The following is a 57,671-nucleotide window of genomic DNA, read 5'->3' as shown; positions in this document are numbered from 1 at the left end:
TGAGATTCACGAATCTTGTAACCCATCTTTTCGTTCCGGTGATCAACAACAACCCGAATGTTAGCAGCCTTCATCTTCTTAGCAAGTTCATCAGCATATTCACCATGAGCATCTTCATTAACTGGAATAATGTGAACTTGTTCAGGAGCTAACCAGGTTGGGAAAGCACCCTTGTAAATTTCAGTTAAGTAAGCGATGAACCGTTCCATAGTACCAACAACACCACGGTGAATCATAACTGGTTGATGTTCCTTACCATCTTGACCAACATAAGTAAGACCGAAACGTTCTGGAAGCATAAAGTCAAGTTGGATTGTTGACATGGTTTCATCGTTGCCAAGGGCAGTCTTAGTTTGAATATCAAGCTTTGGACCGTAGAAGGCAGCTTCACCTTCAGCTTCGTAGTAATCAAGGTTAAGGTCATCCATGGCCTTCTTTAACATTGATTGAGACTTTTCCCACATCTCATCGTTAGCATAGTACTTCTTAACGTTCTTTGGATCACGAAGAGAAAGACGGAAACTGTAATCAGTAATGTCAAAGTCCTTGTAAACGTCCATGATTAAACGAAGGATCTTAGCAAATTCAGAACGGATTTGGTCAAGGGTAACGAAAGTGTGACCATCATTTAAGGTCATTTCACGAACCCGTTGAAGTCCAGAAAGGGCACCAGACTTTTCGTAACGGTGCATCATTCCAAGTTCAGCAATCCGTAATGGAAGATCACGGTATGAACGAATATGGTGCTTGTAAATTTGAATATGGCTTGGGCAGTTCATTGGCCGCAATTCAAGCATTTCACCGTCACCCATGTCCATTGGTGGGAACATGTCATCGCGGTAGTGTTCCCAGTGACCAGAAGTCTTGTAAGCATCGAGGTTCATTAATACTGGAGTGTAAACGTGCTTGTAACCATCCGCTACTTCACGATCGATGATGTAACGTTCGATTGTCCGCCGAATAGTGGCACCCTTTGGCATCCAGTATGGTAATCCGGCACCAACCTTTGGATCAACGAAGAAGAGATCAAGTTGGTTACCGATAACCCGGTGATCACGTTCCTTGGCTTCTTGACGCTTCTTAAGGTCTTCTTCTAAGGCATCCTTCTTGTAGAAGACAGTACCGTAAATCCGTTGGAGCATTGGGTTTGATGACATACCCTTCCAGTAAGCACCGGCAACGGAAAGAAGGCGGAGGTTCTTGACAACATCGCCGTAAAGGAGAATATCGTCGTCGGCAACTGCCTTGACATCACCAAGTTGGTACATGGCAACCTTGCCATCCTTGGCACTTTCCTTGATCAATTCACTTGAGAAACGGTCTGCTTCAACTTCTGCTAAAGCATCTTCAACAGGAACTTCGACAAATTCAACCTTTGCGTCGTTCTTTGCCATTCCCTTGATAACATCTTCAAGTGCTGGTAATTCGTCAGCAGAAACTTGTTGGTTGTCCTTGTCTGAATCAACATGGAAACCATCTTCGTCAGCGACTGCTTCCCCTAAACGGATTCCCTTAAATTCTTGCTTTAAGGCAGCCTTCAACATCAATGCAGAAAGCTTCCGTAATGCTTGTAAACCTTCTTTTGAATCACGATCGATCTTTTTAACTGATCCATCTGGTGACATAACAGCAACTTGAGCCATAAACAATCTCTCCCTTTTTTGTAGTTAAACAAAAAACGTCCCTAACGCTACTAAAGTAATAGCGTTAGGGACGTCAATTATTTTTATAATTAGCGTGGTTCCACCCATCTTCAGGACGTACTGATACCGTCCTCTCTAAGGTGTATTAACGGACACGACCCGACTCGCCTTATTTCGGCAAGCAATAAGTAAAGGTGGTACAACAATAATTAGATCCTCAACGGTGCTTCCAGCCTAGGCACCGACTCCCTAGTAGAGGGTAATTAATGTGCATATCCTTTAATTGCCTATGATTATATCACTGGGAGAACGAATCGCAACCCCTTTTTTGAATTTTATTTAATGACTAACAGAATTTGGTGCTGGTGTAGAGCCAGTACTACCACCATTATTTCCGTTATTAGATTGACCATTACCAGAATTGTTAGATTGATGGGCATTCCCGTTATTATTGTTCTGGTTTGATTGTGGAGTGCTGTTTTGAGAAGAAGTTGTGTTTCCGCCATTATTGTCGGTTGTGTGTTGGTCTTGATTAGAATAGTGTTGGGTTCCCCGTGAACCGCCACCGTTACTGGTGGAGTATGAGAATGAATAAGTATCTTGGTCATCATCACTGGTACTAGAAGACTGGTGCTTTTTGTGATGCTTCTTTTTGTGTGACGATGATTTACTACTGGTTGAGACTGTTGTGTCATTGTTATCAGTATTAACAGGGTTTTGTTGCTTGATCAAAAAGACAATGATCATGATCACTAAGATAGCTAACAGGATTGCTAGCAGGATTTTGAAAAGCTTATTTTTTCCCTTAAAATGGGGCATCTTTGGCTTTTTACCGCCCAAGTGGGAACGACGATTGTTATTTGAATCATATAGCTGAACACGGGTAGGGCGTTCATTATTATTTTGATTGTTCAATGAATTCACCTCAAAGTTAAGGATGAGACTTATATTTTCAAAGATATATTATAACATTTTACCGGATTATCAACTGGTTTAGTGCTATTTAGAAGCAAAAAATTAGGGACCGGGAATTACCCCAGCCCCTAATTTTTAAATCTTTACTTTTATTTAGGGAGGAAAAGATATAGGAGTTATCTTATGGTTCCTAATATACAGGTAAAGTTTGAAGAATTTGTGAGTGAATAATAAAGGAAGTTTTAATCCTTGCTATCAGCCATCTTTTCTTCCTTTTGACCGAAACCTTTTCCTTCAGCGGCAAAGCGTTTGTCACCACGGTATAATTCAACACAAGTCCAAGCTAAGAGGACAAGGATGATAATAATGGTGATGTAGGCTAAGACATCTGAAGTACCTTTTGACCAAATATCAAATCCTTCATATGTTGAAGGAAGGTTGTAGAGGTTCAAGAAAGTTAATGCGATAACGGAGATCCAACCACAAACCTTAACCCAGCCGCGGTTCTTAAATTCACCCATTTCAACGTCACTGTTAGTCATCATTAACAATGGCAACATTGAGAATGGTAGGGCAAATGCTAAGAATACCTGTGAGTTTTCCATTAGAAGGTTCAAAGCAGTGTGTTGTTGGATGGTTGATTCGCCTGAAGTCATCCCAACACAGATTAAAACAGGGATAACTGACATAATCCGCGTAACAAGACGACGAGCCCAAAGTGGCATCTTCATGTGAACGAACCCTTCCATGATTACTTGACCAGTTAAGGTACCAGTAATGGTTGAGTTTTGACCAGAAGCAAGCAGGGCAACAGCAAATAACGTTGAAAGAATACCGGACTTAGCAACCGCAATCAAAATTGGGTTACTGAGCATTGAAGTGTTGTTTAATGCATCGTAAAGACCGAAGAATGAACTATCTTGAACGGCACCAGTCTTAAATACGGCAACCCCCATGATTAACAGCAATGCGTTAACAACAAAGGCTAATGACAATTGAATATTAGAATCCCAAGTGGTGAACCGAACAGTTTTCCGGATACTATCCAAGTCGTTGTGGTCGATTTGCCGAGTCTGAGAAATTGCTGAGTGGAGGTATAAGTTGTGAGGCATAACAGTCGCACCAATGATACCAAGGGAACCACTTAATGGAGTAATTCCACCAATTTCTGGTGACTTAGCAATTGCCTTAGTGGAAGGCAGTAAGCCAGCAAAAGCAGCACCCCAGTTAGGGTGTGACAATGCGACCTGATAGGCAAAGACGAATAGAATAACTAAAATTAGGCAGGCAACAATTGCTTCGATCTTCCGGAAACCAATCTTGGTTAATAATAGCAATACCAAAACATCAAGAACGGTAATAAATACTGATGGAATCAACGGAATGTGGAATAACAAGTTAAGGGCAATTGCGGCACCAATAACTTCAGCAATATCAGTTGCCATGATGGCTAACTCAGTCATGATCCATAGAATAACACCTAATGCTTTACCGGTACGGGCCCGTGTTGCCTGGGCCAAGTCCATTTGACTCACGATTCCGAGTTTAGCTGCCATGTATTGAAGCAACATCGCAATCAAACTTGAAATCAAGATAGTAGTCATTAAGGTGTACTGGAAACTCTGACCACCGGTAATTGAAGTAGCCCAGTTACCAGGATCCATATAACCCACGGCAACTAATGCACCAGGGCCAGAATAAGCGAATAATGTTCGCCAGAAACCTTTACCATGTGGAACCTTAACAGTTCCGTTAATCTCTTCCAGAGACTTACCGTTAGCATATTCAATTAAATGATGCTTACGGTGTTGATTTTTTGTGTTGTTCACGCCAAATCCACCTTTCATCTTTTTTTTTGTTAACACAAATTGAACAGATCAGTTAACTTAAATTGATTACTTTTTTAGGGTAACATAAAAAATAATATACTACAATGGAAGATCGCCTATTTGACGGGCCTTGTTAATGAAATGAGGAAAAGCAAAAGACAAATTTTGGTTGACCTAATGAGGATCGAACCGCTTTCAAAAAGCGAAAATAAAATTTAAAATTCATAAAATTAGTTAATTATTTCTAAAAAAAGAAACGAGAAATGAAATAACTAAGATAGTAGAAGAAATCTATGTTAACCGGTTGATATCAAAGCGTTAATTCGATTATAATCAAACGCATAAGTTAAAAGAAACATTTCACAAGCGAGGTATTAGTAATGAAAGCTCTTGTATTAACTGCTGTTAAGAACTTAGAAGTTAAAGACGTTGATATGCCAGAAATTAAGCCTGATGAAGTGCTTGTTCACACTGCTTATGCGGGTATTTGTGGAACTGATCACGCACTTTATGCTGGTTTACCAGGTTCAGCAGATGCTGTTCCGCCAATCGTATTAGGACACGAAAACTCCGGTGTAGTTGCTAAGGTTGGTTCAGAAGTTAAAAATGTTAAAGTAGGGGACCGGGTTTCTGTTGACCCTAACATTTACTGTGGCGAATGTAAGTACTGCCGGACATCCCGTCCAGAACTTTGTGAACACTTGGATGCTGTTGGTGTTACTCGTGATGGTGGCTTCGAAGACTACTTCACTGCACCAGCTAAGGTTGTTTACCCAATTCCTGACAGTCTTTCATTAAAGGCTGCTGCGGTTACTGAACCACTTTCATGTGCCGTTCACGGGGTCGACCTTCTTGAATTGCACCCATACCAAAAAGTATTGGTTATTGGTGATGGCTTCATGGGACAACTTTTCGTTCAGACTTTACTTGCTCAAGGGGTAGAAGAAGTTACTTTGAGTGGTCTTTCTGAAGACAAGCTGAAGTTAAACCATGACAAGTTTGGTGCAAAGACCATTAATACCGCTAAGGGTGAAAAGATCCCTAACGATACTTACGACATTGTTATTGAAGCAGTTGGCCGTCCAGAAACTCAAGAACAAGCGGTTGAAGCAGCTGCTCGCGGTGGTCAAGTATTGATGTTTGGTGTTGGGAATCCAGATGATAAGTTCTCCATTAACAGTTATGAAGTATTCCAAAAGCAATTAACCATTCAAGGGGGCCTTCATTAACCCTTACTGCTTTGAAGATGCCATTGCTTTGATGGGTTCAGGGAAGGTTGATGTCTTGCCATTGCTTTCTCACGAATTTGACCTTAAGGAAGTTGATGACTTTGTAAATGGTCGAATTGATGGTGTTTCTAAGGCAGTTGTTAAGTTAGCCGGGGAAGAAGCGTAAAACAAAAGCTGAGAATCAGGAAAAATTTTCTGATTCTCTTTTTTTACTCCAAAGTTGACACGGTGTCACCTAAATGTTAATATTAATTCAATCAAAAAGTGACACGGTGTCAATTGAACAACGGAGGAATTACAATGCCAAGCACAACTTTTCTAAATCTAAATGAAGATAAAAAGCAAAAGATCACTCAGTCACTATTGTTGGAGTTTAGTAATCATAGTGTTTCTGAAGCACAAGTTGCACGGATTGTTAAAGAAGCTGGGATTGCTCGTGGGGCTTTTTACAAGTACTTTAATGATTTGCAAGATGCATATACTTATCTTTACCAACAAGCAATGGTTGAAATTCATGAAAAGATCACGAATAGTAATCAAATACTTAGTGCAGAAGAGTACCGGAAACAGATTAAAGAATTTTTAGATGCGGTTAATGGCAGTCCGTATCAAGATTTGATTAGGCTTCATTTTCAAGTAAATGAAAACCTAGTTAAGTCGAGTCACACTATGGCGCCGCAACCAAAAGATAGTCGGGAGTGGGGAGTGATGGTATTAAGCCATGAGGCAATCAAGGAGAGCCTCCAATCTCCAGAGAAAGAAAAACAAATTATTGAACGATGTTATGAAGCAATTCGACTTCTGACAAAGAAAGCGTGATTAAGATGTTTTTAGCAATTAAAGAAATTTTACATGAAAAATTTCGCTATGGCCTAATAATGGCGATGTTTATCTTGATTAGCTATTTAATGCTGATCTTAATGGGATTAATGCTGGGACTAGCGAACGAAAATACGGCAGCAATAAAGTCCTGGGATACTCAGACAGTATTCTTGAATAAGGATAGTAACGATAGTCTTAGCCAATCATTAATTGCAAAGGATCAAATTAAAGGCCTCTCTAAAAATGATGCGCTTGTCGGGGCGGCACCGGTAGTCATTGAAACAACCGATAAAACAAATCGTCATAAGGAAAACATCCAGTTTGTCGGGCTAGCGCGTGATCAATTTATTTATCAAGACCAGTTAGAACTAGTCAGTGGACATCGGGCAAAGAATGATCATCAGATTGTCTTGGATGAGAGTCTGAAAGATAAGGGTTATCGCTTAGGAAAGAAAGTTACTTTAAATTCACTTTCGCAAAAATATGAAGTTGTTGGCTTTGCGAAAAACGCAAAACTAAATATTGCACCAATTGCATATGGCAGCTTAGGGACATGGCGAAAATTAAAGGGAGTAAATAATTCAATTGTTGCTAGTGGTATTTTTAGTGATCAGAAACAAGCAGCTAGTAGGGAACCTAAACTAGCTCACTATCCAGTAAAAGAATTTATTGATAAGTTGCCAGGTTACCGAGCTCAGAATACAACGTTCATCTTTATGATTTCATTTTTAATGGTAATTTCATTGATTATCATTGCCGTTTTCCTCTATATCTTAACAATGCAGAAAATGGCTCATTTTGCTGTCCTTAGGGCTCAAGGAGTTCCTGCCAAGCACTTGATCAGTTCAACGTTAGCTCAGGCAGTAATCTTGGTTCTTGTCGGTGATATTGGAGGAATTATTTTAACTGAACTAACTTCACTGATGTTACCAACCACGGTACCAATCTTGATGAACTGGCCCTTAATCTTAGGATTATCTGCTGTGATGATTGTTTTAGGAATACTTGGTGCGTTATTACCTGTAAGACTAATTCTTAAGATTGATCCAGTTGAGGCACTTAATTAGGGGAGAGAATAATGAAAACAGCCATAAAGTTAGAGAATGTAAATAAGTCTTTCGGCAAGGGAATTGGTAAAGTTCAGGTGTTGAAGGATGTTAATTTTGCGGCCGACCTTGGTGAACTATGTTTAGTTCTTGGGCCTTCTGGTTCTGGCAAAAGTACATTTCTTACGATTGCGGGTGGCCTTCAAACACCGGATAGCGGGAAAGTAATCATTGATGGTCAAGATTTCTTGAGCCTCCCGAGTAAGAAGCGCGATCAATTTCGGCTAAATAAAATTGGCTTTATCCTTCAATCATATAATTTATTACCATACCTAAACATTGCTGACCAATTTAAGCTAGTCCAGCAGGTGAAGGAAGATGGCAATATGGATCAAGAAGAATTCCATAAATTATTAGATGAACTTGGGATTGAAAAATTATTAAAACAGTATCCAGCGGAACTTTCTGGTGGGCAAAATCAACGGGTTGCAATTGCCCGGGCACTCTATACGGAACCACAAATTGTTTTAGCTGACGAACCAACATCTGCTCTTGATAGCGATCGGGTGGAAATGGTTGGAAAACTATTAAAAGAATTAGCTGCTGAGCGAAACAAGGCGGTAATTGTAGTAACTCACGATCTTCGGTTACGTCAATTTGCTGATAAGATTTATCAATTGGAGGATGGTAAACTAAAACGCGAAAAAGTTTACCAATAATTTCCCGGGAAATGATAATAAGATTTAATTTAGAATTATCCAAGGTAATTTTATAAGCGTGGTAACCTTGATATAATCTTTATGTTAATAAGTGTTTAGATAAAACAGTTAAGGAGGAAACTATGGCCTTTCTGGAATTAAAGGATATCCGCAAAGCATATTACCTGGATAAACAGAAATTTCCTGTACTCAAAGGAATTGACCTTTCTTTTGAACGTGGTGAATTTGTTTCAATTCTTGGGGAATCCGGTGGTGGAAAGTCTACTTTAATGAATATCATTGGGGGCTTAGACCGTAATTTTAAGGGGAAAGTAATCGTTGATGGGAAAATAATTGATCACAGTAAGGAGAAGCAGCTAGATAACTATCGGCGCTCTACTGTTGGTTATATTTATCAGTCGTATAACTTGATTTCCCATCTAACAGTTCTTGACAATGTCTTGATTGCTCTTGATATGACAACTCTGGATAAAGCAGCTCGACGAAAGCGGGCATTAGAACTACTTGAGCGAGTTGGACTAGCGGACCAAGTAAATAAACATCCTAATCATTTATCTGGTGGACAAAAGCAACGGGTCGCAATTGCGCGGGCACTAGCTAGTGACCCGCAATTAATCATTGCCGATGAACCGACAGGAGCCCTAGATTCTGAGAATACGAAAGAAGTATTGAACCTTCTGGATGATATTGCAAAAGACGGGAAACTAGTAATTGCCGTTACTCACTCACAAGAAGTAGCAAATCACGGAACCCGAATTGTTCATCTTGCAGACGGAAAAATTGATGGGGACGAAAGGCTTAGACCGGCATACCCGATTCCGGATGATCCAGAACACCTCCAATCGCGGGTTCTTCCGGCAATGGCAAGCTACCGGACCGCGTTTAAGCATTTGATGTATAATTTTTGGCGAAATTCGCTAATAATGCTAGGTACTGCAATTGGGATATTTGCGGTTCTGTTGTTTAGCGGTCTAGGAAATGGGGTAAACGGTTATATTCAGGATCAAATTAACTCACTAGCTAATCCGCGAAGTGTGACGATTTTAAAGAACACGACTGGAAAAAAGATGACGCAGGATCAGTTACAGATGTCGACCCAGAATATGATGGCTGATCCCCAATCAATGTTTATTAAACAGAGTGAGATCAATCGGGTGAAGAAAATTGCCGGAATCTCTTCCGTTGAAAAAGGATATACGATACCAAGTTATCGGTTATCATACAAGGATCTTCAACAAAGTGGCACTTCAATGGATAGTTGGACTAATTCAACTACTACTAGAGGAATTACTAACGGCCATAAGCCGGGTAATGGCGAAATTGTCCTAACTAAGCAACAGGCAATCCAATTAAGTAGTGCTAAGAACTATCGACAATTAATTGGGAAAACGGTTAAGCTTAGTTTTAACTGGGTTGATGATTCGGGGAAGCCTGTGCAAGCAGAGGGGAATGTCAAGGTATCAGGAATTTCTAACGGTACTAGCGTGCGGACTTCGATTAATTCTGCAACTCTAACCAAGATGATTCGGGAAGCTAATGGTAGCGTCCAGCCTAACTTTCTTTCTGTCAATGTTAAGGATCTGAATCAGGTACAGACCGTTGCTGATCGGGTTAATAATTTACGTGACGGTCAGAATAAACGAATTTTAGGTGCAGTAACAGTTGGCTCAATTTTAAAGACTGTTAATACGTATGTTAAATTAGCCTCGACATTACTAGCTGCGATTGCCGGAATTTCATTACTTGTTTCTGCCTTGATGATTATTGTAACGATGTATATGTCGGTTTCAGAGCGAACCAAGGAAATTGGGATCCTAAGAGCACTGGGTGAACGAAAGAAAGACATTCGACGGTTATTTACGTCTGAATCATTATTTATTGGCTTTTTCTCGGCAATCTTAGCATTGATTATTGTTCTTGTTGTTACATTAGCAATTAATCATGGCTTGTACCACTTGATTAAATATAATATTATTCAAATCACTTTTGGTAATATTGCTTTTGCCTTTGCGGTAGCGTTAGTAATATCGTTCTTAGCCGCCTTATTACCAGCACGACGAGCAGCTAACTTAAACCCAATTGATGCGCTTGCGGCGGATTAAAAATCAGAAACAAATAATATTGAATAAGGAGCATAACTAACTAGTCATCGCTGACGGTTAGAATGCTCTTTTTTAGTGGTTAATATACTATTTTAACAAAAATGACTATTTTATGATAAAACTCAAAAAATATTTTTAGGTTATCCGAAAATAGCGGTATAATAAATAATGGAGGTGTTGAGAATGACGACGGTTTATATTCAAGGCAAAAAGAATGCAACTCAAGAATTTAATTGTTCTGACGGTTCCACTGGCGTACTCAAAGTGGAGGATTTAACAACGACACCAACATATTATTTTAAGTTTTATGCACATAGTCACCCAAGCTTTCGGTTAACCGATAGCGATTTTCATGATGGGAAGGAAGTTGTGATTCGGGACATTATGGCGAAAGAGCAGATTGCTTTAAAATTTACTTAGTCTCTATGGGATGAGCCACTAGGTAACCTGCAAGGATAATAAACGGACACCCAAAGTTCAGTCTATCGAACTGTTGGTGTCCGTTTATTATCACATTTTAAAGATTACCGGTGAATTATTTGCTCTGCATGTGAAAGCACATCTGCGATTAGCGTCATTACTTGCGGATCTTCAAGGCGGTAGATAATTGTTTTTCCGTCGCGTCTCTGTTCAACTAAATTAAACTTACGGAGTAGCTGTAGTTGGTGGGATACCCCTGATTGTTCCCACTTCATTCGTTGACTAATTTCCGTTACGCTCATTGAATCTTGAATTAAGAGGTATAGTAATTGTAGTCGTTTCGGATTACCAAGTAACTTAAATAATTGGCTAATCTCCTCTATATCAGCAAAGGCTCTCCCCGTTTGACTAATCATGTAATCACCCTTCTCACTATCTAAACACAGGCCAAAACATATCAATAACATATAACTCTATTATATAACAAATGCGCTTAAGTATGATTGCTTTATCATGCTTAAGCGCATTATTTTAATGATTTAATTATTTGATTAGAGAACGATTCGTTGTCCTGCAACAATTCGGTTTGGATCAGAAATGTTGTTTAAGCGAGCTAAGGTTTCGTAGCTCATTCCGTATCGAGCAGCAATTGCGGAAAGGGTGTCACCAGCTTGGATGGTGTAGGAACCACCGTTGCTTGATGAGCTTGCTGTATAATGATGGCTTGTGTGGCCTGAAGTACCAAGGTTAAGAGTTTGACCAACATAAATTCGGTTTGGATCAGAAATGTTATTTAAGCGGGCCAAAGTTTCGTAGCTCATTCCATACCGGGCAGCGATTGCGGAAAGTGAATCACCACTCTTAACAGTGTAGGATCCAGCAGCTGAAGCAGTGGAGTGGTTAACAACATTTGAAACAGTAGAACCAGAGCTTAATTTTAATACTTGACCAACGTAAATCCGGTTTGGATTAGAAATGTTATTCAAGCGAGCCAGAGTTTCGTAGCTCATTCCGTACCGGGCAGCAATTGCGGAAAGCGAGTCACCAGCCTTGACACTGTAACTGCCTGCTGGAGTAGCATTAGTGGTTGCTTGATGAGCGGAACTAGCTGTATTTGAATTAGCACTTAATTTTAATACCTGACCAACATAAATCCGGTTCGGGTTAGAAATGTTATTCAGATTTGCCAATGATTCATAATTGGTACCAAATTTGTTGGCAATTCCGGAAAGGGTATCACCAGATTGAACGGTATATGTACCGGTAGCACTAGAACTGGTGTTAGTAGTATTACTTGAAGTATTAGTGTTGTTGGTATTAGTCTGTGAGCTGGTTTGTTGCCGAACAAGGAGTCGTTGACCAACATAAATCCGGTTTGGATTACTAATATCGTTTAATGAAGCAAGGTGGTTAACGGTAGTGCTGAAACGGTTGGCAATTCCGGAAAGAGTATCGCCAGATTGAACAGTGTAGTAACCAGTATTGCTTACCCTTGAACTACCGCTATTGTAACTACTGTTATCACCATTATTGTTCTTGTTAGTAACAACCTTACCTGAGAAAGCAACTGAATCAAGTTGGGTCAAGTTATATGTCCGAACAAGGTTAATCAATGAGTTTGCATAGCTCGGGTCGGTTGCGTAACCATCTTGACGAAGCTTGTTAGCAACTGAAACATAATTAGTATCACCGAGTAGGTTCCGGTAACGACTGTTAACATTTAAGAATCGTCCATGATCGGTTACTGATTCAGAGTTATTGGCATATGCCCGGAAGTTAGCATTAACGTAAACGGAACGACCACCGTAGACTTCTCGAGTCCGCATTACTACTGAGTGACCATTGTAAGAACCCTTAATTCCAAAAAGGTTATGAGCGCTAGTTGACAGGCTTGATTGTCCCCAGCCACTTTCAAGGATCGCTTGAGCAACAGTAATGGATGGGAGAACACGGTATTGGTTCCAACCATCAATTGCCCCTTGAGCAACGCTTTGAATGAACTGTTGCGAACGAGAGTTGTTGCTAAAGTGAAGAGAATTTAAATCAACTGAAGATGCCGGAGCTTGAGCTGCATAAGCTGCTGTTGTGTTAGCAGAAGCGGTTGCTGATTGTGGTGCGACTGCAGAACTCGTAGCAGATGCTGGAGTAGAGCTTGCAGAAGAAGCCGAAGCAACAGTGGAGGTAGCAGCACTGGCAGCACTAACTGCAGCACTAGTTACTTTAACATTTGATGCCGCAACAGTTGCAGAAATGACTTCACTGTTATTGCTGGTGTTGGCACTTTGACTAGCAACAGTATCGGCAGCGCTACTGTCAGTATTATTACTATTAGAATTGGTGTTAGCAGTGACTTCGGTGGCGTTGTTGCTAGTTTGTTGTTGCGTCTCATCGGCATGAGCTACAGCACCGGTTGCTGTTAGCAAGGTAACTGCAGTTAAACCAGCGAACATCCACTTTCGACCGCTTTTATACATTTTATAATGAGTTGTCGAATTTGTTAGTTCTGATCGATTCATTTTTCTGACTCCCCCTAGAAAAACCTCTTGGAACTTTATTAACTAATCAAACAATAATTAAAAGGTAATAAAAAGTAAAAGTTTTTAAGAAGTTATTAAGATTTCAAACTAAGTAAAAAATATCATTAATATGTTGAAAGAGCAAGTAATTTTAACATTTATCGTTATTATAAAAACAATGCTTACTTATTCTTATCAATTGAAAGGTATATTTCTAAATATCCGCCATTAATAAACACTATATCACTAGTTGTTTAATTAAAATTATTTTGTTTAATCCCAAAGCCTGATATTAGGATATAATGAAAAACAGTTTGAGAAGGATTGGGGAAGAAGTATGGTAGCTAAACTACAAGATGTTGCTAAATTAGCTGGTGTTTCCGTAACAACTGTGTCACGAGTAATTAACAATTATGGCTCCTTAAGCGAAAAGACCATTAAGAAAGTTCATCAAGCAATGAACCAGTTAAACTATCAGCCAAATGCTCTTGCACGGGCAATGCAAGGGAAACCGTCAAAGTTTATTGGCTTGATTTTCCCTAATCTTACGAACCCGTTCTTTGCTGAATTAGTTAATGAGTTGGAACATCAGCTTTTCTTAAAAGGGTACAAGACAATTATTGCTTCTTCAGCTGAGAATCGCGAAATTGAACATGAGTACTTGAACATGCTTTTTGCTAATCAAGTAGATGGAATTATTTCGGGCTCCCATAACTTAGGAATTGAAGAATATCAGCGACTGACTGCGCCAATCGTTTCTTTCGACCGTTATCTTTCTGACAACATTCCAATTGTTGCGGCTGATAGTTACCGTGGTGGCAAATTAGCTGCTCGGTTTATGATTCAGCATCAGGTGGATCGGTTGGCGGTAATTATTGACGAAGATACATCCGTTTCGCCAACACTAAATCGGTTGCAGGGAGTAGTTGACTATCTGAATGATCAGGAACACAATTTTATAACCTTAACCAAAGAAGAAATTGACCAGACAGACTTTGCTGAACAATTTGATGGTGTAATTGCATCAAATGATGTTCAAGCGCTAAAGATCATTTCACAATATCGGCAAAGAGGTTACCAGGTTAACCGTGACTTCTTTGTTACTGGATATGATGGTTCGCAACTGATTTGCCAAATTGCCCCACAATTACCGACTGTGGTTCAGCCAATCCATGCCCTTGCTGAAAATTTAATTTCAACATTATTTGAACGAATAGCTAACCCGAGAAAGAAGATTGAATCAGTAACATTACCGGTAAAATTTAGGGAATAATCAGTTCACAGTTCTAATGAATAAATTAGAGCTTTTTATACATAAAAGGCCCCTAACATTCAGTTTTCTTGAATGCTAGGGGCCTTGTAATACTAAATTAATCGTTACTGGTGTTGTTGCTTTGCATGAACCGTTCAATTAATTCGGCTTCTTCATCAGTTGCGTTACTGTTACCAGATTTGATATCGTGAATCCGTTCAACAGATAAGTGACTACCAAAAGCAACCTGATTATCGTTCATGTCGTGCTCACGTTCAAATTTGATCAATTCCTGGGCAATTTCGTTCAAATTATCCATGAAATGAATTTCCCCCTTAGTGCTATTTAGCAAAGCTAATATAAGATTAACTAGTCCTATTGTAGAACATTCTTTGATTCGATGCCAAAATTAAGTTTATCATAGATTGCGAGAATGAAATGGAATAAATATTTAAGTTTTGGTGATGTGGGCGGACAATGGTATGATTTTGTGTGATAATCAATATAAGTTAAGTTTATTGAGAAGAAATGGAGAATTAAAATTATGAGTTGGAACTGGCTAGGCTGGTTAATGTGGATTCTTGGAATTGGCTTTTTAGGTTTTGTAATCCATTATATTCGGGTAAAGCAGCTAATGTTAATTGCTAAAACGAAGAAACGGTTTGATGGTAAATTGTTTACCCAGTATGTGGTAATGAGTTTGGTGGCTATTTTATGGTTAGGGAGTTTGGTATATCTCCGCTTTATTCAACCGATTAACTACAATGATCGTCAACAGGTACAGCTATCCACAAAGTACCAACCATTACAATTACATGATCAAGGGAACGATTATTATTATGTTCTTGCTAAGCACAGTACATCAGGGAAGCGACCGATCGTGTCATACACTTACTGGGCTGATAATTCTAAGTACATGGTTAGTTCCCGATTTAGCTCAATTAGTGATGGAGCGCGGCTTATTCCTGTTGAAGCAACGAGCTTACCATGGAATAAGGAAAAACTGCAGAAAATTGATAACGAATCAGGACATGCATTTGCTGCGGTGATGACGGGCCATTACCGTAATACACCGTTAAATGGTCTTAGCTTACGAGCAAATCATGTTGCGTCTAGTTATACTCTGCTTCGGGTGCCACAGGAAAACATGGTAGCTGAACACTAATTAATTATAAGGATTTAATATTGGGATTGAGATTGTATCTCGGTCTCTTTCTTTTTGAGGAGTTCAATAAAAAGTTGTGGGATTAGAAAAAGAACGAATGAAGAAAGAAAAAACGGTTCAATTAAAGTGGGTGGCATTAGCAAGCTTGCTGAATAATACTGGAGCTGCCTTTATCTGGCCGTTAACAACGATGTATGTTAACAAATATTTAGGACAAACGTTAACAACTGCGGGAGTAGTGATGCTCCTGATATCAATTGCAATGATGGCTGGTAATTACATTGGGGGATGGTTGTTTGACCATTGGAGTTCTTATCGAACGGCTTTGCTAGGCGTGACATGTTCGACCATTCCAATTATTCTCCTGATTCTCATTCATGGCTGGCCATGGTATGCAATGCTAATGGTTATTAATAGTTTTGGCGATGGGATTAATATGACAATCGTTAATTCCTACGGGACAGCGGTTGCTAATCATCCGGCACGCTTTGTATTTAACTATATTTACATGGCATTTAATGTGGGAGTAGTGCTGGGGACCCTTCTTGTGGGTGTCTTATTACCGATTAGTGTCGTACTGGTTTTTAGTGTTGCCTCAGCATTCTACCTCGGCCTAACCCTAATGGTACTCTTCACCTTTAATATTGAGGTTAAGAGTATTGGACAGCAACGTTCAAAGTTAGGTCGGCAGAGCAAGGGCCGTTCAAAATTTATTGCCCTAGTATTCTTAATTTTGGTTAATGTAATGACAATCCATATTAGTTATTCGCTTTGGGAAAGTGTTATGGCAGTTCATATGACTAATATGGGGATCCCGTTTTATGCATATAGCTTACTGTGGACACTAAATGGAATCATTATTATTATCGGTCAACCATTAGTTAACAAGTTAAGTCCCTATATGCGGCTTTCAACTCAGATTGTGCTAGGAATTTTAATCTTTGCTAGTTCATTTTTCTTCTTAATCTTTGCCCATAACTTGGTCGAATTTGTAGTTGATTTTGTGATTTTGACAATTGGGGAAACATTGAGCTTTGCAGGATTGCCAGCATGGATTACCCAGTTGACCGGGACTGCTAATGCTGGTCACTACCAAGGCTTATATAATATTGTTATTTCAGTAGGGCGAGCAATTGGACCGCTTTATGGCGGATATATAATTGAACATGGCAATTATCAAGAACTATTTTTCTCGGTTTTTATGCTGATGATTGTTACCTTGACGTTTGTAGGAATAAAATTATTTCATATTCATCAGCAGCAGGCACGGTAAAGGTACAAAAAGTCTGCTAGCTATGGTAAAATCACACATGGATAATTAAGATTAACGATTAATTATAGAGAGACGATTTAATTTACTAGTCGCCCTCTAAGGCACTTTGTCTTAGGAGGGCGCTTTATTTTGAAGGGAGTACCAGTATGGAATACCAAAAACCAAAAGGAACCGCAGATTTACTACCAGGAACGACTAATCTTTGGGAAAAGGTTGAAGAAGTCGCGCGTGAAGTATTTGATCAATTTGGTTATCGCGGTATCCGGACACCAATGTTTGAAGATTACAACGTCTTTTCACGAAATGTTGGTGATACCTCGGACATCGTTGAAAAGGAAATGTACGATTTCCACGATAAGGGTGACCGGCATATTGCCTTACGTCCAGAGGGAACTGCTGGTGTTGTTCGGGCATACGTTGAAAATAAGCTGTATGGTCCTGAATATCCCAAACCATACAAGGTTTATTACATGGGGCCAATGTTTCGCTATGAGCGTCCACAATCAGGACGGCAACGCGAATTTCATCAAATTGGTGTTGAAGCATTAAATAATGAATCACCACAAATTGATGTTGAAGTAATTGCAATGGCAATGCAGCTATTCAAGCGGTTCGGTGTTCCCAATGTGAAGTTAACAATTAATACTTTAGGTGATAAGCAGGTTCGTGAAGATTATCGTGAAGCATTAATTAACTTTCTGAAGCCCCACTACGATGAATTGAGTTCTGATTCTCAAGAGCGGATGTACCGGAACCCTCTTCGTGTTTTGGATAGTAAGGATGCTGGAGACCAAAAGATTGTTGCTCAAGCGCCATCCATTCTGGATTACTTGGATGAAGAATCACAGAATTACTTTGATCAAGTTCAATCCTTGTTAAGGGAACTAGGGATTGATTATGAAATTGATACTAACATGGTTCGGGGCTTAGATTACTACAACCACACAATCTTTGAAATCATGTCCGATTCGCCAGTATTCGGGGGTGGCTACACGACTGTTTGTGCGGGAGGTCGTTACAACGGTCTTATTAGCCAACTTGGTGGTCCTGAAGAAGGGGGAATTGGTTTCGGAATGGGAGTAGAACGGTTGATGCTCCTTCTTCAAGAAGAGAATCCAGAATTTGCTCCTCAAGATCAATTAGATGTCTTCTTTGCTAGTGCAAATGAAGATGGCGATAACCTTGCCTTTAAGATTCTAAATCAAATCCGTGATAAGGGCGTTGTTGCTGATAAAGATTACAGTGGCGTTAAGGTTGGTAAGCAAATTAAAGAAGCTTTCCGCCGTAATGCAAAGTATTTTGCGGTCTTTGGTGAACGTGAGGTTGATGAAGGACAGTTCCAACTAAAAAATGCTGCTACTAAGGACACGATTGATGTTAAGATTGCAGATTTTGTTGCTGAGCCAACAAAATATTTGCGGTAAATAGTAAGGGGCCAGGAAAAACAAAATGTTTTTCCTGGCCCCTTTATCTATAATTAATAATCCTTATTTAAGGCTTACTTTACTTCAACTGGTGTTTCTGGAGTGTTACCTTCTACTAATGCGAGGTTATTATCAAATGCCTTAACTACCATGTTGCGAACTGCGTGAGTAGTGTAGAAGGCAGTATGTGGAGTTACCAATACATTAGGACGGTCAATTAAGTCTTTCAAACGTGCATCTGGGAAGTCTTTACCTTGCCAGTCTTCGTTGAAGATCCCAACTTCGTCTTCGTAAGTATCCATAACGAAACCAAAGAGCTTACCACTATCCAATGCCCGAACAACAGCATCAGTATCTACTAATGCACCACGTGATACGTTAACAAGAACTGCGTCATCCTTCATCTTAGCGATAGTGTCATCGTTAATCATGTTAATAGTATCCTTCAATGCAGGAACATGAAGGGAGACAACATCAGCTTGCTTGTAAAGATCATCAAGTGAGTCTACGTAGTAACCCTTCTTTTCAAGTTCAGGATTCTTGAAGGCATCGTAAGCAATAACCTTTGCGCCGAAGCCTTCCATGATTTGCATGTAAACTTGCCCAATGTGACCAGTTCCGATAACCCCAACAGTTTGGTCACGAACTTCACGACCAATAGTTGGTGCCCAGCGAAGGTCACCCTTAGCGATCTTTTCGTCTAAGACCTTGTCTTGACGAAGAACACGTGCAGTTTGGATTGCGGCATGTTCTGCGATTGCGTTTGGTGAGTAGACTGGAACATTGGTAATTTCAAAGCCAAGTTCCTTGGCCTTATCCATGTCAATGTTATCAACCCCAACGTTCCGCAGTGACATCTTAGTGATTCCTAAGTCTGCCAATGCTTGAAGCGTTTCAGGAGTGTAATCTAATTGTTGGTATACAACGACACCATCAGCACCCTTTGCTAAACTAGCAGTTTCAGGTGTTAATAGCTTATCGGTGAAGTCAACCTCAACTGCAGGATGAGCAGCAGCCCATTCCTTTAAATAAGGTTCTTCATCTTTTCGGATACTAAAAGCAAAAATTTTACTCATAATGGTCCCTCCATTTAAGATAGTTCAAATACAATAGAATCATATTAATTATGAGAACTATTTCACTAATTATCTGAGATAATGCATCTAAAATCAAGCTTATTCAGTGATGTTTTATACATTTAAATTAAAAATGAATATTAATATCACTAATCGTCAACTGGATATGTCCCCATATCACTAGCAACAACTACCCGACCAGCATGTTTTTTACCAGCACTTTTAGTTAAACCAACCTTATTTACAGCAAAGGTAACGGTTGCCGTTGCATTAACGGCAACGCCCATTACTTCTCCAGTATCGGTATTAATACCTGATGGCATATCAACGGCAACCACCACGGCGTCACTATTATTAATAGCCTCAATTGCTGTAGCATAGTTGCCTTCAACAGGACGATCAATGCCGATACCAAACAGGGCATCGACAATCAATGATGCGTCTTTCAGAACATTAAGATCTGAAGTTTGCGGAATTTTATAGTACTGACAAATTCGATCTTGAACTTGGTGTTCATTGGAAGCGTGGTCCGGATTACCAACATTTAGAATAGTGACTTTTACACCGGCAATATTGAGGAGACGGGCGACATCTAGTCCATCTCCGCCGTTATTGCCACTTCCGGCAACCACCACAATGTTTTGTAAATTCAACGGAAACGCATTTAATACCTCATCGCGAACTGCCAATGCTGCGCGTTCCATCAATACTAATGACGGAATGCCAATTGTGTTAATTGTGTATGAATCATAGTGTCGCATTTGTTCAGCGGTAATTGCTTTGTCTGCCATAATGGAAACCTCCTGAATATAAACTACCTTTAGCTTAGCACTTTTTGTTAATTGTGAGCGGGACTAGAGGAGAGTAGAATATGGTTAGGTTAACTTATGGCTGGAGGAAGAGAATAGTGAGTAAAAAAGGAAAGTATGAAGTTCAACGATTTACATGTATTCCGGTTGAGACAGATGATAACGGTCAGTATCAACTGAAAGTAGATCAACAAGGGAACGCCAAGATCCATATTTGGCGAACCGGGAAACATACAAAGGGAAAATATCAACGGCCCGGGCAATTGATGTTAACGGAAAATAATCTGATGGCCGTTATTATTGCCGCTGAACCGATGGCATTTAAGGATCGCCATAGTGAAACGCCACTTCAACGTTTTCTAACGACTTTTGTGGATGATGCGGTTTTGCAGCGAGGGTTGAAGCTATTAAAATAAGTTACTGTTAATGCCAAACATACTAGCGATGGTTACAACTAAAGCAATAATTACCCACCAATAACGAGCAAGAAATTCCCAAACATTGGTAATTGGTTGCCGACGCCAGGAATTTTGTCGTGAATTTTCTTTGAGGTGGGCGTCGATCATTTTATTAATTGAAGATTGACTAGTTATAGGTTCTTTTGCAAGGACTAGTTTGTCCAGACTGACATTTAAGAGTTGGGCTATTTCAACAAGACAAACAATGTCAGGGAGAGCGGTACCATTTTCCCACTTAGAAACTGCTTGTCGGGAAACGTTTAGTTGTTCAGCAAGTTGAGATTGTGATAAGTTGTTACTTTCGCGAAGCTTAGTTAATTGACTTGAGAATTGAATTGCCATTTGTGAAAATCCTTTCTTGAGTTAATTTTGATAATATTATTACTTGATATTTATAAAATGAGCAAGAACTTCGGACGAAAAAACCGCAACTACCAGGAATTGCTTGTTAACTGGTAGTTGCGGTTACTAATATTCCGCCTATTTACTTGGAATAATGCAATTTATTAGAGAATTTGAATTAGATGCTGTTTAGGACGTTTAGAGACAGGTTTGATTGCACCAATATTTTCAAGGTCTTTAATTGCTAGATGGTCTTGATTTCATTTGAATTTCTTCTAAACTGATCAGCTAAGTTTTGTATTTTTGGTAATGGTAAGTAAAAGATCGGATATTTACTTGTTTGAGTCCCATCTCGATAGTTGAGGAGGGGGGGGAAAGTAATGTTTTCTGACTAGTATAGCCGTTTAATCTGGCTTGGTATTCTTTTTCAAGAGCAGTTGTTAAATCTTCTGTTTTATCTTTTATGTAATACTTATATTTGGAGAATGGTAGGTATCTCATTACAAACTCTCCTTTCTTAATGCTAAAAAATAGTATTTTAGTGTAATTGTTCTTAAGCTTTAACATAATAACCCCCGAAAATCGATTTTCGGGGGTTATTGTTGCTTTAAAAGGATATCTAAATGCTAAAAAGCCATTTTTTGCGTTTATCTTTAGAGCATTAAGGAGATTATGTTAATTTTCGCTTTTTTTAACTGAGTGAACCTTAACTCCCAAATCAGATGCGAGCTTGTTTGCAAGGATTACAGCTTGATTATGTTCTTCATCCTTGGCACCATAAAGAAGAATGACATTTTGTGATTTTAATTCTTCTTGAACAATTGCACGAAGGGTATTGTAGTAAGAAGGCGCGTTTGCAATTTCATTCAGGTAACGTTCCTTAAATTCTGGAAAACGGGCAACATCATGACCATACCATTTTCGTAAATCACTGCTCGGGGCAACTTCTTTCATCCAGCGATCAAGATGTGCCTTTTCTTTTGAGATCCCACGGGGCCAAATACGGTCAACAAGGATTCGGTAGCCATCGAGGTCGGCAGGCTTTGTATAAATTCTTTCTAACTTTAATTCCATAATAGTGAATCCCCTTCTAATTAGTGATACTTTTAGAATAGTACAAGTTGAGGAGGAATCAAGGATGCTAACAAATTATCAACAGTTTTTTACCGGTCGTCCCACAGAAAAGATTGCCCGATCACTATTGGGAAAACAGATTACTTATACTAACGCTGATGGGATAACAACTGGTGGATTAATTGTAGAAACAGAAGCCTATCTTGGCGAAAATGATTCCGCTTCACATGCATATAATGGTCGACGAACGAATTATTCCGAATCACTTTATGGTAACCCGGGAAATATTTATCTTTATCAAATTAGGGGCCATTATTGCTTTGACGTGGTTGTTCAGGATGCCGAAGAGCCTCAGGGAGTCCTTATTCGGGGACTAGAACCGACTGTTAATCAAGAACAAATGATAATTAATCGAGGAATGAGTGGCTTTAATCTTAGTAACGGTCCTGCAAAGCTAGTTCAAGCACTCGGAATTCATTCACGAGAATTGGATGGTCAGCCATTAGAAACCAGTCCCTTAACGATTGAGCTTACTACCGGTCGAAAACCACGTGAGATTATAACGACAAGTCGGATTGGAGTAAATTTAAATGGCAAGGATGGTCGGAAGCCATACCGCTTTTATGTTAAGGGAAACCCTTATGTTTCTGGTCTGCGGAAACGTGAAATGAACTTAAAAGATCATGGATGGGAGGAATAAAAATGGCCCTGACATATCAACAGCTCCTAATTACGGTCCCGTTAGTTTTACGCGCTGGAAATGTTCCTAGCATTGTGGGTGAAGCCGGGTTAGGAAAGTCCGCCTTAGTAGGGGAAGTTGCTAAGAAGATGGACGCCAAACTATATACTACCGTGGTTAGTTTAAGTGAAAAGGGAGATCTTGCAATTCCTGTCCCACCACTGACTAGTGACTCCTTTGTTGAAACGAAGGATTATGGTCGCTTAGCAAATGTTCAGTTTGGTTACTCTGAAACACTGGTGTCAATCGTGCGCTATGCTGAAGAGAATCCCAACCGGGAAATTATTTGGTTTCTGGATGAGTTTAATCGGGGCTCACAGTCTGTTCAGAGTGAGCTGATGAATTTGGTTCTCCAACGGCAAATTAACAGTTTGCGACTTCCAGAAACGGTAAGAATTGTAATTGCCGAAAATCCAGATAACACAATGGAAGGGTTTGAAAATAGTGAGTATGCAGTTTCAACTGGTGACGCGGCGATTAAGGATCGGACTGTTCGTCTAGTGATGGCTAGTTCGACTGATGAATGGCTTGAGTGGGCAAAAAAGCCTCGCGGACGGGCGAAGCGTTCTCAAATTAATCCGTTGGTAATTGAATACTTAACACAGTACCCGAGTCGTCTAATTCAACCACACCAATTTGGCTCTGATTTAACACCAACGCCAAGAGCTTGGGAGCGAGTTTCACGGAACCTGGACCAGTTACAAAAACTTTCTGGAAAAGTACAAGAACAACTAGCACCTGACTTATTTAGCGGTGATTTGGGAACTGAGATTGGGGTTTCATTTGCTGAATTTGTTCAGGCACGCGGGGTTCGCTTAAAGGTAAGCGATATGATAAATCAAGCCGGACTCGAAGCCGACTTCCAACAATTAGAAGAAGCTGATAAGTTATCGCTTTTACGTGAATGGGTTAGGAAATATCCAGAGACGTTAGCACAGAATAGCGGGGCAGCTAATTTTAGTTCGTACCTAACCGATATTAGTCCGGACGGCCAATATTCACTTATTCGGCAAGTTGGTGAAGACGATGAATTGTTAAATAAAATGTATAATACCGCTAAAGAAAATCCTGCCGGTGCGGTGGCAGAATTATACGAAACTGGTGCTCAAATAGCGACTTACGGAGATCGGGGCGAATGAATCAACTAGCAAAAATGCTTGAGCAATTAAGAGGAAACACTTCAGATTATGAAATAACTCAGCGTGTTCTTACTCAAGCGATTATTCAGGTTCTCCAGAGTCAGCGGATTCTTGGCGAAATTCTTCTACAAGTTCCGCGCCGGGTTGTTCAGGAACAAGATGCAATTCTGGGTCTCTTTTGGCAAAAAGATCAAATTGAGTTAAGAGTAGTCCCTCAAAAATTAGCCGAGTTACGAAGTGATGAAGTAGTAATTTTATTAGAACACGAAGCCCTTCATTTACTATGGCAACATCCGTTACGTTATGCTAATTCTCCTACGCCGGAACTAGTTCAATTGGCAACGGATATCGCAGTTAACCAATATTTACCAGAAGTTCCCCGTGAAACAATGACGTTAGAGAAACTGCAACGGTATTTACATCACCGAATTTTATCACACCAGGATTCGAGCAGTTATCTTCGTTTATTAAAGAACCTGTCAGATCAAGATAAGCAGAAATTACAACGAAAAAAAGAACGGGGAACAGGCAAAAATACTCAAGCGAAACCTTCTCAGGTAATTCAGGAAACACATCAGGGATGGCAATTAGGTAATGCTCAACCTGCTTTTGGAATTCAACAATTACGGTTAGCGCAGTTAAAGAAGATCTTACACCAGGCGTATATGAATACTCCAAAAAAGGATCGTGGATTATTACCAGGTGATATTTTAACAACATTATTGAAACCTCAAATAAATAATCGGTTTAATTGGCAACAATTAATCAGCCGTCAAGTGGGAACGTTAGCTGCAGGAAGAGAGGAAGCAGCATACCGGTTCAATCGACGACAACCCTGGCGGATGGAACTTCCGGGATCGGTTAGTCGACTGGTTCCCCGAGTTTTAGTCTTTGTTGATAATTCTGGTTCAGTGACTGATGATGAGCTGGAAAAGCTATTAAGCCAGATTAGTTATTTGGCGAATAGCGATCACCTTCCAGTAGAAGTTTACCCGTTTGATGCACGTGTTCATTCTGAGCATTATCAACGTGTTGAAAATGGCAAGCGGGTTATTTTTCACCGAGTTGGTGGCGGAGGGACAAGTTTCCAATGCATATTTGATTTTCTCCATGATCGTCAGATTAATCCAACAAATTCATTAGTAGTAATCATGACTGATGGATGGGGTGAACAAAAGATTAATCCATACAATTTTCATCAAGTGGATTGGTTAGTAACTGGATCAGTTACAGACTTGTCACTTCAACGTCCGGTCGGGCGAATTCTTAGCTTAAAGAAGGGAATAAAATGACTGAATTATTAAAGCCGACAGTAATGAAACAGATCCTAACTCATTCAAAAGAATACCAGCGGGCAGTTAAGCTCCTGAACGTTGATTGGGATTTAGGAAATCAAATGCTTTTTCGGGATCGGGTAATGGCTGCAGACGTAATTTTAGCTCGTCAGTTGCAACATCATCGCCTAGTAATTGGAAATGTTAATCTCGATGATTATCAAGCGGTTGGTCAATTATTAAGTCAGCATTCCCAATGGTTCAGCGGGGCTGCGCGGTTCGAGCTCTTAAAGCCCTTTGATGGATAACGAATAATTAAAAATAGTATAATAAATGTATGATTAATAAGGAGGATGAAGAGGGTGACAGTAAATGAACAAGAAATAAAAAATGACTTATATGAAGCGGTTAACGGGGAATGGTTAAAGACCGCTAAAATTCCTGATGATAAGCCAGCAACTGGGGGCTTTAATGATCTTGTTGACGAGATTGATAAGCAACTTATGGATGATCTAGATGCTTATGCAGAAGGAAAAGAAAAAAGTGATGATTCCCGCTTTAACGAGATGGTCAAACTATACCGGTTAGCTAAAAAATTTGATTTTCGCAAAAAGGTTGGTCCACGTCCCCTTAAGCGGATGCTTACAAGTATTGAAGAACTAAAGTCATATGATGAATACCAGGGTCAATGGCGGAATTGGATTATGGCGGGGATGCCGTCACCAGTTGTTTTTGATATTGATGCTGATATGAAGAATGCAACTGTTTATGCTCTATTTGCTTCTGCTCCTTCATTGATCTTGCCAGATAAAAGCTATTATGAAAACGATAAGAAAGAGCAGCACGATCAATTATTAAAACTATGGTCATCAATGGTTGCCACCTTGATGGACAAGTTGGGTTATAGCAAAGAGGAAGCTGCTAAACACATTGAAAATGCTAAGAAATTTGATGCCTTACTTGCACCAAATGTCAAGAGTGCAGAGGAAGCAGCAGATTATAGTAAAATGTATAATCCGCAAACCGTCGAAGAATTAGCAAGTTCAACTGACCAGCTTGACTTGGCAGAGGTGATTAAACGGCTCATTGGTACTACTCCTGAAAAGGTCATTGTAACTGAACCAGAATACTTTAAGGCACTTAATGGAATTTTAACGGATCACTTTGAATTGTTTAAGAGCTGGGCATTAATTAACGTTATTCGAGCTAACGCAAGCTATCTTGATGATGAGATGCGGGAGATTAACGGCCGGTATAGTCGGGCGCTTTCCGGGAGTAAAAAGCCGATTAACCAACGGAAATTTGCTTATTACTTGGCACGAGATGTCTTTAGCCAAGTAATGGGTGACCATTACGGGAAAAAATACTTTGGCCCTCAAGCCAAAGAAGATGTTCATCATATGGTTGAGCAGATGATCAAGGTATACAAGGGCCGACTAGCTAACAATGACTGGTTAAGCAAGGCTACCCGTGATAAGGCGATCTTAAAGTTAGATAAGTTAGGTATTCAGGTCGGCTACCCAGATAAGATTCCAGCACTTTACGATCAAATTAAAATTGATGAGGGTGAGTCATTGATTGCGAACCTCAATCAAGCTAACATTGTCGCAAATCGCGAGATGTTTAGTCGGTGGAACAAGCCTGTTGACCGGATGCGTTGGGAAATGAGTGCGGCAACCGTAAACGCATATTACCACCCGTTTAAGAATATTATCGTCTTTCCGGCCGCAATCTTGCAGGCACCATTCTATTCACTAAAGCAAAGTAGTAGTGAGAATTATGGTGGAATTGGTGCGGTAATTGCTCACGAAATCTCGCACGCCTTTGATAATAACGGGGCACTTTTTGATGAATTAGGGAATCTCAATAACTGGTGGACAGAAGAAGATTCCGCCCATTTCAAGCAGTTGGCCCAAAAGATGATTAAAGAATTTGATGGAATTGAATTCGCTGGTCAGAAGGTTAACGGGAAGCTGACTGTTTCCGAAAACATTGCTGATGCCGGTGGCTTGAGTTGTGCCTTGGAGGCTGCTAAACAAGAGGACGATTTCGATGCTAAGAAATTCTTTATTAACTGGGCAACGATCTGGCGAATGAAGGCTACTAAACAATATGAACAATTGTTACTTTCCATTGACGTTCACGCTCCACAAAAACTCCGGGCTAATATCCAAGCCGAAAACCTCGATGACTTCTACTCCGCTTTCAACATCCAACCCAACGATCCGATGTTCAAAGCTCCCGAAGATCGGGTGAATATTTGGTGAGTGTGTGAGCCGTGACGGATTAGCTACTGCGCCTTGGTAATGTTGCATTAGAATTGCTAGCTCTAGCAAGTTCCTGGCGAGCACGTTTTAGCTATGCTGCAGTAGGACTGATTGCGGTCGTGTTAGCAATGCTACACTTCTAAAGTAAGTTCATAAAAAGTTCCACTTGTCTTGTATGAGTAGACAAGCGGAACTTTTTTGTTGCCATGATCCTTAGCGTGACATTTAACGCACTTTTGGTTATCTTGGTATCAAGAATTATTTCCCGGGAAATTAATTTGATATCGGTGGAGGTTAAATTATAAATGAATTTTGCTCAAAAAATGAAATCTTATCGACAGAAGAATAACTGGACGCAGCAAGAGGTTGCTGAAAGACTAAATGTTTCACGAAAAACAATTTCCAGTTGGGAAAATAGCCGAAGTTATCCTGATGTTTTTATGCTGGTTCAAGTTAGTGACCTCTATCGTGTAAGTTTAGATGATTTATTACGGGAGGATCACGAAATGATTGATAACTATAAACAAGAACATGAAATAAACAAAAAAGAACGGCGGACCTTTATCTTTAGTTACATTATTAATGTTATTATGTCAGTAATTTTATTAGCAAAGCCTGTGATAATGGGTAACTTAACTCTGCGAAAGTTTACGTGGGTATTAGTATTAGCGCTAATTTTCAACACGGTTGTTCTTCTAAAGTATATTGACTGGAAAAGGTTGAAGATGAAGTACGGATTCTATATTTGTTGGCTTGTCTTGGCTGTGATGCAATTTGAGCTAACTGCTTCGTCACTTTCAGTAATGCCAGGAGATATCCATAACTATTTAGGATATGTTTCTGGAAGAATTACGGGATATATTTTATTCGGCTTTTGCGTTACCGCTACAATTTGGCTATATCCGCAATTTAAATCCAAAATTGAACAATAGGAATCGACAGAGGAATTAAATCTTTGAAAGAGGGGATTTAGTTCCTCTTAAGTTCTATAATAAAAAATATCAGGACAGGAGGGAGAAAAATGCACCAACTTAAAGCAATCCAAGGAGATATCACTCAGGTCCACGTGGATGCGATTGTCAACGCTGCTAATACGACATTACTTGGTGGCGGTGGGGTTGATGGGGCAATCCATCGGGCTGCTGGACCAGGACTGTATGCCGCTTGCTTACAATTTCATGGCTGTCCAACCGGTGAGGCGCGGATTACACATGGCTTTCGTCTACCAGCAAAGTATGTTATCCATACTCCAGGACCAAGTTGGCATGGTGGCAATAATGGTGAAGATAAATTATTAGCTAATTCATACCGAAACAGTTTGCAGCTTGCTGAAGAAAATGATTGTCATACGGTAGCATTTCCCTCGATTAGTACTGGAGTGTATGCCTTTCCTTTAGCTCGGGCTGCCCATATTGCCATCACAACAATCCGTGACTTTCTTAAAACAAGTCAGGTTGTTGCTGAAGTTGAAATGGTTTGTTTTGATCCAACCACCTATGCAGCTTACCAAAGAGAAATCAAAGAAGAATAGTAAAAATAAACTTCAAGAACTTAATTGCGAAGCTCTTGAAGTTTATTTTTTAAAATCGTTTTCTTCTAAACGCTAAGTATCCTAGTCCTGAAATCAAAACGATATAGCAACAAGTTCCCCAGAAGAGTTGGCTGTTGGAAAGCATAGAAGTGGGGTGATAGGATGCGTAGTTATAATATTGAGTTGTGAGATTAGTCATGTTAAGGGGATTCCACTTGAGAATTTGATCGATTCCCAAGTTAGCGTTTAGTAAACTTGCAGAAAAGCCCCTCCCCATAAAAATGATAATTGCGTTAATCGCAATAACAATTGCATCGGAGTTGATCAGACAAGAGAAGAGACACAGTAAGCTGATAATTAACGTTGAAGTTATGATGTCAATACCAGTCGTCGCTAGCATGTTTACTACTAGTGGCTGATGATATTTATAAATACTTGTCCACGATACTGGTGCATTGAGAAGCGGAACAATATTTAAAAGAACGGTAAAGATAATTGCTAAAAGGTGAAGGGCTACATTATAGATAAAGAGTGCAATGTACTTTGCCATAAAGGTTGCTAGCTTGCTCGATGAATGATAAATCAGTGCAAGGATCGTATTGTTTTGAAATTCTGTTGAAAAAATAGTTGATCCAAGGATGACAAGAATTAGCATAATAATGTCGCTGGAATTGTAGCAGGTCATCACGAGCAAATTGGAATAGTCTCTTCCCATTGCTAATCCCATAATAATCATTAAACCGATCATTATCACGGGCATCCACCAAGTGAGTTTGCGGTGACTGAGTTTATAAAGTTCACGATGTAATTCGGGATACATACTTGTCCCTCCCCTATTTTTGGTAGTTTTTGAAGGCCCACAATCCCAAAATAATGAATAGTAGGGTATAGCAACCATTACCGAGAAGTAATTCAAAATTACTGAGATGGGTAATTTTAATTGTACTTTGATTAGATAGTTGAACAATGATGTTAATCATATTGAGTGGGTTCCACGCCCATAATTGTTTCGGAAGGATATTCATTAATAGCCCAGAAAAGTTAGCTCCCAAAAAATCGACTGCGAGACCGATAATGATGACAATTGAATTTGACTTTAACAGGATAACCAAAAGTAGTGAGAGCGAAATGGTAAACATTAGGTAGATAAAGGCGCCTAGAAAGTTATATCCTAACGCGACGATCAGGGGATAACCATGAAAACTAGCAGACCACGAATAGTTATTTCCTAGAAACAGCATCAAAATCAGTGAGCAAATAAAACCAGCTAATAACAAAGTAATCCCATAAACCACTAGAGTAATCAATTTAGCAAGGTAAATGGTAAATTGATGGTTACTTCTAAAAAGAAGCGTGACCATTGTATTATTACGATATTCCATTGAAATAAAGTCGGCACTAACAGCGACCATGATGATTGTGCACCATTGAATAGCTCCGAATCCTTGAGTGATTAAGAAAGGGTTAACCTTGTATGAAGGAATACTGCTGTAAAGCATTAGGGCAATCATAACAAGAAAGCCATAAAGAGGAGTTCGCTGGTGAGTGAATTTATAAATTTCTCGTGATAAACTATTTCCCATTTGAATTCTCCCGCCTTTCTTTAAGGACAGTAATGATTTTCTTTTCGAAAGATGGGACGTTAGGAACAAGCTCCCGTAACCAGATCTGGTTTTCGAATAGTATTTGCTGGATTTGAGAGAGTGCGTCCTTATTAACAATTAGTCCAGCAGAGGTAGGAATCACGGTAATGGAATTAGCAGTTAATAACTTAATGGCGGTTTGATTGTCAGTGGTCACCAAGCGATATTGCTGACTGTCTCTTTCTTGGAATTGGGAAACTGGAACATCCATAATGATATGTCCCTGGTTTAAAATGATTACGGAAGTCATTACCTTTTGCAGTTCGCTTAAAACATGGCTTGAAATAAGAAATGCGGTTCCCTTGTGTGCATACTCGTGAATTATTTTTCTAATAAGAATAGTGGTTTCGATGTCTAAACCATTCATTGGTTCATCTAAGATCACAAACTGGGGATGGTTAAGCAGGGCTAATGCGATCCCTAATTTTTGTTTCATCCCAATTGAATAGCTTTTAGCTTGGCGCTGAATGTAAGAATTCATTTGTAGCTTAGTAATTAACTCTGCGACCTCGTCCTTATCAGTTGAATAGAGGGAGAGATTATCCTTTCCGCTTAAAAATGGGTAAATTGCAGGGTTCTCGATCAAGGCGCCAACGTTTTGTAGCGCCTTGTGATTATTGGCAGTAATGGGCTGATTGTTAAAAGAAATCGATCCAGTGAATTTTGTTAGACCCAGAAGAGTTTTCATAATGGTTGTTTTACCTGCGCCGTTCGGTCCGATTAATCCCACGATTTCACCCGGCTTGATACTAAATGAAGCATTCTCGATTATCTGCTTACGACCATAGAAAATATTAAGATTCTTCACGGTTAGCATTGAATCATCTCCCCAATAAGTTGAATTCACCTTAATTCTATATGGGGGGGGTTCATTAATCAATAGGTGAACAAACTAAAAACTCTTAGTACGCTGAATCTGGCAATACTAAGAGCTTTTTTGAGATTAATTTTCCTCAACTTGACTGTCAACGATTTGACGATATGTGCGGGTAGTCAATCCATAGAGAATAAGGTAAAGGATAAGGAGACTGATTGCTACAATTATTCCCACAGTGATCATTAGCGGAAGGTTATAGAAGTTAAGTTGGATCATGATTTGCCGAATTGCCGGAATGGCAAAGCAAAGGTTAACGATTGCACCAACTACGGGAAGAAGGAAGACCATCAAGACCTGACTGTGAATACTTTTAACGGTTTCCTTTTCACTAAGCCCAACCTGTTGCATTGTCTTAAATCGATTCCGGTCAGCATACCCTTCAGAAATTTGCTTGAAGTAAATGACGATTGTTGTTGTGATTGCTAGTGCCAAGCTGATGAGGATTCCAACGAAAACTAGTCCACCGTAGAGGCCGTTAATCAAAGACGTAATCGTTGCCTTACCGGTAAATGAAAGGTTATTAATCCTAAGCTTTGCTTGTAAGGCGTTTTCGAATTTAATTCGTTGCTTTTGGCTTCCTGGTAATTGGTAATTAAAAGTGGTTACGGTGGTTAATGGTAAAGACTTCGGAAGCTTATTAGCGATAGGTCGGGGTATAAATACTATGATCGGGATTGAAGTATCCTGAGAAGTGCTGAAGCTTTCTTGCATGATACTTTTGATCATTAACGATCAGCGTCCCAGCGTGCCCTTTATTATTGGTATAGGTCAAGGCTTCATTACCTGCAAGATGGACATGTTGATCAGTGATGCGGTTATATTCGTTGGTTGTTAATAAAATTACCGAACTGCTGGTTTTATTGTCCATTTTTTGAATACTGCCCTGACTAATGAATTTGTTATCCCGCCAGTAACCATATTGCGGAGTTGTCATTTTGTAAGTTAGGTAATGGTTAATTTTAGCGTGGTGCTGACGAGCAGTAGTGTTGATCGAACTTTTCTGTTCCGTTGTTAATCTTTGATTGCTTGTAATTACAACGTCTTCTGGAGCGTAGGATTTAACCGTACTCCCAATCCCAACGTAAAGGGTAATTGAAGTGAAGAGAATTACAAGGATTGAACTACAAAGTAAACAAATAGTGGCAAGACTGGCGCCGTTTTGCTGCATTCGCTGGATCATTCCGGAAACAGCAATAAAATGACGTGGTTTGTAATAGAAGCGTTTGTTTTTCTGGAGTAATTTTAAGAGAATGATACTCCCGATGATAAACACTAGGTAGGTACCGATTACTAACAGAATTACTGCTAAAAGGAAATGTGAGATAGCAGAAATCTTGGGCTTAATTGTGAGTGTAATGTAGTATGCCCAGATTAAAAGAGCAAAGCCTAAGATCCCAGCTATTGGATAGAAAATGCCATGACGTTTAGGAGATACTGCTTCGGGATGCCAGAGCTGGTTTGGAGTTAACCGGTGGAGTTTGACCAGATCAATCACCATAATGATCGCAAAAAGGCAACCAGTTAAAATAATTGTTTTGGTAATTGCCGATGAAACGAACCACGGTTGAGCGAGGTGCCCGATATTTAAAAGATAGCCCAAGCCAAGGAAGGCTAACTTCTCAAAGATGATCCCAAAGGCTAATCCAGCAACGAGGCTAATAATCATTAAATAGCATTTCTCGATAATTGTCAGGAGTTGAAGATTATGACTGGTCATTCCTAACATGCTATAAAGTCCGATCTCCCGGCTCCGTTGCTGCCAAAGAAAGCGATTGACATAGATTAGAAATGCTAAGGTAACGAGGAAAATGAACTTGAAGCCAAGATCCAACATTGCTGAAGTAACAGCCCCAGTATTAAGTTTCTTTAAGCTTGAGTTAGCTTCAATTGCAAGAAAAATGTAGTTAATAGCGACAAGCATAATGGTCGCCATTAGGTAGGGACCATAACTCCGCATGTTTCGCTTAAAACTAGAATTGATTAATTTAAAGTACAGCATCCTTATTCACCACCGTTCGTAAGGGTCATCATTGTATTGCTAATCTGCTCTTGGTATTCCTTAAGCGAGTCATCGCCACGGAATAATTCATGGTAAATTCTGCCATCTTTAATAAAAAGAGTTCGCTTAGCATGACTAGCAGCGGCAGCACTATGGGTAACCATGATGATTGTTTGTCCATTACCGTTAACGGTATCAAAGAGATCAAGAATTTCGTTACTGGTATTTGAATCAAGGGCACCGGTTGGTTCGTCAGCTAACAGGAGATCGGGTTGAGCAATTAATGCCCGGGCAATTGCTACCCGTTGCTGTTGACCACCAGATGTTTCTGTTGGAAAGCGATCAATGATTTGGTTAATTCCTAATGCTTTAGCAAGCGGCTTAACCCGTTTAGTCATTTCTGCTACGGGAACCTGGGCTAGGACCAATGGGAGGTATATGTTATCTCGGTTGGAAAGACTATCCAGGAGATTAAAATGCTGGAAAATAAAACCAAGGTGTTCGCGACGGTACTTAGCTGCCTCGTCAGCAGTCAGTTCGCTTAAATCTTGCCCGTTTAATAGGATTTCACCAGCACTAGCCTTTTCTAAGGTTGCGATAATATTCAACAAGGTGCTTTTCCCAGCGCCAGATTCACCCATGATTGCGATGTATTCACCAGCGTTAACGTCAAAGCTAATATCTTTGAGTGCGTGAACTGGGTGAGCTGAATTAGCATTATATGTTCGTTTAATGTGGCTAAGGTGTAAGAGGTTCATGATGATTGATCCTTTCTTTGATGGTTGCGTTTGTGAGAGAAGAGTACTTCTGAAGCGCAGTGGCTGATGTTCTAGGCAGCAGAGTCAAAATGTGTTCGCCCTAACCTTCCTCGAGCTAACGACCTCCGACTCCGACGGCAAGACGCCGTTCGTCGGAGAAATCGTTAGCCACCGGAAGGTCTTAACGGGCTCACACTCTATCTTCATTATAAAAAGGCTCTCCGGCAATTGGTACTTACAGAATTGCGGAGAACCTTACAGAATTGTAATGTTTATGAGCTGTGTTGTTACTTTTTAATGGCCTTGTGTTTGACATTATTTCCTGGGAAATGGAGAGTAGCACGAGTTCCCTGACCGATTTTGGACGTGATTGTTAGATCGAAATTTAGCTGGGCGGTGATCTTCTTAGCTAAATATAGACCCATCCCCGTTGACTTAGTTGTTTGGTGACCATTTTTGCCAGAAAAGCCATTGTCATAGATGCGGGGGAGATCACTGCTGGAAATTCCAGTTCCCTGATCAATAATTTGGAGACTGTTATCAGCCCAATTAAAGAAAATCGTTGCCCCATTAGGCGAATATTTAATGGCATTTGTTAGAAGTTGGTTGATACAGAAGCGGAGCCACTTTCTGTCAGTTAAGACAGAGATGCCGTTAAGGTGCTGGAGTTTGGGAACGAGCTGACGACTAATGAAAACAGAAGAGTTTTGCTTCAGGATTGTCATGATGAGTGCTTGAAGGTTGATCCATTCAAAATTAAAGTCATTGCTAGATATTGCGAGACGCTCGTCATTTAATAACATTTCTAAATGGTAGTCTGCCTGCTGGATAGCTTGACGGATTACCTTGCTGGGGACCATATCGTTATTTTCCGCGGCTGCCTGTAAACTGGTCAATGAATTTTTGATTTCGTGAGAATACAGTTCAACATGGTCTAACTGCTCTTGTTGATGATTATGCAAGCTCCGGATTAAATGTTCGCTTTTCCGTCGTTGGAACTTATTAGTATGGAGAAGTTGAGCTTCAATTGGGGTGCTTGCAGGGGTATCCCGTTCCTTAATGATTGCTTTTAGCCGTTTAGCAGATTGGTAGCTGTTGATGAAGAACCAAATTACTAGGAAGGGTAAGCTAAAGCGAATAACGTCCCAGAAAAAGCCCTTGGGGATGTAGTACAAAATTGTTAAGAGTTTAATAGTCCCGAGAAGAAAAAGGTAGCCAATGATAAGCGGTAAAAATGACTTTAATTGATAGAAACAGAATTTTTTATTTTGCATGACGGGTCACCAACCGATAGCCAATTCCACGTTCAGTTCGCAGATTATCATTCAAATTGACAGTTGCTAGTTTAGACCGCAGTCGACTGATATTAACGTTTAAAGTATTATCATTAAGGAATTTACCACCCTGCCAAAGCCATTCAAGAAGTTGCTCCTTAGTAACCGTTTGATTTAGGTGGGTAATAAGGACGCTGAGAAGGGCGCTTTCAGTGGGAGATAATTGAACAGTTCCCTTGGGTGTCGTTAGTTCATTAGTGAGTGAATTAAGATCATTCGTGTCCCAATTGAGGCTGTCCACATTGCCCGGTTCCTGACTTCTCCGGAGAAGCGCCTGGATTTTAGCTAGCAGGACAGCAGTAGAAAAGGGCTTCATGATGTAATCGTCAGCTCCAGAGGCGATTGCGTGCATAATATTACTATCAATATCCGCTGCTGAAATAACAATAATTGGTGCTTTTGTAATTTGCCGCACAGTACTAATCCAATAAAAACCGTCAAAAGTTGGTAGGGTAATATCAAATAAGATTAGGTCAGAGTCAGTTTCTTCCACTTCGTCCGCCACGTGATCCCAATCTTTAACGGTGATGATTGTGTGTTTCCATTTTGCTAATTCAGTTCTGATCGTTTTGATAATTGTGGGATTGTCTTCCACAACGAATACTTTAGCCATTTTTGAACCCCAAAAAAGTCAAATAACTAATCAGATCATACATTAAGAAAATCCCCAACTCAAATCACAAGGACCTGAGTTGGGGACTAGTAAGTTTATGTTAAGCTTGGGTATTTAAGTTAGCAGAGTACTTAGCTTCTTCTTTTTCAAGCCGGGCACGTTCACGCTTGTTGTACCATGGTGAAATGGTGAAGGCTAAGACATCATTGATGATGTAAACCATACTGTTAACGGCCATTGCTAATGAAGCATCACCTTGGGCAAATGTGATTCCCCAAAGAACCATCTGGAAGATTCCGGAAGCCAACCACCAGAAGTATTGGTTGTTGTACCGGAGGAAACAGATAACACCAGCAGTCAAACTAATTGAGAAGCTAATAGCATCAATCCATGGCCGCGGATCATTAGTTAAAGCACCGATCAGATAACCAGAAACTAGGTAAACAGCAATTGTTGAAAGAATTGCAACAATTGCTGTTTACCAGTGAATTTCCGGATTTTGGAGACCATGTTGATATTCCAATTAGCAGAGAGCAGGACTGGAATATCTAGAGTAACAACGTAAGCAAGCTGTTCACCAATACTGAGATAGTTTTTGGCGCTGAAACCAACAATGATAAAACAGATAGCAGAAAGGATTCCCAACCAACCATTAACGGATTTAGCAGCATTAATTGCTAAGATACAAAGAACTCCCAGTGTTGTTCCGATAAAGGTAATTACCGTGATCCAGGTAATTTTATCGTTTACCAAGGTCATTACCTGACAGCCAAGGCTGAAGAAAAACAGGTAGTAGTTTTGTTGAGGCCAACCCTTAAGCTGGTGAGCGAGAAAGTGTAAATAGTTCTTCATTACTCAAAGTCTCCTATATCAATATATTGTGTCCACGTTAAATGAATAAAAGCAAAAAATACAATATGTTGTGGACGATGTGCGAACGCAACGAGATCTAGTATAGCATTCTTCGCTAGCGAAACAAGCAGAAAAACAGCCGATTAATCAGTCGATATTTGCCTTAATTAGGTTAGTGCAGGGGGCCGAGTTAATTTCAAAATATTTTTTCCAAAACTGGTTTAAACTGATTCCTCAGGTGAGGTTAATCGAACGGCTAAAATTTTAACCTGGTAGGTAGACTGTGGTGCCTGAACGGAAACCGTCTGCCCAACTTTTTGATGCAGTAGCGCTTGCCCAAGCGGTGAGTCAAATGAAATCTTTTGCTTTTGTAAATCGGCTTCTTGCTTACCAACAATCGTATAGTCGACCCGTTCATCATCGTCTATAAATTGAAGGGTGACTGTAGTTCCAAGATCGATGGTTTGTGAGTCAGTGGGTTTGATGATTTCCGCATATTGAAGTTGCTTATTTAAGTAGCGCAACCGGCTTTCCAAATGACGCAATTCACGCTTAGCTGTACTATACTCGGTGTTTTCTGATAAGTCACCAAGAGCTCGGGCGGCTTTTAATTGAGCAATCTTGGCGGGACGCTGTGCTTGCAGCTTTTCGATTTCCTGCTCAATTTCGTGATAGCCGGTTGGTGTCATTTTTTGAAAATATACGTGAGCCATTGCTTCTTGGATCTTTTTACGTTGCATTAAAAATCGCTCCTTGTCGTCTTACTGACGGCCTAATTAATTGTTCATCTGTAATTATGATATGATAGAGAAGATAATTCAATTTTTGATGGAGGAATAATTGGGAAATGAGCGAACAGGAAGAACATATTAAAGGGTTCTTAAATTCGTCCACGTATGACCAGTTATCTGCTAATCAGCAGAAACATGCTCAAAATATTTTGACCCGGTTCAATAAGTATATGACCGAAGAGCACCAACTGGATGATACCGCGTGGACACCCCAAGCGGTTCAACAAGTAATGGTTGGTCAATTTATTGCTGATCCAGCGTTAACTAATTCGTTTGGAATTGCCGTGGCACCAGTGCTGAAGGCTTATCAAAAGTTCTTGGGGAATAAGCAATTAGGTGCAATTGAAAAGGCCATTGATGAGCAGCGCCCAGTAATGAATAAGTGCCGGAAAGCTCACCAGACATTGGCTGAATTAAATGGTGAACCACAAAAGTCAGCTGCTTCGGATCCTAAAAATCATGAAGCACCACAAAAAGATCAACCTGCTAACGAGTCGGTAAGTGAAGAACTAAAGCAACCAACGGCTCCTGTAAAGTTAATTCCAGCAGGGAAGATGAAGCAGGAAATTACGCGGATCAAAAAAGAGGTCGCTACTGCTCCGGAATTTAAAGAGAAGGACCTCAGCATTGCCGATCAGCAATATCTGGTTGCGGAATTTCTGCAATTAATGTATCAGGAATGTCATCAAGGAATTAATCAATGGCGGTTTGCTGACTTGCAATTGGTCTTGGGGATGATGATGCCGCTAGATCCAAATATTACCAAGTTGGAGATCCTAAATATCGTTCCAACTGCCCAAGCACTATTTGACTACTTGAAACGGACTGACCAGATTGATATGGAGCAGTACCGGGTTGCTTTGAAGTCAATTGCTCATATGCAAACTTCGCAAAACATGCTGGCTTCAATGGAGCGTCGTCAACGGACAACTCAATTGATGCTTTCATACATCCAGAGTCAAGGTGTCGATACTGATAACGTGAACAAAACCGAAAAGTGGATGGATGCCCACCAATCGCAAGTGGCAACGTTTATGCGGTCGATCCTTAGTCCGTGGGGAGAGTACGAGCGGCAACAACTACATAAGCGACAACAGGCAACTCGTCAACCAGTTCCGGTAGAAAAGGATCGGCAATTGTTAAGGAAAAAGCGAGTCCCACAAGGAATTAAATTTAGTAAGAAACGGCGAAAAAAGCGGAAAAAGTAATTAATTTATTTTGTCGTGCATGATGGAAAGGAGCTGAGATTAGTGAGTGCATATATTCCTGAAAACATGGAAGAAGTAGCTGTTCAGGTGGCTAAACACCAGGTTCATGGTGAACAAGTAACACCAGAAGAAGTGATTGAGCAGGCCGTTCCGGACATTTTGCAGGCCTTATTGGATGAGGCGCTTGAAGGACGCTACGATGAGGTAAAACGTGACGGGGATAAGTTAATTGTTACCGATGCAATGGGTGAACAAGTTGGTGTTGTTACACCAAACGGCAAAAGCTTTGTTGATGACTTCAAAGCTGATTCAGACGCATTGATTGGCTACCTTGAATCACAAGTTGCTAAGCTGGTTGGTGGCCGGTAAAGGAAATGACAATATAGAAAAAACTAATAAGCCTTTTTATAAGGTTCCCTCTTTCTATGCAGACGTATTTGTAGTTATTATTTGGTTGACAACCCTTTTCGAGAAAGATAGTTGGGTAATTAAAGTTATTGCGATTATCTTTTTAGGGTTTGAAGTTGTCGAGCTGCCAAAGTATTTCCTAAAAAAGAAATAGTTTTAAAATGAAAAACGATCGTAATGGGAAATTCCCATCACGGTCGTTTTTATTACGTTAAAGCCGATTTTTTATTTCATATGGCTTAGCCTTATCAGCTTTCGGCTTGACTTGCGCATCTTTTGCATAGAAGATTGCGTATTCTTCGTCATCGGGCCCCTTAGCAATAACGAGATCATCAGCTTCTCGTTCACGCTTGAAGATTTGGCCCTTTCGAACTGCCTCGTTGTAATCATGAATATTAGCGATTGAATCGCCAGGGTTAAAGAAAATTCTTGTTTCCATTTTATTATTCCTCCTTATGCCCGACTTGGAATATCAAATTCTGCCTGAGCTAAGATATGACCCTTAGCGGCATGGATAAACTCGTTTAACCAGTAGTGGTTTTTCAGCGGCAACTGGTCATCAAGAGCGTAAACCTTTAGTGTGTAGTGGTGGGTCTGATCTGGTGGTTGTGGACCGACGTAACCGCTAGAAATTGCAGGATCGCCATTAACTAGGGATCCAGCATTACTATTATTTCCTTGAACAAATTGATCGCTTAGTTGGCGACTAGCATTTGCCGGAATGGAAGTCATGGTGCTTGGAATATTAGCAGCGAGCCAGTGAATCCAGGTAAACCCACAAACTGGAGTGGAATCATAATCAATAAAAACAATAGCAAATGTCTTTGTCTCGGCAGGGGCTTTACTGATTTCAATTGGAAAAGATTTAATTGGGTGGTCAGCTAGCATTAAGTTAGCTGGAGCATACTTACCGTATTCATCAGCTAACATTCCGTTAATAAGCGGGACTGAAATTTTCATTAAAATCACTTCTTTAATCTAAATATAGTTGTTGTAGTTGCTTAAGATCATTCGGTGAGAGATCGAAGTATTCGGTTAAGTAATTTTGAACGTTTCCGTAATTAGTATTAATCAGATCAATTGCCTGGTTAAGGTAATCGACTGAAACAGAACCGAGAGCACGGCGATTTTCCACTACGACTTCACTTTCGCCCTTATCACGTAACGTTTGAAGCCACTGTTCTCGAAAGCTCTGAGTTGCCTTATTGGTAAGCAAGTAATCTTTCAGAATCGTTTCTTCAGGTACTTGGAGAGCACTTAGAATTAGGTAGGCAGCCATCCCTGTACGATCCTTCCCGGCAGTACAGTGAAAAAGACTGGCCTGAGCGGGGTTATTACTTAACAGAAGCTCAAACATTCGCTGGTAAGCAGCCTTAGCAGTCGGGAACCTCTACCATTCGACGGTAAACATCCAGCATGTGCTGATAGCCATTACCTGGTTTTAGAATCCGACTCATGATTTCTTCATCACTGTGGGAAGCGTCAGTCTCATCAGACTTAAATACTGGTAGATGATAATAACTAGCAGTCTGGGGGAGTTTATCAGGGGCTTGCTTAACCTCTTCTGGCGCCCGTAGATCAATATCGATCGTAACGGGAATTGCTGCTAGAGTGTTTAAATCATGTTCGTTTAAATGAGCAAGCGAACCGGAGCGAATGAGCCGGTGCCACTTTACATGACGTCCATCTTTAGTTTCGTAGCCACCCAGATCGCGAAAATTATGGCCATCTTGAATGTCTAATAAGCGTTGATCCGTCATGTCAAAACCTCCTTTTACTAAGATGAACTACTTGCGATCATCCTAAGTACTTTACCTTATTAATTGTACCCTACTTTAGCCAGTTTGATAACTTCTCCGCTAACCGGTACCCGCTTTCGGTGGCTCCAGATTGATCAGGATGGAGATCATCGGTAAAACTAGAACACCACCCCTGAGTTTCGATCAGGGGAAGCTTGTGTTTTTTAGTAAGATAACGGATTGACTCGGCGAACGTTTGACTAAACGGAATCATTGAGAGAATTGGAATTGACGGAAAAAGGGTAGTAACAAGGGACAAAAAGTGATCGTAACTTGCATTAAACTGGTCTAATGAAAAACGGCGGTCGTTAACGCCAAGGTTGATTACTACTAGATCAGGCGTGTTTGCTTGCCAAGAAGTCATGGCGTCAAGATTTGTTAAAAAGTGGTCTGCAGTCGGGACACCGCCAGTGGCTTGACGAAGCACTCCACCAGCGGAATAGGCAATTCGTACGTCGGTTGCGTGAAGCAAGTCAACAGCGGTCCCTGCATAGTTGCTTTCTGGTCGGTAATCAGTCGAAGCATTTCGTCCCGCTACCCAGCAGCCAGCGGTAATTGAATCGCCAATAAAATCAATCACCGGGATTGAAGGTGCACTAATCAATTCTCCTTGTTTGACGTCAATTGAAGTGATCGCAAACCCCTCGTTACCGTTCCAGACACGATCAAGATCCGTATTACCAGCTGTTATAATTTCAATTAAGTGGTTTGCCGATCCGCATTCTATATGCCAACTGCGGTGACTTGCTAGTTCACGGTGCCACTGGTTGCCGTCAATTCGCCAGGCGAAAATTTGTGAGGGTGAAAGTGGATTGTGGTTATCCAGCACATTAACTGTCAGGGTATTGACGTCTTTAGCGATGAACCGTAATCGGCTGCCAAGATTAGTAGTGTAGAGGGTTGCGGATTGGTTAAGCTTTTTAATGAACCAGCGACCATGAGGAGATATTAATTCATAAAGAGAATTTGGGGAGTAGCGATGCATGAAAAAAAATCCCTTTCCTTTTTTTATAATTATAGAACTTTAAACCGAACTAAGGGGAGACAAACAGGCGTCCTATCAGTCTTCACGGAAAACGCTTACAATATCATTGTTTCAAAAATGAAAGCGCTTGTTGACAAATGGGGTAAAAGAGTCTAAATTATAGTTTAGTAAAAGTTTACTAATTTGTTTAGCCACTTTGCTCAAGTGGTCATGGAGGTATTTTGACATGGATAAGCAAGATTTTCTTAAAGAATATCAAGACACATTTAAGGAACCAGGAAAGGATGTTTTCTTCTCCCCTGGACGAATTAATGTAATTGGTGAACATACGGATTACAATGGTGGTCATGTTTTCCCATGTGCAATTAGCATTGGTACTTATGGTGTTTATGGCCCACGTGAAGACACTACCGTAGCAATTTATTCAGCAAACTCCGCCAAGGTTGAAAATAGCAAGATCATTACTTTTGACATTAACGATGATCAACCACAATCTGCTAAAGATGAAAAGTGGGTTAACTACTTTAAGGGGATGCTTGTTTACCTCAAGCAACGCGGCTACAAGATCGATCATGGATTTAACCTTTATATCCATGGTTTCCTTCCATACGGTTCAGGCCTTTCATCATCGGCTTCAATTGAAATGCTGATGGGGAACTTATTAAAGGAAGAATTTAATTTAGATATTGATGAGATTGATCTCGTTAAGCTTGGTCAAAAGACAGAAAATGACTTTGTTGGCTTGAATTCTGGAATTATGGATCAATTTGCTGTGGGGATGGGGAAGAAAGATAACGCAATCTTCCTTGACTGCAACACCTTGGACTATAAGTACTTACCACTTGAGCTTGGCGACTACGAAATTATCATTATGAGTACGAATAAGACCCACTCACTAGCTGGTTCAAAGTACAACGAACGGGTTCAAGAATGTGAAGAAGCTGTAAAGCGTCTCAGCAAGAAGTTAAACATCAATAAGCTGGGTGAAATTGATTCTGAAACCTTTGATCAATACACCTACCTAATTAATGATGACACTTTGATTCGTCGTGCTCGTCACGCTGTTAGTGAAAACGAACGGACAAAGCGGGCCATCGATGCAATGCAAAAGGGTGACCTTGAAGAACTTGGTCGCTTAATCAACGCTTCACACGTTTCCTTGAAGTATGACTACGAAGTTACTGGTAAGGAACTTGATACCTTAGCAGAAAATGCTTGGGATCAACCTGGCTGCCTTGGTGCACGAATGGTCGGCGGTGGTTTCGCCGGCAGTGCAATTGCCATTGTTAAGAAGTCCGAAGCTGAAAACTTTAAGAAGAATGTTGGTAAGATCTACCGCGATAAGATTGGTTACGACGCCAGTTTCTACGATGCCGAAGTTGTGGACGGTCCGCACAAGTTGTAGAGTGCGAGCCGTGACGAACTAGCAACTGAGCACTAGGAAATCCCGGACGATGATTGTTTACAATCAAGGACGGGATAGCTAGGCGGAAGTTGCGGTCACGGCGAGCACGTTTCGGCTGTGTAATATTAGAAGCTGTTATCTCTAGCAAGTTCCTGGCGAGCACGTTTAATAGAGTGCCTTCGTCCCAAAGAGTTTCCGGAAGGCTAGCAATTTCTCCTGACGAAGGCGACTTGCGCCTAGGAAGGAGGTTGCTAGTTCTAGGAAACTCGGGCGAAGCACGTTTCGACCATGCCGCCTAGGACGTTAGCTTGAGTAATATTTAAGTGAGTGGGGGAATTAAAAGATGAAGTTAATCGAAAAATTTGCTGATGATGTAATTGCCAGTGGAGCATACAAGCCACTTGACAAGATTTATGTAATGAATAAGATTCGTGGCTTTGTAGGCGATGAAGATGTTGATGGTAATGAGGACCAACCAGTTGTTGCCCAATTAGTTGATCTGGCTGTTAAGCGGGGTAAGATTGAGGATGGTCAAACAGAACGGGAAATTTTGAATGATCAACTTTATGACTTAATGACACCACGGCCGTCCGTTGTAAATGAAGAATTTTGGGAAAAGTACCAAGAGTCTCCTGAAACTGCGACTAATTGGTTCTACAAGTTAATGACATCAAACGATTACGTTAAGGTTGCGGCAATTAAGAAGAACATTGTGTTTGATCGGCCAACGAAGTACGGTAATCTAGAAATCACCATTAACTTGTCTAAACCAGAAAAGGATCCAAAGGCAATTGCAGCGGCTGCTCATGATACCAAGAAGAAGTATCCACAATGTGCTCTTTGTATGGAAAATGAAGGGTATAAGGGACGCCTAGGACAAGCGGCCCGGAGTAATCACCGGGTAATCCGGATCGTAGTTGGTGGTCACAAGTGGGGCTTCCAGTACTCACCATATGCTTACTTCAATGAACACTGCATCTTCCTTGACAGCAAGCATGAACCAATGCAAATTAACCGGCAAACCTTGATTAACTTAGTTGAAATTGAAGAACAATTGCCTGCTTACTTTGTCGGTAGTAACGCTGACTTACCAATTGTTGGTGGTTCAATGTTAGCCCATGAACACTACCAAGGTGGTCGCCACAGCTTCCCAATGATGAAAGCAGAAATTAAAAAGCCACTCCACTTTGACGAATACCCAGACGTTGAAGCCGGAATTGTTAATTGGCCAATGAGTGATATTCGGTTAACTAGTGCGAATACCACTGAGTTAATTAACCTTGGTTCCCACATTATTGATGTTTGGGATCACTATGATGATGAAAGTCTGTCCTTAAAGGCATTCGATGGTGATATTCGTCACCACACGGTAACCCCAATTATGCACCGTGATGGGAAGAAGTTCGTCCTTGACCTTGTTTTACGGGACAATAATACTAGTGACAAGTACCCACTTGGTATCTTCCACCCACACGAAAAGTTATGGCACATCAAGAAGGAAAATATCGGTTTGATCGAAGTTATGGGACGGGCAATTTTACCAGCTCGGTTAAAGGACGAATTAGCGGAAGTTAAGAAGTTCTGGTTAGGTGAAGCAAATAATATTGCTGACAGCCACCTCTCATGGGCTAAGGAAATTGCCGAAAAGATGGACATCAATGCTGACAACGTTGACGAAATCATGGAACAAGAATTGGCAAATGTATTTGCTAATGTTCTCGAAAATGCTGGTGTCTTCAAGGATGATGAAGCCGGAAACGCTGGTTGGGATCGTTTTATTGCTCAATTATAGTTCGGTCTAGACAAATTAGCGGTAATCCAGGTAAAATAAGTTCTAAAATGGGAAGGGGTGATTACCATGGCAGCAACGTTACGTGATATTGCCAGTCGAGCTGGTGTCTCTATTGCAACGGTTTCGCGAATCTTGAATAATGATTCGACGCTTTCTGTTAATGAAAATACTCGACAACGAGTTTTAAGTACTGCAGAAGAGCTAGATTACACGAAGCATAAGCGGACGCGGAGTGACCAAGTGCAACGGGTAGCAATTGTTCAATGGTATTCGCTTACCCAAGAACTTGATGACCTTTACTATATGGGAATCCGAATGGAGATTGAACGTTCTGCTCAACAACGCGGGATCCAAACAGTGCCAATTTATCAAAACGACTTAGAGAAGATTCCCCGGAACGTAACGGGAATTATTGCAATTGGTAAATTTAGTGATTCGCAAGTGCAAGAGTTAAAACTAGTAACTAATAACATCGTTTTTGTTGATTTCGATAGTTTAGCTGCGGGGTATGACTGCTTAGTACCTGACTTTGAGAATGCTGTCCATACTGTTATTAACGAGTTCTTGGATGAAGGGATTCAGGACATTGGAATGTTAGCCGGAACAGAAATGACAACGGACAATGAAGTCGTTCCTGATCTACGGCGGCGGTATTTTGAAGCTGATTTACGGCAGCGCGGTATTTATCATCCGGAATATATGTTTGCCGGTGATTATACGTCAATGTCGGGCTATCGGGCAATGAAGAAGGCAATTGAAGAGCTTGGTGACAAGTTGCCTCACGCAATCTTTATCGCTAATGATCCAATGGCCGTTGGGGCACTAAAGGCTGTTCAAGAAGCCAAAATTGATATTCCTAATCGTTTGGCAATGATTAGTTTTAACGATACGGCAATTGTAAAGTATGTTTATCCAAGCATGTCAGCAATTCATGTCGGAACTGATGAGATGGCCCATGCAGCTGTTGATGCAATGGCTAAGCGACTTGCTCATCCAGCAAATGACCCTTGTAAGACGGTTGTTGGAACCCATTTGATTAAGCGACAGACGACGAAATAAGAATAAGCAAAGCTAGCCCAGAGCGAGATCCGACTCGCTCTGGGCTATAGCTCTTTCTATATTAATTTTTGCGATTCTAAGTATCCTTTTAACTTCTCTAAGCCATATGCTAGCTCGTTAAGAGAACTAGTAGCGGAAAGTGAAACGCGAAGGAAAGTACCTGTTGCTGAAGCATTTATCTTAAAACGATCAGAACTAAAGCAACGAATAGAAATGTCTGCCAATCCTCTCTCGATTTGTTGGCCACTTATTTTCTTCTTGATAGGAAGCCGTCTAAAAAATGCAATATCAGTTAGGTTGGTTTTTGGAGCATCAGTAAAAATGCTATCGAATAGCTTGTTAGATTCTTTTGCTAGTGACATCTTATGGTCGATTATTTTGTAAATAGTTTGGCTATTGATTGCTTCGGTCGCGATCGCGCTATTGAGGGAAGAAACTTTGACTACCGTATTGAAGAAGCCGTTCTCAATTTGCTGTTTATAGGCTTGAGGAAAGGCGAGATAGCCGATGCGTAATCCTGATGCGAGCACCTTTGACATGCTACAGATGTAAAAGGTTTGGTCAGGAAGAAGCTGCATTAATTTTGGCGGTCTTTCATGATTATTTCGACTTAGAAAGCTTAGGTAATCATCTTCAATAACCTTAAGGTGGTGCTTTTTAGCGACTATTGCCAGTTCGTTGCGGCGGGTAGTGTTTAATGTTATTCCCATGGGATTGCTATATTCGGGCATTAGGTAGAGGCCAGTTAAATTATTATTTTGACATTTACGTTCGAGATCAGTTGGGTCCATCCCATACTGGTCATTTTTGATTGCAACTAACTGGATATTATTAAGCTGTGCAGTTGCGATTAGGTTGCCATAAGTAAATTCATCAACCGCTATTTTATCACCGCGTGAAAAAATGATCATGAGGAGAAGGGTTAACGAGTTCTCTCCACCAGCAGTTACAAGGACTTCTTGATTTGTGTGAAGCTCGACTCCCAGCCACCGAAGATAACTCTTAAAAGCCAGTTTATCTACTTCACGGCCAGTAGGAGAGTCATACGTTAAGAGCTGAGTGGCTCCTTGCTTAACCGTTTTTTTAATGACTTGATCCAAGAGGTGGTTTGTTTGTTCATATGAAGCAGCAAAACCTAGATCAATGGTATGACGTTGACGAGAATTAGCGGTTAGCGGATCGATCCCATTAGGACTAACGAATGTTCCTTTGCCATGAATCCCAAAGGTTAGGCCAAGTTGTGCACTCAGTTTATACGTTCGGGTGATGGTAGTGAAATTAATATCGAGAAAGTCAGCTAATTCTCTTTGCGGTGGGAGTTTAGTCCCTGGAGCAAGATCTCCGTTATTAATTGCGACTTTTAGTTGTTCTAGTAAGCTCTTATAAATTGGCCGTTGTAACTTACCCTTATCAGGGTACCAGGTAAGCTGATGATGGCTAAAGTCGTTAACTGGCATTCAAATCGCTCTCCTATATTGTAATACATACAATTAATCTCTTGTATGGATAATAAGGCGGAATTAAAATGAAATCAACAATATATTGTTGAAAAAATAGACTGAGAGTAAGAAAATCTTTCTTAACTCTCAGTTTATTTAGTTACATCAATAATTGGAACAAGGTTACTGCAACATGGCTAAGATCTGCTCGCCAGGAGCTTGCCAGAGTTAACGCTGCTACTGTAACCGAGTCAAAACGTGTTCGCCGTGACCGCAACCTCCGTCTAACTATCCCGTCCTTGATTGCCAAACAATCATCGTCCGGGATTCCTTAGGACTCGGCGGCTAATTCGTCACGGCTCACACTCTTTAATCTACGCACAACCTCTTTATCGCTTGAGCGTAGATTTCCATGGCTTTGAACATGTCTTTGAGGGGCCACTGTTCGTTGGCTTGGTGCATGTAGTCGGGAGTAGTTGGTAGCATTCCACCGAAGGCAACACAGTTATGCATTGTTCGAGCAAAAGTGGCACCACCGGAGATTTGTGGAGTAGCGGTAGTATCACCGGCTTGTTCCTTGTAGACATCCATTAAGGTTTGAATTAGCTTGCTATCCTTTGGAACGTATAGTGGAGCAACATAGTCAAAGTGAACGTATTTGAGATCGTATGGAGCAACTCGTTGTGCGAGCTTTTCCAAAAGCTTATCTCGATCAACGGTAACAGGAATCCGCAGATCAATTTGCATCCGGGTTTCCTTTTCGTTGATCTCAAGGCTGGAAATATTAATGGTCAGGTGACCGGATTCGTCTTCAACATCACCGAGGAGGTTAGTACCAGTGGCATCCTCCTTGAAGAGCTTGCCGATGAAATCAAGTGGCTTAAAGTCAAAGACATCATCTAGGGCGATTGCCAACCGAAGAACGGCATTAGTTCCTTGTGGAGCTAACATTGCGTGGACTGATTTTCCGAGAACGGTAATTGAATTTTCATCGCTGATATATTCAAAGCCATGCTTATCAAGGGCTGCCTTAACCTCATCCTGCTTTGGGCCATCATAAACGGCCTTGTCAGGGACAGCATTAAAGGCATTCTTTAAACTCAACTTAAATTGATCTGTTCCCGGTCCAACAAGGTAGGATTGCTGGAGACCCTTTTCGGCATAGATTAGTGGGAATTCCGCATCAGGTGAGATCCCGCTATTAATTTGGCTTTCCTTCTTGTTATACTGAGCAATTCCTCGCCAAAGAATTTCTTCATCAGTCCCGTAGATAAAGCGAATTCGCTGGTTAAACTTGTAACCATGGTCCATCAAAGCTTTAACAGCAAATAATGCGGCAATTCCAGGCCCCTTATCATCTTGAGAACCACGTCCGTAAACGGCATTGTTAACTACTGTTCCCTTAAATGGATCATGTTCCCAGGTCTTGGGATCGCCAGCAGGAACAGTATCCAGGTGACAAATTACACCAAAAATCTTGTCACCCTCGCCAACTTCAGCATAACCATAGTAACCATCGGGATCCTCGTAGGTTTTAAAACCAAGACGTTCGCAAATTTCCATCATCTTATCAAGGGCGTTCCGGATTCCCCGACCAAATGGAGCATCTTCTTCAGCAGCTTGATTATAAGAAGGTACGGAAATCAACTCTTCAAGAGCGTTGATAGCCTCTTGTTGTTCTTTTTCGGTAACTAATTGTGTCATAATTTAATTCCTCCTAGAGTACGGCAGCGATTCCTAAGAATACACAGGTAACGATGAATAGGTAGATCATCAATTTCAACATCCACTTCCACCAAATACTGATGTTAACGTGGGCGATTGCTAAGGCACCCATAACAATTCCAGAAGTTGGAGTGATTAAGTTGACCCAACCTGAAGCAGCCTGGTAAGCAGTAATAACTAGACTTCCAGAAACGTGGGCGAAGTGCCCAAGAGGACCAATAATCCCCATTGTTGCAGCTGCTAGTCCAGAAGTAGATGGAATTAAGAAGGACATTGGGATGTAGAAAATGTAGGTCAAAATAATAAAGATACTTTGCGAAAGGCCATGAAGACCCGTTTCACCCCAATGAAGGACGGTTCCCGTGATCATCCCGTTGTTCATTACAACTTGAATTCCTCGGGCAACAGCAACAATAATTGCGACGCTAAGGAAGTCTGCCATTCCGTGCATAAAGGCGTCGATAAATTCACTTTCTTTCATGTGGTAAACCCACATAATCAGGACTGACATAAAGAGGAAGAGCATGGTAATTTCGTTGAAGTACCAGGTTCCTAGTGGCACCATATCGTGACCGAGTAAATTGCCTAAGAATGGGATCCCTGTTAGCCATTTAGTAAAGCTGTCAAAGAATGTCCAGTGACTGTTTAGGTTAGTCCATGGAATTAAACCAAGAATCATAATTGCAAATGTAAGACCAAAGAGCCAAATAACTGCTTTTTGCCGTTTTGACATTTTGAAATTACCATCGTCAGAACGAACTTTAATTGCGAACCGCTTCTCATCCGCTGCTCGTTGTTTATAAACGAGTGATTTTTCAGGATGCTTTTCGATTACAGAAGCATAGTGGTAAACGTAGATGATACTAATAGTTGTCGTAATAATCAGAAGAAGAACCCGTGAACCTAAGCCATCACCTGGTGAAATATTTAATGTCTGTGAAGCAACTCCGGTAGCAAATGGGTTAACAGTGGATGCTAAACAACCAACTTGGGTCCCAACAAGGGCAATCGCAACGGCAACTAATGAGTCGAAGCCAACGCCCATCATTACAGGAATCAGTAATGGGTAAAAGGCAATTGTTTCTTCGCCCATTCCGTAAGTAGAACCACCAATGGCAAAAAGGATCATTAGGATCGGGATCAGTAATTTTTCTCGTCCCCTATAACGGTGAACGATTGAACTAATCCCTTCGTTAAGGGCGTCTGTCTTGTTTACAACCCCAAGAAAGCCCCCGATGACCAGAATGAATAGTGAAACTGAAATTGCTCCTTCAGTCTTTTTGTCACCAACCATTCCAATGACAGGCGCCATAAAGACGTCCCAAATCCCTTGAGGCTTACTAGCAACCGAACGATAGGTGCCAGAAATAATATTTCCAGCCTTGTTGGTTGCGTATGTTCCGGCTGGGATAATCCAGGTTAATACAGCAATAATAACAATGATAATAAATAGAATCGTGAACGCTGACGGCATATGGAACCGATGCTTTTTCTTAACTTCTTGCAAATTTCTCACTCCAATCCCCCAAAAAACTAATTTGCAAATCTATTCACAACCCTATTGTAAACTTCTTTGAAAGCGGCATCAATTGGAAATTAGATAGAGTGTGAGCCAGCAAAGGACTTGCGGAAAGCCAGCAATTTCTCCCGACAAAGGTGACTAGGAGAGAGGTCGTTATCTTGAGGGAGCTTAGGCTGAGCACGTTTAGAATATGTTGCCGCGAACTCTAGCAAGTCCCTGGCGAAACACGTTTTGACTCTGTTGCCGCAAACTCTAGCAATTCCCAAAATCAAAAGGCCAGGAACCAATCCTAGCCTTTTTCAAATTCAAATGATTATTCTTCAAAAACTTTTTTCCCAGCCATCCAGGTCTCTTTAACCCGAACAGTTTGCAGTTCGTCATGAGGAACAGTGAAAATATCCTTGTTGAGGATGACAAAATCAGCTGCCTTACCTGCTTCCAATGTACCGTTATCGTCAAAGCCGCCAATTTTAGCACCATCACGAGTATAGCCAAGAACTGCTTGAGGAACAGTGATTGCTTCATCGGCATTTACAATGTCACCATTAGCTGCCTTCCTGGTGACAGCGGCATAAATACTGTAGAAGGGACTGTCAGGTTCAGCCCATGGGGTACATGGTGCGTCTGAACTTAACCCAAGCATTGCCTTGGAATTTAACATTGTCTTTACCCGATATGCTAGCTTGAATTGCTCAGCATTCAAATAATGACGATATGACTCATCTTCAGCAAAGAAGAAGATCGGTTGAGTTACTAAGGCATACTTCATTTTACTGTGAGCAATTTCAGCGAACATTTCATCACTCATTAGGGATGCGTGCTCAATCCGTACTGATGGCATTTCATCAAGCCATGGATCGAGATCCTTAGTAACATCGATAACGGTTTGGATAGCCTGATCGCCCATCGCGTGAACAGCTAACTGCAACTTGTTTTCACGCGCCATATTAACGGCACGAGTTAACTTTTCCTTCGATGTAAGGCTGACTCCCATTTTGCCTGATGGGTATGGATCGGCATTAAATGCTGTCTCACCAGAAATACTTCCATCCATGAAAACTTTAATTCCGGCGACACGGAGTTTAGCGTCACCACTTGGTTGAAGTCCCTTTTCAGGATCAATTTCATCAAAGACATAGTAAATTGATGCCTTAGGGGCAAAACCACCCTTAACCGCGTCCTGGTAGAGCTTAAGAGAGGTATATGGCTTCATTCGCCCCATCATTTCACCAATTGCAACGAGCCCATTAGCAAGGTAGTGTTCGGAACTCTTAACCATGTTCTGGACGTCGCCCTCATAACTTTGAGCAGACTTAGCGCGAATTAAAAGCTGAGATGCAGCAACTTCCCGCATGAAGCCGGTTGGTCGGCCGTCAGCGAACCGTTCGATCTTTCCGCCAACTGGGTCAGGCGTATTTTCATCAATTCCAGCGAGTTCAAGGGCCTTAGAATTACCAACAGAAGAATGACAGTCTGAACGGTAAATAAAAATCGGTTGAGTAGTTGAAACGGCATCGAGATCGTCCCGGTTCGGACTCCGGTGCTCAGCTAATTTAGTTTCGTCAAATCCCCATCCTTCAATCCAGACATCTTCACCTTTGCCATAGGCGGGAGATTTACGTAGCGCTTCTTGCATCTCCTTAATGCTATTAACGTTTGGTGGAGTACAGGCAACCCCATGTAATGCGTCAGCGATGTACTTCGGGTGAGTGTGGCAATCAATTAGCCCTGGAAGAACAGTTTGCCCCTGGAGATCGACTGTCTCTCCCTCTGGAACGGGATCATTGCCAATCCATTTAACTCGACCATTTTCGATGATCATACTGTTAGCAAAGTGATCTTCTGAATCGCCAACAAAAATATGACCGTTAATGTAGGTTTTCTTCATAGTAAAATTACCTCTCTTAGTACTTGTAATTTAGGTGGTGGTGCAATTTGCTAAAGAAATGATGATCAGACCAACCAATTAGGTAACCTTGGGTAAGAATGTTGTAAACCGTCCCAAAGTTAACGGCAACTAACTGGTGGGTCTCAATTACTGAGATGATGATTAAAATAATTGGCGGAATATAACTTGTCCATTGTGACCAAACAGCGGAACCGTGCATAAAGCGGAACCGTAAAATATAAGGGAAATCATCGTTCGGATGCATAATCAGATTAGCCCGCTGGTAAAGAGAAACTGCAGCGGCAATCCCAAATAACCCAATAATATCGAGGATAACCCGGAGCCAAATGTTAAGCTCTGGAACGCCGATGTAGTTAAAAAGATCGGCAAACCCTTGAAGAATATAGCTAAAAGGAACGATGTAGAGGAGATTGCGGATTAGCCGAAAATAATCAAACCTTCTTAACAGAAGTAGATTTGTGATTGCAACAACTACCCCTTCAATTAGCAACATGTTTCCAAGTGACCAGTGGAGCCAATTGCTTAAATTGGCAGCAGAGGCAGTCCAGATTGCACTCCCCATGTTGGTGGAAACTGTGAGGCCGTTAGAACAGGCATTTAGGAAAATGGAAAATGCTAAAAAGCACCAACGACCGGTAAGGCTATTTGCCCATTGTTTGGTCAATTGTCAATTTCCTCCTTTGAAATAGACTATAGTAATATCCTACTTCTATTTACTCAAAAAATAAACCGCTTCCATTTAAATGGCAAATGAATAAATAACTGCTGATATAAAATAACTGTTCGTCTTTTGATAAAGAAAATTTAAATTTTACTAAGAAAAACCCTTAAAAATATGCTAAAGTAGAACAAGACATTTTTTAAGGAGTCTGATTTAAGGTGAAAAAATACCGAATTTCACGCCTAAGCATGGGCTGGCAAATTATGATTGGGCTAGTATTAGGGATTATCTGTGGGATGATCTTTTATCATAATACTGGTGCGATTAAGGTCATGCAGAGCTTAGGAACTATTTTTATTCGTTTGATCCAAATGATCGTTATGCCAATTGTTGTTTCTTGTTTAACAGTTGGAATTGCGAACATTGGTGATATTAAGAAGTTAGGACGGATAGGTGGGAAAACCTTAATCTACTTTGAAGTTTTAACAACAATCGCCATTATTCTTGGGCTAGTAATCGGTAACATTACCCACCCGGGAACGTTTATTGATATTCATAAGCTTCATGCTACTGATATTTCACAGTACATGTCGAGCGCTAAAACTGCTTCGCATAATAGCGGCTTCTGGGAATTGATCCTTTCAATTATTCCAACAAACATTTTTAAATCAATGTCTGATGGGGATATGATGCCAGTAATCCTATTCTCAGTTCTCTTTGGTTTAGGGATTGCCGCAGTCGGTGAGAAAGCCAAAATTCTTATTGATATGCTGAATGCGGTTGCCGAAGTAATGTTCAAGGCCACTAACTGGGTAATGAAGTTCGCGCCAATTGGGGTCTTTGGTCTGATTGGAATGACGATTGCCGAGATGGGAATTAGTGCGTTACTGCCATTAGGGTTGTTTATTGTGATTGCTTATATGACGATGATCATCTTTGTTGTGGTAATTTTGGGGATTACGGCCCACTTATTCCACTTGCGTTACTGGAAGACAATGCACGTTATTCTTGATGAAATTATCTTAGCCTTTACAACAGCGAGTTCTGAAGTTACGTTGCCACGTCTAATGGAGAAGACGCAAAAGATGGGTGTCAGCAAGGGAATTGTTTCCTTTGTTATTCCAACTGGGTATACCTTTAATCTTGATGGCTCAGCAATCTACCAGTCGTTAGCAGCATTATTCCTTGCTCAGGCATATGGGATTCACTTAACCTTTGCCCATCAGTTTACTTTATTGGTTGTCCTGATGATTACCAGTAAGGGGATGGCCGGTGTGCCAGGAGCATCCTTTGTTGTTCTTCTGGCGAGTGTTTCGACAATTGGTGTGCCGATTGCAGGATTAACCTTTATCGCTGGAATTGACCGGTTTGTTGATATGGGACGAACGGCCGTAAACGTTGTTGGTAATTCCATTGCAACTTTGGTCATCGGTGAATCCGAAAAAGAATTTAACCGTGACGAATATAATCACTACCTGGATACTTACGGTAAAAATTAGAGTGTGAGCAAGCTTCTGGCAAGCGGATCTCAGTTCTGATTAAAGAAGCCTAAGATTAGTTCAAAATGAATTTTTCACTTTGGACAAATCTTAGGCTTCTTTTAGAAGTGTTTAACGAAAATTTTGAGTGTTCTGAATTTGCCATCAATGATTGAAATCTGTGGCAAGACGCCACATTGCTGATAGCCACACCTTTGAAAAAGTTTTTGACTGGGAAGGTTGTTTTCGTAAACGTAAGCAATCACGGTTTTAATATCAAGGTTATCGGTAATCTGCTGATCAATGAACTTTAAAATTTGTTTTCCGTAACCACGTCCTTGGGTATCAGGAGCTAAATAAATTGAGATTTCAGCAGAAAATTGATAAGCCTGGTGTGGGTAGAACTGACCAAGTGAGCACCAACCAATGATTATTGAATTACTGATTACTACCCAGATTGGGAAACGATCATTGAAATGGTTAAGCCATTCTTGGCGGCTATCGATAGTGATAGTCATTTCATCGTCAGTGATGTCATGGCTTGGAACTGCACTATTATAAATTGCAACGATTCTTGGCAGGTCATTTGGAGTTGCTCGACGAAAACGAAGCATTAGTAATTGCTCCTATTCCTGGGGATCGCTCAGTTGAACGCCGCGGTGATCAACGCTGGTACTAAAGACAATTTGGGTACTTGTCTTGCCAAAACGTTGTTGAATATCATTAATGAAGTCATCAAGATCAGTCGTTGACGGGAAAACTACTTCCATTACTTCGGAAAAGTCACCGGTGACACAGTTACATTCAATGACGTTTGGAATATTCTGAATATAAGGATAAAATTCTTTCTTTTGTCGAGGTTCAAGTTGAACTTGAATAAAAGCTTTAACATGGAAGTTAATTTTTTCGAGGTTAATATCTGCTTGATAGCCCTTGATAATACCGGAACGTTCCAACTTGCTAATTCTTGCCGCAATTGCAGGGGAAGAGATGAAACATTCTTTTGAGAGATCCTTTAGGGACGCTCGGGCGTTTGTTTGTAAAATATTGACAATTTTTCGATCGATTTTGTCCACGTTAATTACCTCATTTCAATTAGATGCAAAATTAGAATTGATTAAGCATCCCTAATTAAATCTTAATATTATTTACCGTTGATTGTAATTGATTGCATGAAGCAAGTCAAATGCTTAATCAGTAGAGAATAATTGATAAAAGTGATAAATAATAATTGCATAGTTACAAGCACGGATTAATTAATGGTACAATAGTAGTTAATAAATGTAAGAGGTTGAACGGAGGGTTCGATTATGGATCAAGAATATGAAAACATCTTAGTCCCAATGGATGGCTCAAAGGAATCTGAATTAGCGTTGGGACGTGCAGTAGCGGTTGCTAAGCGTAATGGTAAGGCACATATTGACGTGTTAAACGTTATTGATACCCGTGCAATGGCTTATAATTTTGCTGGAATGTCTGATGGCAGTATTGCTTACCAACTGGTTGATAAGTCTAAGCAATACCTTGATGACGTTTTGAAGGGTGTTAAGGATAAGGAAAACTTTGATAATATTGATATCCACATTCGTTTAGGAAACCCAAAGACAATTATCGCGTTTGATTTTGTTCGGGATCACCATAACGGCATGATTATGATGGGTGCCAGCGGTTTATCACGGATGCAACGGGCTATTATGGGTTCTGTTACATCCTACGTTAAGCGGAATGCTCCCGTTGATGTTCTTGTCGTTCGTACGGCGGTGGATCAGGTAAAATAGAGTGCCTTTGCTCCAAAGAGTTTCCGGAAGGCTAGCAATTTCTCCTGACTGGATGCTGAAAGCATCTGGGAGGGAGTTTGTTGTCTATAGGGGCTTCCCTGCGAACATATTTCGACTTGGTTGCAGTAGAAGTACCAGATCTTGACTATGTTGCCAAGAACACATAACCCAATAAATAAAGAGTACGGAGTCAAAACCGTAATTCACTGAATTATAATTTTGACTTCGTACTCTTTTATGTTACTAAGCTTCACGATTTAATGAGGCACTTGACTGCATCAAGAAACATCCCAATTGCCATTAGATCCATTGCAAGCATCATCTTATTTGTAAATGTTAAGTACAGGACGATCGCCCAAAGAATAACGAAGAACCATGCGACAACTTTACTTTTAACCATCTTCACACCTCCGTTTTTGATTATAAAACAAAAAAGGCGGCTGAGAAAGTCGGTACTGTGCCCTGTCAAGTTTACACATTAAATAATAAAAATTAGTTGGCCTTGCCAAAGCGGTATTCCGCTGCGGTAAGGTCATTTCTCTTCGCTGAGATAAATTTTTCAGTGAAATAGG

Annotated in this window: 56 protein-coding genes and 3 pseudogenes (1 of these 59 running past the window's edge); 25 read left to right on the top strand and 34 right to left on the bottom strand. The window is 40.6% G+C overall.

Annotation, left to right across the window (positions count from 1 at the left end; translation table 11 throughout):
* The 3 genes from thrS to HUK49_RS04650 form a co-directional block, all read right to left on the bottom strand.
* Nucleotides 1–1,643, bottom strand: partial view of a threonine--tRNA ligase gene (thrS, locus tag HUK49_RS04660; RefSeq protein ID WP_191912839.1) — the 5' portion only. Its footprint begins 163 nt before the window's first position; 1,643 of the gene's 1,806 nt are visible here — the first part of the coding sequence; its start codon is at nt 1,641–1,643; the stop codon falls past the left edge of the window.
* Nucleotides 1,644–1,982: 339 nt separating this feature from the next.
* The gene (locus HUK49_RS04655) at nt 1,983–2,558 is read right to left on the bottom strand and encodes a hypothetical protein (RefSeq protein ID WP_206705622.1); all 576 of its coding nucleotides are present in this window, start codon (nt 2,556–2,558) and stop codon (nt 1,983–1,985) included.
* A gap of 242 nt (nt 2,559–2,800) precedes the next feature.
* The gene (locus tag HUK49_RS04650) at nt 2,801–4,405 is read right to left on the bottom strand and encodes an Nramp family divalent metal transporter (protein WP_191912851.1); all 1,605 of its coding nucleotides are present in this window, start codon (nt 4,403–4,405) and stop codon (nt 2,801–2,803) included.
* A gap of 362 nt (nt 4,406–4,767) precedes the next feature.
* Here HUK49_RS04650 and HUK49_RS04645 point away from each other — a divergent pair.
* From HUK49_RS04645 to HUK49_RS04620, 6 genes and pseudogenes are all read left to right on the top strand, one after another.
* Nucleotides 4,768–5,782 (top strand): annotated as a pseudogene (locus HUK49_RS04645) (zinc-dependent alcohol dehydrogenase family protein).
* A 134-nt stretch (nt 5,783–5,916) separates the two neighbouring features.
* A complete protein-coding gene (locus tag HUK49_RS04640) occupies nt 5,917–6,435 on the top strand; it encodes a TetR/AcrR family transcriptional regulator (RefSeq protein WP_191912837.1) in 519 nt (172 codons plus the stop codon).
* A gap of 5 nt (nt 6,436–6,440) precedes the next feature.
* Complete coding sequence (locus HUK49_RS04635) at nt 6,441–7,505, top strand: ABC transporter permease (protein ID WP_191912850.1); 1,065 nt, start codon at nt 6,441–6,443, stop codon at nt 7,503–7,505.
* 11 nt (nt 7,506–7,516) lie between these two features.
* Nucleotides 7,517–8,203 carry an ABC transporter ATP-binding protein gene (locus tag HUK49_RS04630; protein ID WP_191912836.1) on the top strand — a complete coding sequence of 229 codons (687 nt, stop codon included), beginning with the start codon at nt 7,517–7,519 and terminating at the stop codon, nt 8,201–8,203.
* Between the two features lie 122 nt (nt 8,204–8,325).
* Nucleotides 8,326–10,305, top strand: a complete 1,980-nt coding sequence (locus HUK49_RS04625) for an ABC transporter ATP-binding protein/permease (protein ID WP_191912835.1) — start codon at nt 8,326–8,328, stop codon at nt 10,303–10,305.
* A gap of 183 nt (nt 10,306–10,488) precedes the next feature.
* On the top strand, nt 10,489–10,725 hold the full coding sequence (locus HUK49_RS04620; protein ID WP_191912834.1) for a hypothetical protein: 237 nt from the start codon (nt 10,489–10,491) through the stop codon (nt 10,723–10,725).
* Nucleotides 10,726–10,829: 104 nt separating this feature from the next.
* Here the strand turns inward: HUK49_RS04620 and HUK49_RS04615 are convergent, their stop codons facing one another.
* On the bottom strand, nt 10,830–11,141 hold the full coding sequence (locus HUK49_RS04615) for an ArsR/SmtB family transcription factor (protein ID WP_040530638.1): 312 nt from the start codon (nt 11,139–11,141) through the stop codon (nt 10,830–10,832).
* A gap of 135 nt (nt 11,142–11,276) precedes the next feature.
* The gene (locus tag HUK49_RS04610; protein WP_191912833.1) at nt 11,277–13,241 is read right to left on the bottom strand and encodes a LysM peptidoglycan-binding domain-containing protein; all 1,965 of its coding nucleotides are present in this window, start codon (nt 13,239–13,241) and stop codon (nt 11,277–11,279) included.
* A 337-nt stretch (nt 13,242–13,578) separates the two neighbouring features.
* On the opposite strand from HUK49_RS04610, the gene HUK49_RS04605 reads away from it, so the two are divergent.
* Nucleotides 13,579–14,514, top strand: a complete 936-nt coding sequence (locus HUK49_RS04605) for a LacI family DNA-binding transcriptional regulator (protein WP_191912832.1) — start codon at nt 13,579–13,581, stop codon at nt 14,512–14,514.
* A gap of 97 nt (nt 14,515–14,611) precedes the next feature.
* Here the strand turns inward: HUK49_RS04605 and HUK49_RS04600 are convergent, their stop codons facing one another.
* Nucleotides 14,612–14,812: an LBP_cg2779 family protein gene (locus tag HUK49_RS04600; protein ID WP_003716400.1), complete on the bottom strand. Its 201-nt coding sequence runs from the start codon at nt 14,810–14,812 to the stop codon at nt 14,612–14,614.
* 225 nt (nt 14,813–15,037) lie between these two features.
* On the opposite strand from HUK49_RS04600, the gene HUK49_RS04595 reads away from it, so the two are divergent.
* The 3 genes from HUK49_RS04595 (at nt 15,038) to hisS (ending at nt 18,355) form a co-directional block, all read left to right on the top strand.
* The gene (locus tag HUK49_RS04595) at nt 15,038–15,658 is read left to right on the top strand and encodes an LVIS_2131 family protein (protein WP_102167939.1); all 621 of its coding nucleotides are present in this window, start codon (nt 15,038–15,040) and stop codon (nt 15,656–15,658) included.
* A gap of 97 nt (nt 15,659–15,755) precedes the next feature.
* Nucleotides 15,756–16,931: an MFS transporter gene (locus HUK49_RS04590; RefSeq protein ID WP_191912849.1), complete on the top strand. Its 1,176-nt coding sequence runs from the start codon at nt 15,756–15,758 to the stop codon at nt 16,929–16,931.
* Nucleotides 16,932–17,077: 146 nt separating this feature from the next.
* Complete coding sequence (gene hisS, locus HUK49_RS04585) at nt 17,078–18,355, top strand: histidine--tRNA ligase (protein ID WP_191912831.1); 1,278 nt, start codon at nt 17,078–17,080, stop codon at nt 18,353–18,355.
* A gap of 74 nt (nt 18,356–18,429) precedes the next feature.
* Here hisS and HUK49_RS04580 read toward each other — a convergent pair whose 3' ends face one another.
* Both HUK49_RS04580 and HUK49_RS04575 read right to left on the bottom strand, forming a co-directional pair.
* Complete coding sequence (locus tag HUK49_RS04580; protein ID WP_148444419.1) at nt 18,430–19,431, bottom strand: D-2-hydroxyacid dehydrogenase; 1,002 nt, start codon at nt 19,429–19,431, stop codon at nt 18,430–18,432.
* 149 nt (nt 19,432–19,580) lie between these two features.
* The gene (locus HUK49_RS04575) at nt 19,581–20,222 is read right to left on the bottom strand and encodes an NAD(P)H-hydrate epimerase (protein ID WP_191912830.1); all 642 of its coding nucleotides are present in this window, start codon (nt 20,220–20,222) and stop codon (nt 19,581–19,583) included.
* A 116-nt stretch (nt 20,223–20,338) separates the two neighbouring features.
* Between HUK49_RS04575 and HUK49_RS04570 the strand changes: the two genes are divergently transcribed.
* Nucleotides 20,339–20,656: a DUF7671 family protein gene (locus HUK49_RS04570; RefSeq protein WP_102167936.1), complete on the top strand. Its 318-nt coding sequence runs from the start codon at nt 20,339–20,341 to the stop codon at nt 20,654–20,656.
* Here HUK49_RS04570 and HUK49_RS04565 read toward each other — a convergent pair.
* The 3 genes from HUK49_RS04565 to HUK49_RS04555 form a co-directional block, all read right to left on the bottom strand.
* The gene (locus tag HUK49_RS04565; protein ID WP_191912829.1) at nt 20,648–21,040 is read right to left on the bottom strand and encodes a helix-turn-helix transcriptional regulator; all 393 of its coding nucleotides are present in this window, start codon (nt 21,038–21,040) and stop codon (nt 20,648–20,650) included. The genes HUK49_RS04570 and HUK49_RS04565 overlap by 9 nt on opposite strands.
* Nucleotides 21,041–21,328: 288 nt before the next feature.
* Complete coding sequence (locus HUK49_RS04560; protein WP_191912828.1) at nt 21,329–21,541, bottom strand: hypothetical protein; 213 nt, start codon at nt 21,539–21,541, stop codon at nt 21,329–21,331.
* 174 nt (nt 21,542–21,715) lie between these two features.
* Nucleotides 21,716–22,114 carry a DUF488 domain-containing protein gene (locus tag HUK49_RS04555; RefSeq protein WP_102167935.1) on the bottom strand — a complete coding sequence of 133 codons (399 nt, stop codon included), beginning with the start codon at nt 22,112–22,114 and terminating at the stop codon, nt 21,716–21,718.
* A 64-nt stretch (nt 22,115–22,178) separates the two neighbouring features.
* On the opposite strand from HUK49_RS04555, the gene HUK49_RS04550 reads away from it, so the two are divergent.
* The 7 genes from HUK49_RS04550 to HUK49_RS04520 all read left to right on the top strand — a co-directional run bounded on the left by HUK49_RS04550 (nt 22,179) and on the right by HUK49_RS04520 (nt 29,064).
* Nucleotides 22,179–22,814 carry a DNA-3-methyladenine glycosylase gene (locus HUK49_RS04550; RefSeq protein ID WP_191912827.1) on the top strand — a complete coding sequence of 212 codons (636 nt, stop codon included), beginning with the start codon at nt 22,179–22,181 and terminating at the stop codon, nt 22,812–22,814.
* Nucleotides 22,815–22,816: 2 nt separating this feature from the next.
* Entirely contained in the window at nt 22,817–23,992 is a 1,176-nt protein-coding gene (locus HUK49_RS04545; RefSeq protein WP_191912826.1) for a P-loop NTPase family protein, read from the top strand.
* Nucleotides 23,989–25,284, top strand: a complete 1,296-nt coding sequence (locus HUK49_RS04540; protein WP_191912825.1) for a vWA domain-containing protein — start codon at nt 23,989–23,991, stop codon at nt 25,282–25,284. Before HUK49_RS04545 ends, HUK49_RS04540 begins: the two co-directional genes overlap by 4 nt.
* Nucleotides 25,281–25,574, top strand: a complete 294-nt coding sequence (locus HUK49_RS04535; RefSeq protein ID WP_191912824.1) for a hypothetical protein — start codon at nt 25,281–25,283, stop codon at nt 25,572–25,574. Before HUK49_RS04540 ends, HUK49_RS04535 begins: the two co-directional genes overlap by 4 nt.
* A gap of 45 nt (nt 25,575–25,619) precedes the next feature.
* Nucleotides 25,620–27,533 carry a M13 family metallopeptidase gene (locus tag HUK49_RS04530; RefSeq protein ID WP_206705620.1) on the top strand — a complete coding sequence of 638 codons (1,914 nt, stop codon included), beginning with the start codon at nt 25,620–25,622 and terminating at the stop codon, nt 27,531–27,533.
* Nucleotides 27,534–27,838: 305 nt separating this feature from the next.
* Complete coding sequence (locus HUK49_RS04525) at nt 27,839–28,465, top strand: helix-turn-helix domain-containing protein (RefSeq protein ID WP_191912822.1); 627 nt, start codon at nt 27,839–27,841, stop codon at nt 28,463–28,465.
* A gap of 89 nt (nt 28,466–28,554) precedes the next feature.
* A complete protein-coding gene (locus tag HUK49_RS04520; RefSeq protein ID WP_191912821.1) occupies nt 28,555–29,064 on the top strand; it encodes an O-acetyl-ADP-ribose deacetylase in 510 nt (169 codons plus the stop codon).
* A gap of 49 nt (nt 29,065–29,113) precedes the next feature.
* Here HUK49_RS04520 and HUK49_RS04515 read toward each other — a convergent pair whose 3' ends face one another.
* The 9 genes and pseudogenes from HUK49_RS04515 to greA form a co-directional block, all read right to left on the bottom strand.
* The gene (locus HUK49_RS04515; RefSeq protein WP_191912820.1) at nt 29,114–29,884 is read right to left on the bottom strand and encodes an ABC transporter permease; all 771 of its coding nucleotides are present in this window, start codon (nt 29,882–29,884) and stop codon (nt 29,114–29,116) included.
* A gap of 13 nt (nt 29,885–29,897) precedes the next feature.
* Nucleotides 29,898–30,647 carry an ABC transporter permease gene (locus tag HUK49_RS04510; RefSeq protein ID WP_191912819.1) on the bottom strand — a complete coding sequence of 250 codons (750 nt, stop codon included), beginning with the start codon at nt 30,645–30,647 and terminating at the stop codon, nt 29,898–29,900.
* The gene (locus tag HUK49_RS04505; protein ID WP_191912818.1) at nt 30,637–31,524 is read right to left on the bottom strand and encodes an ABC transporter ATP-binding protein; all 888 of its coding nucleotides are present in this window, start codon (nt 31,522–31,524) and stop codon (nt 30,637–30,639) included. Before HUK49_RS04505 ends, HUK49_RS04510 begins: the two co-directional genes overlap by 11 nt.
* Nucleotides 31,525–31,650: 126 nt before the next feature.
* A pseudogene (locus HUK49_RS04500) lies at nt 31,651–33,583 on the bottom strand (FtsX-like permease family protein).
* A gap of 2 nt (nt 33,584–33,585) precedes the next feature.
* Nucleotides 33,586–34,341 carry an ABC transporter ATP-binding protein gene (locus tag HUK49_RS04495; protein WP_191912817.1) on the bottom strand — a complete coding sequence of 252 codons (756 nt, stop codon included), beginning with the start codon at nt 34,339–34,341 and terminating at the stop codon, nt 33,586–33,588.
* A gap of 287 nt (nt 34,342–34,628) precedes the next feature.
* A complete protein-coding gene (locus tag HUK49_RS04490; protein WP_191912816.1) occupies nt 34,629–35,615 on the bottom strand; it encodes a sensor histidine kinase in 987 nt (328 codons plus the stop codon).
* On the bottom strand, nt 35,605–36,288 hold the full coding sequence (locus HUK49_RS04485; protein WP_191912815.1) for a response regulator transcription factor: 684 nt from the start codon (nt 36,286–36,288) through the stop codon (nt 35,605–35,607). Before HUK49_RS04485 ends, HUK49_RS04490 begins: the two co-directional genes overlap by 11 nt.
* 100 nt (nt 36,289–36,388) lie before the next feature.
* Nucleotides 36,389–37,140 (bottom strand): annotated as a pseudogene (gene pnuC, locus HUK49_RS04480) (nicotinamide riboside transporter PnuC).
* A 221-nt stretch (nt 37,141–37,361) separates the two neighbouring features.
* Nucleotides 37,362–37,880, bottom strand: a complete 519-nt coding sequence (greA, locus tag HUK49_RS04475) for a transcription elongation factor GreA (protein ID WP_191912814.1) — start codon at nt 37,878–37,880, stop codon at nt 37,362–37,364.
* Between the two features lie 107 nt (nt 37,881–37,987).
* On the opposite strand from greA, the gene HUK49_RS04470 reads away from it, so the two are divergent.
* Complete coding sequence (locus tag HUK49_RS04470; protein ID WP_191912813.1) at nt 37,988–39,139, top strand: hypothetical protein; 1,152 nt, start codon at nt 37,988–37,990, stop codon at nt 39,137–39,139.
* 42 nt (nt 39,140–39,181) lie between these two features.
* Nucleotides 39,182–39,508 (top strand): hypothetical protein, encoded by a 327-nt coding sequence (locus tag HUK49_RS04465; protein WP_191910861.1) that lies wholly within the window; start codon nt 39,182–39,184, stop codon nt 39,506–39,508.
* A gap of 250 nt (nt 39,509–39,758) precedes the next feature.
* On the opposite strand, the gene HUK49_RS04460 is transcribed toward HUK49_RS04465, so the two are convergent.
* The 5 genes from HUK49_RS04460 to HUK49_RS04445 form a co-directional block, all read right to left on the bottom strand.
* Nucleotides 39,759–39,986 carry a hypothetical protein gene (locus tag HUK49_RS04460; RefSeq protein ID WP_102167916.1) on the bottom strand — a complete coding sequence of 76 codons (228 nt, stop codon included), beginning with the start codon at nt 39,984–39,986 and terminating at the stop codon, nt 39,759–39,761.
* A gap of 14 nt (nt 39,987–40,000) precedes the next feature.
* Complete coding sequence (locus HUK49_RS04455; RefSeq protein WP_191912812.1) at nt 40,001–40,507, bottom strand: YbhB/YbcL family Raf kinase inhibitor-like protein; 507 nt, start codon at nt 40,505–40,507, stop codon at nt 40,001–40,003.
* Nucleotides 40,508–40,520: 13 nt separating this feature from the next.
* Entirely contained in the window at nt 40,521–40,904 is a 384-nt protein-coding gene (locus HUK49_RS11455; RefSeq protein WP_268890025.1) for a tyrosine-protein phosphatase, read from the bottom strand.
* Between the two features lie 16 nt (nt 40,905–40,920).
* Complete coding sequence (locus tag HUK49_RS11450; RefSeq protein ID WP_268890024.1) at nt 40,921–41,307, bottom strand: tyrosine-protein phosphatase; 387 nt, start codon at nt 41,305–41,307, stop codon at nt 40,921–40,923.
* 70 nt (nt 41,308–41,377) lie between these two features.
* Complete coding sequence (locus HUK49_RS04445) at nt 41,378–42,331, bottom strand: GDSL-type esterase/lipase family protein (protein WP_191912811.1); 954 nt, start codon at nt 42,329–42,331, stop codon at nt 41,378–41,380.
* Between the two features lie 226 nt (nt 42,332–42,557).
* On the opposite strand from HUK49_RS04445, the gene HUK49_RS04440 reads away from it, so the two are divergent.
* The 3 genes from HUK49_RS04440 (at nt 42,558) to HUK49_RS04430 (ending at nt 46,587) form a co-directional block, all read left to right on the top strand.
* Nucleotides 42,558–43,736 (top strand): galactokinase, encoded by a 1,179-nt coding sequence (locus HUK49_RS04440; protein ID WP_102167912.1) that lies wholly within the window; start codon nt 42,558–42,560, stop codon nt 43,734–43,736.
* Nucleotides 43,737–44,079: 343 nt separating this feature from the next.
* The gene (locus HUK49_RS04435; protein WP_102167911.1) at nt 44,080–45,528 is read left to right on the top strand and encodes a UDP-glucose--hexose-1-phosphate uridylyltransferase; all 1,449 of its coding nucleotides are present in this window, start codon (nt 44,080–44,082) and stop codon (nt 45,526–45,528) included.
* Nucleotides 45,529–45,594: 66 nt separating this feature from the next.
* On the top strand, nt 45,595–46,587 hold the full coding sequence (locus HUK49_RS04430) for a LacI family DNA-binding transcriptional regulator (protein WP_191912810.1): 993 nt from the start codon (nt 45,595–45,597) through the stop codon (nt 46,585–46,587).
* Nucleotides 46,588–46,643: 56 nt separating this feature from the next.
* On the opposite strand, the gene HUK49_RS04425 is transcribed toward HUK49_RS04430, so the two are convergent.
* From HUK49_RS04425 to HUK49_RS04405, 5 genes are all read right to left on the bottom strand, one after another.
* Nucleotides 46,644–48,044, bottom strand: a complete 1,401-nt coding sequence (locus tag HUK49_RS04425) for an aminotransferase-like domain-containing protein (RefSeq protein ID WP_191912809.1) — start codon at nt 48,042–48,044, stop codon at nt 46,644–46,646.
* Nucleotides 48,045–48,395: 351 nt separating this feature from the next.
* Entirely contained in the window at nt 48,396–49,730 is a 1,335-nt protein-coding gene (locus HUK49_RS04420) for a M20 family metallopeptidase (RefSeq protein ID WP_191912808.1), read from the bottom strand.
* 13 nt (nt 49,731–49,743) lie between these two features.
* Complete coding sequence (locus HUK49_RS04415; RefSeq protein WP_413230864.1) at nt 49,744–51,225, bottom strand: YfcC family protein; 1,482 nt, start codon at nt 51,223–51,225, stop codon at nt 49,744–49,746.
* A 361-nt stretch (nt 51,226–51,586) separates the two neighbouring features.
* Complete coding sequence (locus HUK49_RS04410) at nt 51,587–53,161, bottom strand: amidohydrolase (protein WP_191912807.1); 1,575 nt, start codon at nt 53,159–53,161, stop codon at nt 51,587–51,589.
* 16 nt (nt 53,162–53,177) lie between these two features.
* On the bottom strand, nt 53,178–53,846 hold the full coding sequence (locus HUK49_RS04405) for a YczE/YyaS/YitT family protein (RefSeq protein ID WP_191912806.1): 669 nt from the start codon (nt 53,844–53,846) through the stop codon (nt 53,178–53,180).
* Between the two features lie 215 nt (nt 53,847–54,061).
* Here HUK49_RS04405 and HUK49_RS04400 point away from each other — a divergent pair, with 215 nt between their 5' ends.
* On the top strand, nt 54,062–55,342 hold the full coding sequence (locus tag HUK49_RS04400; RefSeq protein ID WP_191912805.1) for a dicarboxylate/amino acid:cation symporter: 1,281 nt from the start codon (nt 54,062–54,064) through the stop codon (nt 55,340–55,342).
* 101 nt (nt 55,343–55,443) lie between these two features.
* Here HUK49_RS04400 and HUK49_RS04395 read toward each other — a convergent pair whose 3' ends face one another.
* Nucleotides 55,444–55,935: a GNAT family N-acetyltransferase gene (locus tag HUK49_RS04395; RefSeq protein ID WP_191912804.1), complete on the bottom strand. Its 492-nt coding sequence runs from the start codon at nt 55,933–55,935 to the stop codon at nt 55,444–55,446.
* A gap of 12 nt (nt 55,936–55,947) precedes the next feature.
* Complete coding sequence (locus HUK49_RS04390; protein WP_003716441.1) at nt 55,948–56,397, bottom strand: Lrp/AsnC family transcriptional regulator; 450 nt, start codon at nt 56,395–56,397, stop codon at nt 55,948–55,950.
* Nucleotides 56,398–56,631: 234 nt separating this feature from the next.
* On the opposite strand from HUK49_RS04390, the gene HUK49_RS04385 reads away from it, so the two are divergent.
* Complete coding sequence (locus HUK49_RS04385) at nt 56,632–57,099, top strand: universal stress protein (RefSeq protein WP_191912803.1); 468 nt, start codon at nt 56,632–56,634, stop codon at nt 57,097–57,099.
* Between the two features lie 250 nt (nt 57,100–57,349).
* On the opposite strand, the gene HUK49_RS04380 is transcribed toward HUK49_RS04385, so the two are convergent.
* Together HUK49_RS04380 and HUK49_RS11025 are read right to left on the bottom strand one after the other, a co-directional pair.
* Nucleotides 57,350–57,499 carry a hypothetical protein gene (locus tag HUK49_RS04380; RefSeq protein ID WP_191912802.1) on the bottom strand — a complete coding sequence of 50 codons (150 nt, stop codon included), beginning with the start codon at nt 57,497–57,499 and terminating at the stop codon, nt 57,350–57,352.
* Nucleotides 57,492–57,671 (bottom strand): hypothetical protein (locus tag HUK49_RS11025; protein WP_206705619.1); only part of this gene is annotated, 180 nt, incomplete at its 5' end. The genes HUK49_RS11025 and HUK49_RS04380, both read right to left, overlap by 8 nt.

This window comes from Limosilactobacillus portuensis (assembly GCF_014838735.1).
GTDB lineage: Bacteria > Bacillota > Bacilli > Lactobacillales > Lactobacillaceae > Limosilactobacillus > Limosilactobacillus portuensis.
This window is presented reverse-complemented; position numbering and strand designations above follow the sequence as displayed.

Bases quoted from the DNA above. Each gene is read 5' to 3' on its own strand.
- HUK49_RS04650 (WP_191912851.1), bottom strand. From the start codon at position 4,405: ATGAAAGGTGGATTTGGCGTGAACAACACAAAAAATCAACACCGTAAG.
- HUK49_RS04415 (WP_413230864.1), bottom strand. From the start codon at position 51,225: ATGCCGTCAGCGTTCACGATTCTATTTATTATCATTGTTATTATTGCT.
- HUK49_RS04565 (WP_191912829.1), bottom strand. From the start codon at position 21,040: ATGGCAATTCAATTCTCAAGTCAATTAACTAAGCTTCGCGAAAGTAAC.
- HUK49_RS04455 (WP_191912812.1), bottom strand. From the start codon at position 40,507: ATGAAAATTTCAGTCCCGCTTATTAACGGAATGTTAGCTGATGAATAC.
- greA (WP_191912814.1), bottom strand. From the start codon at position 37,880: ATGCAACGTAAAAAGATCCAAGAAGCAATGGCTCACGTATATTTTCAA.
- HUK49_RS04385 (WP_191912803.1), top strand. From the start codon at position 56,632: ATGGATCAAGAATATGAAAACATCTTAGTCCCAATGGATGGCTCAAAG.
- HUK49_RS04615 (WP_040530638.1), bottom strand. From the start codon at position 11,141: ATGATTAGTCAAACGGGGAGAGCCTTTGCTGATATAGAGGAGATTAGC.
- HUK49_RS04420 (WP_191912808.1), bottom strand. From the start codon at position 49,730: ATGACACAATTAGTTACCGAAAAAGAACAACAAGAGGCTATCAACGCT.
- HUK49_RS04410 (WP_191912807.1), bottom strand. From the start codon at position 53,161: ATGAAGAAAACCTACATTAACGGTCATATTTTTGTTGGCGATTCAGAA.
- HUK49_RS04595 (WP_102167939.1), top strand. From the start codon at position 15,038: ATGAGTTGGAACTGGCTAGGCTGGTTAATGTGGATTCTTGGAATTGGC.
- HUK49_RS04435 (WP_102167911.1), top strand. From the start codon at position 44,080: ATGAAGTTAATCGAAAAATTTGCTGATGATGTAATTGCCAGTGGAGCA.
- HUK49_RS04550 (WP_191912827.1), top strand. From the start codon at position 22,179: ATGCTAACAAATTATCAACAGTTTTTTACCGGTCGTCCCACAGAAAAG.
- HUK49_RS04505 (WP_191912818.1), bottom strand. From the start codon at position 31,524: ATGCTAACCGTGAAGAATCTTAATATTTTCTATGGTCGTAAGCAGATA.
- HUK49_RS04620 (WP_191912834.1), top strand. From the start codon at position 10,489: ATGACGACGGTTTATATTCAAGGCAAAAAGAATGCAACTCAAGAATTT.
- HUK49_RS04490 (WP_191912816.1), bottom strand. From the start codon at position 35,615: ATGCAAAATAAAAAATTCTGTTTCTATCAATTAAAGTCATTTTTACCG.
- HUK49_RS04460 (WP_102167916.1), bottom strand. From the start codon at position 39,986: ATGGAAACAAGAATTTTCTTTAACCCTGGCGATTCAATCGCTAATATT.
- HUK49_RS04525 (WP_191912822.1), top strand. From the start codon at position 27,839: ATGAATTTTGCTCAAAAAATGAAATCTTATCGACAGAAGAATAACTGG.
- HUK49_RS04440 (WP_102167912.1), top strand. From the start codon at position 42,558: ATGGATAAGCAAGATTTTCTTAAAGAATATCAAGACACATTTAAGGAA.
- HUK49_RS04555 (WP_102167935.1), bottom strand. From the start codon at position 22,114: ATGGAATTAAAGTTAGAAAGAATTTATACAAAGCCTGCCGACCTCGAT.
- HUK49_RS04635 (WP_191912850.1), top strand. From the start codon at position 6,441: ATGTTTTTAGCAATTAAAGAAATTTTACATGAAAAATTTCGCTATGGC.
- HUK49_RS04540 (WP_191912825.1), top strand. From the start codon at position 23,989: ATGAATCAACTAGCAAAAATGCTTGAGCAATTAAGAGGAAACACTTCA.
- HUK49_RS04600 (WP_003716400.1), bottom strand. From the start codon at position 14,812: ATGGATAATTTGAACGAAATTGCCCAGGAATTGATCAAATTTGAACGT.
- HUK49_RS04625 (WP_191912835.1), top strand. From the start codon at position 8,326: ATGGCCTTTCTGGAATTAAAGGATATCCGCAAAGCATATTACCTGGAT.
- HUK49_RS04445 (WP_191912811.1), bottom strand. From the start codon at position 42,331: ATGCATCGCTACTCCCCAAATTCTCTTTATGAATTAATATCTCCTCAT.
- HUK49_RS04610 (WP_191912833.1), bottom strand. From the start codon at position 13,241: ATGAATCGATCAGAACTAACAAATTCGACAACTCATTATAAAATGTAT.
- HUK49_RS04530 (WP_206705620.1), top strand. From the start codon at position 25,620: ATGAAGAGGGTGACAGTAAATGAACAAGAAATAAAAAATGACTTATAT.
- HUK49_RS04470 (WP_191912813.1), top strand. From the start codon at position 37,988: ATGAGCGAACAGGAAGAACATATTAAAGGGTTCTTAAATTCGTCCACG.
- HUK49_RS04520 (WP_191912821.1), top strand. From the start codon at position 28,555: ATGCACCAACTTAAAGCAATCCAAGGAGATATCACTCAGGTCCACGTG.
- HUK49_RS04535 (WP_191912824.1), top strand. From the start codon at position 25,281: ATGACTGAATTATTAAAGCCGACAGTAATGAAACAGATCCTAACTCAT.
- HUK49_RS04380 (WP_191912802.1), bottom strand. From the start codon at position 57,499: ATGGTTAAAAGTAAAGTTGTCGCATGGTTCTTCGTTATTCTTTGGGCG.
- HUK49_RS04425 (WP_191912809.1), bottom strand. From the start codon at position 48,044: ATGCCAGTTAACGACTTTAGCCATCATCAGCTTACCTGGTACCCTGAT.
- HUK49_RS04575 (WP_191912830.1), bottom strand. From the start codon at position 20,222: ATGGCAGACAAAGCAATTACCGCTGAACAAATGCGACACTATGATTCA.
- HUK49_RS04395 (WP_191912804.1), bottom strand. From the start codon at position 55,935: ATGCTTCGTTTTCGTCGAGCAACTCCAAATGACCTGCCAAGAATCGTT.
- HUK49_RS04640 (WP_191912837.1), top strand. From the start codon at position 5,917: ATGCCAAGCACAACTTTTCTAAATCTAAATGAAGATAAAAAGCAAAAG.
- HUK49_RS11455 (WP_268890025.1), bottom strand. From the start codon at position 40,904: ATGTTTGAGCTTCTGTTAAGTAATAACCCCGCTCAGGCCAGTCTTTTT.
- HUK49_RS04545 (WP_191912826.1), top strand. From the start codon at position 22,817: ATGGCCCTGACATATCAACAGCTCCTAATTACGGTCCCGTTAGTTTTA.
- HUK49_RS04590 (WP_191912849.1), top strand. From the start codon at position 15,756: ATGAAGAAAGAAAAAACGGTTCAATTAAAGTGGGTGGCATTAGCAAGC.
- hisS (WP_191912831.1), top strand. From the start codon at position 17,078: ATGGAATACCAAAAACCAAAAGGAACCGCAGATTTACTACCAGGAACG.
- HUK49_RS04515 (WP_191912820.1), bottom strand. From the start codon at position 29,884: ATGTATCCCGAATTACATCGTGAACTTTATAAACTCAGTCACCGCAAA.
- HUK49_RS04485 (WP_191912815.1), bottom strand. From the start codon at position 36,288: ATGGCTAAAGTATTCGTTGTGGAAGACAATCCCACAATTATCAAAACG.
- HUK49_RS04560 (WP_191912828.1), bottom strand. From the start codon at position 21,541: ATGAGATACCTACCATTCTCCAAATATAAGTATTACATAAAAGATAAA.
- HUK49_RS04510 (WP_191912819.1), bottom strand. From the start codon at position 30,647: ATGGGAAATAGTTTATCACGAGAAATTTATAAATTCACTCACCAGCGA.
- HUK49_RS04630 (WP_191912836.1), top strand. From the start codon at position 7,517: ATGAAAACAGCCATAAAGTTAGAGAATGTAAATAAGTCTTTCGGCAAG.
- HUK49_RS04605 (WP_191912832.1), top strand. From the start codon at position 13,579: ATGGTAGCTAAACTACAAGATGTTGCTAAATTAGCTGGTGTTTCCGTA.
- HUK49_RS04580 (WP_148444419.1), bottom strand. From the start codon at position 19,431: ATGAGTAAAATTTTTGCTTTTAGTATCCGAAAAGATGAAGAACCTTAT.
- HUK49_RS04430 (WP_191912810.1), top strand. From the start codon at position 45,595: ATGGCAGCAACGTTACGTGATATTGCCAGTCGAGCTGGTGTCTCTATT.
- HUK49_RS11450 (WP_268890024.1), bottom strand. From the start codon at position 41,307: ATGACGGATCAACGCTTATTAGACATTCAAGATGGCCATAATTTTCGC.
- HUK49_RS04495 (WP_191912817.1), bottom strand. From the start codon at position 34,341: ATGAACCTCTTACACCTTAGCCACATTAAACGAACATATAATGCTAAT.